This is a genomic window from Nonomuraea sp. NPDC050680 (assembly GCF_040654555.1).
GTDB lineage: Bacteria > Actinomycetota > Actinomycetes > Streptosporangiales > Streptosporangiaceae > Nonomuraea.
This window is the reverse complement of record NZ_JBFAIF010000015.1, coordinates 110099-165339: the sequence shown is the minus strand read 5'-3', so window position 1 is coordinate 165339 and position 55241 is coordinate 110099. Positions and strand designations below refer to the sequence as shown.

Below are 55241 nucleotides of genomic sequence, written 5' to 3'. Positions count from 1 at the left end.
AGGAAGCGGCCGCAGTCCTCGGTGACCCCGAGAAAGCGGGACCCGCCGCCGAGCAGCCCGGCCGCCAGCGCGCCCTGTACGGAGTCGGGCGCGGACAGGTACGTCAGCCGGGTCACGATCGCCGTGGGCGTGAACCCGTGGTCGGCCAGCGCGGCGAGCACGGCTTCGAACACGCGGGTCTCGCCCGGCGTCGGCCGCCGCTGGGTGGCCAGCCAGAAGGCCAGCTCACCGAAGCCGACCTTGCCCATCACCTCCTCGGCCAGATCGTGGCCGAGCAGGGTGATCGACGTCGGCGTCGACGCGCCGAGCGCCATAGTGCCGGTACGGCTGCGAACGCTGCACGCTGATGCCTCCCACGTCCAGCCGCCCGCCACCGGGACGGCTCGGCGGGCCCGTCACCCCCGAGTGTCGCACGCGCGTGGCGCCCGTTCCGTACGGCAAAGACGATCACCCACGAGGTCAGGGCCTGCTTCGCTGGCTGCCGAAAATCTGTAGTGGCTGCGGTAGACATTCGCGGTTACGGACGCTACAGTTTCTGACATCGCAAGGACGGATCCAACCGGGCAGAACACGAAGCACCAGCATGACGACGAACTGCCCGGATGAGTTTGACGAAATACCAGGTGATGGCAGCGGTCGGACGTGACGGGGCCAGCGCAGTGGCAAGGGGCCCTGACCGTGGACGCGCTGCCACACGAGAAGCAGGAAAAAAGTTCGAGTGACAGAAGGGAGTGTTGAACGCCATCGGGATCGCCCGTTGCCGGCTGATTGCTCGCCGCTCGGGTACCGGAGTTCCACAGATGGGAAGGTGGTACACGGTCACGCATCCGCGATCCCCGCGTCATGGCCGTCCACTACGGCTGACGCGGACGACAGTAGACCGGCCAGATGGCCGGTAGATGGTGTTGAACCTCTTCGGGGCCCCGGCGCGAAACGCGCCGGGGCCCCCTGACGCATGCGGAAGGTATTTATGGATCAAACCCCACCAGCACGTAGCGACCCCACACTCGCTCCCAGCAACGCCGACGATCGGTTCGACGATGAGGACTACCCCGCCTACAGCATGGGCGCGGCCGCGGAGATGCTCGGCGTCACCGCCGCCTTCCTACGTGCGTTGGGCGCCGCCAAACTGATCGAGCCGCGACGCTCCAGCGGTGGCCACCGTCGCTACTCCCGCTACCAACTACGTCTGGCGGCCAGGGCCCGCGAGCTCGTCGACCAGGGCACCGCCCTCGAAGCCGCCTGCCGCATCATCATCTTGGAAGACCAACTGGCCGAAGCGCTGCGGATCAACCGTTCCCGGGAGCGTTCGGACGAAGGCTGACAGCTGACGACGATGATCACGTCTCCAGGGCTTCGTCAGAGGGCCTCACGAGCCCGCCGGCGCAGAAGGTAGCCAGTGATGTGGTCGTGGGCGGCGGTGACGGCGCGAGCGGCCAGGCCGTCGATGTCCTGCGGTGGCCGGGCGACTCTCGGGAGCAGCGTGGCGTAGCCGTGCGCCGTGGACAGATGAACGTAGACGAACTCCGCGGTCTCGGCCCAGGAGACGTCGTCGGGCAGGGCGTCCGAGGTCAGGGTCATGAGGGTGTCCGTGAGACGGCGGCCCTGCTCCTGGACGGTCTGCTTGTAAGCGGCGCTGAAGTCGTACGAGTAGACGAGGTCGATGCCGGCGCGATGGTCCAGGACATAGCGCGTGTACGCGCCCGCGGTGGCGGCGAGCCGGTCGATCGGGTCGGGTCCCGCCTGCTCGGCCGCCTGGGCGAGGAGGTCGGCGATGTCGGCGATGACGGCGGCCGCGCAGGCGGCCAGCAGAGCCTCCCGATCGGGAAAGTGGCGGTAGGGCGCCGCCGATGACACACCCGCGCGGGCGGCGACCTTGGACACGGAGAAACCCGCCACGCCGATCTCGGCCAGGAGCGCGATGCCCTCGCGGATCAAACCGGCGCGCAGATCGCCGTGGTGGTAACCGCGCTGCGGTGTCGTTGGACTGCTCACGGCGAACGATTGTCCCCTCTTTCCGATGTTAGAGTACTCTTACTTTATGTAAGAGGCTTCTAACATTCGGAGAGAGAGCATCATGCAGCAGCGGAGTCTCGGGCGACAGGGCCTGACGGTGTCGGCTCTGGGATACGGCGCGATGGGGATCTCCCTGGCGTACGGACCCTCGGACAAGGAGGAAGGGGCCGCGACGATCCGCCGGGCCCACGAGCTGGGAGTGACGTTCTTCGACACGGCCGAGCTCTACGGGCAGGGCGAGAACGAGCGGATCGTCGGGGCCGCGCTCGCACCGGTGCGAGACGAGGTGATCATCGCGACGAAGTTCGGGTTCGACTTCACCGGCACCCGGGAGGGCGGCGTCGACAGCCGTCCCGAGCACATCCGCGAGGTCGTCGACAACAGCCTGCGCTACCTCGGTGTCGACGTCATCGACGTGCTCTACCAGCACCGCGTCGACCCCAGCGTGCCGATCGAGGACGTGGCCGGTACGGTCAAGGAGTTCGTCGAGGCCGGGAAGGTCCGCTACTTCGGCCTGAGCGAGGCGGGCGCCAACACCATTCGCCGCGCGCACGCCGTACATCCCGTGTCGGTTCTGCAGACCGAGTACAGCCTGTTCGAGCGCGAGGTCGAGGCCCTCTTCCCCGTCCTGCGCGAGCTCGGGATCGGGTTCGTCCCCTACTCGCCGCTCGGCCGTGGCTTCCTCACCGGCCAGGCCAAGCCCGGCGCCGAGTACGACGCCACTGACATGCGAGTCTGGGACGCCCGCTTTCAGCCCGGCAACTACGAGAAGAACGTGGCGGCCACCAGCCGGCTCGCCGACCTGGCCGCCACCAAGGGCGCCACGGTCGCCCAGCTCGCCCTGGCCTGGCTGCTCGCCCAGGGCGACGACATCGTCCCCATCCCGGGCACCCGCGACCCCAAGCGCCTGGCGGAGAACGTCGCCGCCGCCGAGCTCACCCTCGACGACACCGATCTGAAGCACATCGCCGACATCCTCCCGACCGGCGGCTTCGGCGCCCGCTATCCCGAGCAGCACCTCCCCACCTGGGATTGACCCCCACGTCGGCACACGGCGAGTGCGCCGCCTCCGGCTCAGCGTGTCATGACACGCTGGGCATGTTCGGATACGTACAGTAGCGACCATGAATGCCGTGGATCTCGCACGTTGGCAGTTCGGGGTCACCACGGTGTACCACTTCCTGTTCGTGCCCGTCACGATAGGGATGTCACTGCTGGTGGCGATCCTGAACACGGCCTGGGTGCGGACCGGCAAAGTGGCCTACCTGCGCGCCACCAAGTTCTTCGGGACGCTCTTCCTGATCAACTTCGCCATGGGCGTGGTGACGGGGATTGTGCAGGAATTCCAGTTCGGGATGAACTGGAGTAGCTATTCCAGGTTCGTCGGCGACATCTTCGGGGCGCCGCTCGCGCTGGAGGCGCTGCTGGCGTTCTTTCTGGAGTCGACGTTCCTCGGGCTGTGGCTCTTCGGCTGGGAGCGGCTGCCGAAGAAGGTACATCTCGCGTGCATCTGGATCGTCGCGTTCGGCACGGCGGTGTCCGCCTACTTCATTCTGGCCGCCAACTCGTTCATGCAGTGGCCGGTGGGCTTCCGGCTCGACGGGCGGGCCGAGTTGGTCGACTTCGGGGCCGTGTTGAGCAACAAGGTCCTGCTGGTCACCTTCCCGCACACGATCTTCGGGTGCTGGCTGGCCGGTGGCGTGATCCTCATGGCGGTTTCCGCCTGGCATCTGGCCAGAAAGCGAGATATCGACGTATTTCGCCCGTCGCTTCGGCTTGGCATCGCGGCGGTGCTGCTGGGCGCCCTCGGCACCCTCGTCTCCGGGGACCTCCTCGGCAAGATCATGACGCAGACCCAGCCGATGAAGATGGCAGCCGCCGAGGCGCTCTACGAGACGCGGCAGCCCGCGCCGTTCTCCCTGTTCACCATCGGGACGCTGGACGGCACCAAGCCGATCTACCAGCTCGAGATCCCGGGCCTGCTGTCCCAGCTGGCCACCGGCTCGTTCAGCGGCAAGGTCGAGGGCGTCAACAACGTCCAGGCGGAGTACGAGCGCAGGTTCGGACCGGGCGACTACCGTCCCTACATCCCGGTCGCCTACTGGGGTTTCCGGCTGATGATCGGCTTCGGCATGCTCGCCGCGCTGGTGGCGCTCCTCCTGCTCTGGATGACCCGTGGACGGCTGATCCGCGGCAAGGACTGGATCTGGAAGGCCGCCGTCTGGTCGGTCGTGCTGCCCTTCCTCGCGAACAGCTTCGGGTGGATCTTCACCGAGATGGCCAGGCAGCCATGGATCGTCTTCAGCCAGATGAGGACCGCGCGCGGCGTCTCACCGAGCGTCGGCGCGGGGACCGTACTCACCTCGCTGATCGTCTTCACCGCTCTGTACGGCGCGCTGGCCCTGGTGGAGGTCGGTCTCATGATCAAGTACGGCAGAACGGCCCCGCCCCCCGCCGACGGTACCGAGCCGCAGGACGGCGGCGAGACGTCCTTCGCCTATTAGGGGGATCGGGTAGTGGAGCTCACCGAGATCTGGTTCGTGGCGATCGCCGTCCTGTGGGTCGGGTACTTCGTCCTGGAGGGGTTTGACTTCGGCGTCGGCATGCTGCTGCACGTCATGGCGCGGAACGACGCGGAGCGCCAGGCGATGCTCGACACGATCGGCCCCGTCTGGGACGGCAACGAGGTGTGGCTGATCACCGCGGGCGGCGCCACGTTCGCCGCCTTCCCCGAGTGGTACGCCTCGCTGTTCAGCGGGTTCTACGTTCCGCTGCTGCTCATCCTGCTGGCACTCATCGTGCGTGGGGTGGCCATCGAGTATCGCGGCAAGCGGGACTCGGTGACGTGGCGGCGGTGGTGGGACGTGGGCATCGCGATCGGCTCGTTCGTGCCAGCGCTGCTGTGGGGGGTCGCCTTCGCGAACATCGTGCGGGGCGTGAAGCTCGACTCCCATCACGACTACGTCGGTACGTTCGGGGATCTGCTCAACCCGTACGCGCTGCTCGGCGGGCTGACCACGCTGTCCCTGTTCGTCACGCACGGAGCCGTGTTCGTGGCGTTGAAGACCAGCGGCGAGATCAGCCGGCGCGCGGCCACGCTGGCGCTGAAGACCGGCGGCGTGGCGGCCGTGCTCGCGGTGATCTTCCTGGCCTGGACGCAGTTCCACGGCGGCGGGGTGGGCACGGTGGTCCTGGCCGCCCTCGCCGTCCTTTCCTTCGTGGCCGCGCTCGGCGCCATCGCCAGGGGGCGTCAGGGGTGGGCGTTCCTGCTGTCCGCGGTCGCCGTCGGCGTGGCCGTGATCTGCCTGTTCGCGGTCCTTTATCCCAACGTCCTGCCCTCGACGGTCAACCCGGCCTACAGCCTGACCCTCCAGAACGCGGCCGCGACGCCGAAGACGCTCGGCATCATGACCAGGATCGCGGCCATCTTCCTGCCGCTGGTGGTGCTCTACCAGAGCTGGACCTACTGGGTCTTCCGCCACCGGATCAGCGCCGGTTGAGGTCTTTTCTTCGCGGCGGAACGGCCATTGTTTCAGTAAATCGTCGACATTATCTCCGCCAAAAGGAAACGGGACTCCAACCTCCTGTAAAGCGCGATTGTCGGCCATTGTTCCCGGGAACTGACAATCGAGAGCCGAGGAAAGGATCATCCATGACACTCGCTCTCGGCACGTATCTCCAGGAACGTGATGAAGCCGGCCTCGCGCTGGCGGATGATGCCGAGCGGATCGCCCGCGCGTGTCATGCCGTGGCCCTGCGCTTCCATCTGGGTGGCCGGCTGCTGAGCTTCGGCACCGGCCAGTCGGCGGCCGACGCGGCGCATCTCGCGGTGGAGTTCGTCCATCCGGTGATCGTGGGGAAGCGCGCCCTGCCGGCCTTCTCGCTGGCCAATGACGCGTCGGCGATGAGCGGGCTCGCCCGCGCGGGGTTGTTCGCGACGCAGCTGCGGCTGCTCGGGCGCGCCGGGGACATCGCGGTGGGCATCACGATCGACGAGGACTGCGACAACGAGGACTGTCACGGCGAGGACTGTGACGAGGTGGCGGCGGGGCTCGCCGTGGCGCGTGAGATGGGCATGACGACGGTGGCGCTGACGAAGGCGGGCGGGCTCGGCAGCGCGGTGGTGGATCACCTTCTCACGGCACGCAGCCGTGATCCGCGGGTCGCCCGCGAGCTCCAAATGACGACTTATCACGTGCTGTGGGAGTTGGTGCATGTGTTCTTGAACGACCCTCGGCTCGCGGCGACGGAGGTCTCCCGATGACCTCGCCGGGAGATCCGGACCAGTCGAGTCCAGTAACTTCGCCGGGAGGTTCGGACCAGTCGAGTCCGATGACTTCGCCGGGATGCCCGGACCAGTCCGATGCGGTGACTTCGCCGGGAGGTTCGGACAGGTCGAGTCCGGAGTGCCCCGACGAGGTGTGTGTGACCTGCTCGGACATGGCGGTACCTGTCCGGATCGTCGCTCTGCGGCCCGGCCACCTCGCCCTGGCCGACACCGCCGTCGGTGCGGAGGAGATCAGCGTGCGACTGGTCGACGCGCGAGCCGGCGACGTGGTCCTGGTGCACGCGAAAGAGGCCATCGCGGTGCTGGAGAGAACAGTGCCGGAAAGAACGGTGCCGGAGTGAGCGGTGCCGGAAAGAACAGTGCCGGAGTGAGCGGTGCTGGGAAGAACAGTGCCGGAGTGAGCGGTGCAGGGGAGAAGGCCGTGAGCGACGCGCTCTATCCCTTCCTGTCCTCTGCGGCGGGCGACGTCGAATCGCTGCTGGCCACGGTGACCCGGTCCACGGCGGAGAAGGCCCGGGAGATCGTCGTGCTGCGGCAAGAGGTCCTCACCCGGCTCGGCCCCCGGATCGCCGCGTGCGCCGGGGCCCTCGCCGCGGCCTTCGCCGACGGCGGTCGACTGTTCACCTTCGGGAACGGGGGCAGCAGCACCGACGCGCAGGCCGTGGCCCACCTGTTCCTCGCTCCCGGACCCGGGCACAGAGGGCTGCCGGCGATGTCGCTGACGACCGACGTCGCGCTGCTGACCGCGCTCACCAACGACATCGGCTTCGACGCGGTCTTCGCCCGGCAGCTCGCCGCCCTGGGCACCGGTACGGACATCGCGATGGGGATCTCGACGAGCGGCGGCTCGCTGAACGTGGTGCGCGGGCTCCAGGAAGCCAAACGCCTCGGCATGGTGACGGTCGGGCTCGCCGGTTCGGGGGGCGGTCAGTTGGCCGAGTGCGGTGCCGTCGATCATCTGCTGGTCATCCCGTCCTCGTCCGTCCATCGGATCCAGGAGGCGCAGGCCACCGTGTGCCATGTGCTGTGGGAGTCGGTGCGGCGGGCGTTGGACGAGGCGGACTGACCGTTGGACCCGATCGTGCGCTCCCGGATCCGGGTCGAGGGCATCGTCCAGGGCGTGGGGTTCCGGCCGTTCGTCCACGGCCTGGCCGTCCGGTACGGCCTGTCGGGCACGGTCGGCAACGCCGGTTTCGGGGTGTTCATCGAGGTCGAGGGCCCGGCGGGGGCGGTGAGCGCGCTGATCGAGACGGTCAGCGGGAACGCGCCCGCGCTGGCGGTCGTGGACCGGGTGAGCGTGGAATCGGTGCCGCCCACAGGCGCCCGTGGCTTCCGCATCGTCCCGAGCGAGACGGGCGAACCAGGAAGCGAGATGGGCGTCCCGAGCAAGACGGGCAGACCAGGCGAGACGTGCGTACCGAGCGAGACAGGCAGACCGAGCGAGACGTGCGTACCGAGCGAGACCGGCGGACCAGGCGAGACACGCGTGCCGAGCGAGACCGGCGGACCAGGCGGGATGGGCGGCGCCCCACGCGCGCATGTGTCGCCGGACGCGGCGACCTGTGACGACTGCCTGGCCGAGCTGTTCGATCCGGCCGATCGCCGCTACCGCTACCCCTTCGTCAACTGCACCAACTGCGGCCCCAGGTTCACGATCATCACGGCCATCCCGTACGACCGCGCCGCGACCACCATGCGGACCTTCGCCATGTGCACGGCGTGCGCGGCGGAGTATCGCGATCCCCGCGATCGCCGTTTCCACGCCCAGCCGGTCTGCTGCCCCGCCTGCGGTCCCACGCTCGTCCTGCACACCTCCGAAGGCGCGGTGATCGCGGGCGATCCGGTGGCCGAGGCGGCGGCGCTGCTCCGCGGTGGTTCCATCCTCGCGGTGAAGGGACTCGGCGGCCATCACCTCGCCGTGGACGCCACCGACGAGGACGCGGTCGCTGAGCTGCGGGGCCGCAAGCACCGTGGGGACAAAGCGTTCGCCGTGATGGCGCCGGACCTGGCCGCCGTACGCGAGTTGTGTGAGCTGGACGGCGAGGCGAGCGGGGTGGTCGCCGCCCTCACCAGCGCGCGCCGCCCGATCGTGCTGCTGCCACGACGCCCCGGCTCGCCCATCGCCGTCTCGGTGGCACCCGGCAACCGGGACATCGGGGTGCTCCTGCCGTATACGCCCCTGCACCACCTGCTGGCCCGCGAGCTGGGCCGCCCCTTCGTACTGACCAGCGGGAACCTGTCGGGCGAGCCCATCGCGCACCGCGACGAGGACGCGCGGCGGCTGGCCGCCGACGCCTTCCTCACCCACGATCGGCCGATTCACGCGGGCCTTGACGACTCGGTGGTCCGAGTCTTCCGCGACGTGGAGGTTCCGGTACGGCGAGCGCGTGGGCACGCTCCCGCGCCACTAGCGCTGCCCTGGACGTTCCCCCGCCCGGTTCTCGCCTGCGGGGCGCAGCTCAAGAGCACCTTCTGCCTGGCGACGGGCAGCCACGCGTTCGTCTCCCAGCACCTGGGCGACCTGGAGAACTACGCGACGATGCAGGCCTTCGCCGGCGGTGTCGCCCACTTCCGGCGGCTGTTCGGGATCGAGCCGGAGGTGGTGGCACACGACCTCCACCCGGAATACCTGTCCACCAAGTACGCCCTCACCCTCGACGGCGTCCAGCCGATCGGCGTACAGCACCACCACGCCCACATCGCCTCCTGCCTGGCCGACAACGGCCTGACCGGCCCGGTCGTCGGCGTCGCCCTCGACGGCACGGGGTACGGCACGGACGGCACGATCTGGGGCGGCGAGCTGCTCGTGGCCGACCTGGTGGGCTTCGAGCGGGCCGGGCACCTGGAGCCGGTGCCGATGCCCGGCGGCGTGACGGCGATCCGGCAGCCCTGGCGGATGGCCGCGGCCTTCCTGCACAGCGCGTACGGCCCGAAAAGCTTCGACGACCTCGACGTGGTCCGCCGCAATCAGGACCGGTGGCCGGCCGTGGCGGCGCTCGTGGCGAACGGCCCGGCGGATCGGGTGACGTCGAGCGCCGGGCGGCTGTTCGACGCGGTGTCCGCGCTCCTCGGGATCCGCGACACGGTCACCTACGACGGACAGGCGGCGGTGGAGCTGGAGCAGCGGGCGGATCCGGGGGTTCGCGGCGGCTATCCGGTCACCGTCGACGGAACGGTCATCCGCAGCACCGACCTGATCCGCGCGGTCGTCGGCGATCTTCGCCGGGGCGAGGCGTCGGAGGTGATCGCGGCGCGGTTCCACCACGGGCTGGCCGAGGCGGTGGTGACGGCCACGACGCGGGTCGCGGCCGCCAACGGCCTGGAGGTGGCGGCGTTGTCCGGCGGGGTGTTCTGCAACACCCTCCTTCTCGGCGCCGTGGTCGACGGGCTGCGCCGCAACGACCTGCGCGTCCTGCTGCACCGGCGCATCCCCTGCAACGACGGCGGCATCAGTCTCGGGCAGGCCGTGGTGGCGGGGGCTCGGGACCGAGCGACCCGTTGAACGGGTCGCAGGGCGTCAGCAGATGCGCGGCAGCGGGTCGCCGACCAGCAGGTCCACGATGCGGGTGCCGCCGAAGGCGGTTCTCAGCAGTACCAGGCCGGGCGGGTCCTCCCCGACCCACCCGATGATCGCGGCCCCGGCGCCGACCGGATGGCCGCGCATGATGTCGACCGCCCGCTCGGCGTGATCGCCGTCGACGACGGCGACCAGCCGCCCTTCGCAGGCGACGTACAGCGGGTCGATCCCGAGCAGCTCGCACATCCCGGTGACAGCGGGCTGAACCGGTACGGACTCCTCGTCCATCACCACGGAGACACCAGAGGCGCCCGCCACCTCGTTCAGCACAGTGGCCACCCCGCCACGGGTGGCGTCCCGCAATGTCCGCACCTGGGTGGGAAGGGCGTCCAGCAGCTCGGCCACCAGGCCGTTCAACGGGGCGGTGTCCGAGACCGTGTCCGCCTCGATGCCGAGCTCGCCGCGGGCCAGCATGATGGCGACGCCGTGCTCGCCGATCGGCCCGGACACGATGACCGCGTCGCCGGGCCTGGCCGCGGAGATGGACGGCGTGGCCGGGCGCTCGACGACGCCGACCCCGGCGGTGGTGATGTAGCAACCGTCGGCCTTGCCCCGCTGGACGACCTTGGTGTCGCCGGTGACGATCGTGACGCCCGCCGCCTCCGCCGCGGCCGCCATCGAGGCGACGATCCGCCGCAGGTCGCCGACCGGGAACCCCTCTTCGAGGATGAACCCGGCGGACAGGTACAGCGGACGGGCACCGCATACCGCCAGGTCGTTCACGGTGCCGTTGACCGCCAGATCGCCGATGTCGCCGCCGGGGAAGAACAGCGGGGAGACCACGAACGCGTCGGTGGTGAACACCGCACGGGAACCGTCCAGCGTCAGCATGGCCCCGTCCTCCAGCGGGGCGAGCAGCGGATTGCGGAACGCCTCCAGGAAGACCGCGTCGATCAGGGTCCTGGTCGCCTTGCCGCCGGAGCCGTGCGCCAGGGTGATGCGTTCTTCCCGGACCACCGCGCGGCGCCGCCGTACGCGCTCGATCCGGTCGAGGACCTGCTTCTCCGTGGTCATGCCCGGGTCGCCTCCCGCACTCGTTCCCGGCTGAACCGGCCGAAGTTGTAGTACGCCGCGCACGCTCCCTCCGAGGAGACCATGCAGGTCCCGATCGGCGTCTCCGGGGTGCACGCGGTGCCGAACACCTTGCACTCCCACGGCTTGAGCACTCCCTTGAGCACTTCGCCGCACTGGCACGCCATGGGATCGGCGATGCGCGTACCGGGGATGTCGAAGATCCGCTCCGCGTCGAAGGCGGCGTACTCCTCGGCCATCCCCAGCGCCGAGTGCGAGATGAAGCCGAGCCCACGCCACTCGAAGTGCGGGCGCACACGCATCACCGTCCCGATCGCCTCCATGGCGATCCGGTTGCCCTCCCATGGCACCACCCGCGCGTACTGGTTCTCGACCTCCCCACGGCCCTCGGCCAGCTGGCCGAGGAGCAGGTCGACCGCGTGCAGGATGTCGAGCGGCTCGAACCCGGCGACCACGAACGGCTGCCGGTAGTCGCGCGCGATGAACTCGTACGGCCGGCAGCCGATGATCGTCGAGACGTGGCCGGGACCGATGAAGCCGTCGAGCCGCAGGTCGGGCGAGTCGAGGATCGCCTTGACGGCCGGGATGATCAGGACGTGGTTGCAGAAGACGGAGAAGTTGTCGATGCCCTCCTCGGCCGCCCGCAGCACGGTCACCGCCGTCGACGGCGCCGTGGTCTCGAAGCCGATCGCCATGAACACGACCCGCCGGTCCGGATTCTCCCGGGCGATCTTGAGCGCGTCGAGCGGCGAGTAGACCATCCGGATGTCGGCGCCCTGGGCCTTGGCGTCGAGGAACGTGGCCGCTCCCCCGGGCACCCGCATCATGTCGCCGAACGACGTCATGATCACGTCGGGCTGCCGGGCGATGTGGACGGCGTCGTCCACCCGGCCCATGGGGATGACGCAGACGGGACAGCCCGGCCCGTGCACGAGCGTCACGGCCTCCGGCAGGTAGTCCTCGATGCCGTGCTTGTAGATGGTGTGCGTGTGTCCCCCGCACACCTCCATGAACTTGTACCGGCGTCCCGCCTCGCACCGGGCGGCTATCCGCGCGGCCAGCGCCCGGGCCGCGTCGGCGTCGCGGAACTCATCGACGAAGCGCATCGCACTCCTTGCGGAGGAGGGTCATGAGATGTCCGATTCCTTGAGCGCGTCGATCTCGTCGGTGTAGGCCTGCCCGAGGCCGTGCAGCATGTCCATCACGGCCTTGGCCTCGGACTCGGAGATCTTCGACAGGGCGAAGCCCACGTGGACGAGTACCCAGTCTCCGGGCTTGAGGTGGTCGTCGGCGAGCAGCCCCATGTTGATGCGGCGGCGTACCCCGCTGACGTCCACCATGGCGAGGGCGGTGTGCTCCTCGACGGCCCCCACCAGCTCACCGGGGATCCCGAGGCACATCGGCTTCCTCCCCGAACCGGTCTGATTTCACGGCCGACCCGTCCTTGAACTGGACCGATTCCAGGACCAGCTCGTCGCCGCCGCGGACGTCCACGTCGTCGTCGCCGCACCGCGCGCAGACCGCGAGCACGTCGACGGACTCCGACTGGTGGCCGCAGGCCCCGCAGTCCACGGTGACGGGCGTGACGACGAGGTCGAGCGCCGCCCCCTCGGCGGCGCTGCCCTCGGCGGCGATCGCGAAGGCATGGTCGAACGCCTCGCCCACGACGGCGTGGCGGGCGCCGATCCGGACCCGCAGCCCGGTGACCCGCCGGCCGTCCGCCTGCTGCCGGACCAGGTCGACCAGGCCCTCGCACATTCCTAGCTCATGCATGAAGTGCCCTACATCCTTCTCATGTTCAGGTAGCGCTTGATCTCCGGCCATTGCGCGGCGATCATCGCGGCGACCGCGCACAGCGTCACCAGAGCCACCACCGGCCCCTTCCTCATCCGTTTCCACCTCCTCGGTTTTCGGTAACCCCGGTCCATCGATGGCTTCGATCAAGTCTCGACAAGGGACCGGACCGTCTTGAGCGCCGGGCCGAGCGCCGCGCGAACCGGCTCGCTCAGCTCGACCAGCACGTCTTCGTCCGGCGCCCCGGTCATCACGGTCGCCGGTTCGCAGGCGAGCACGAGCACCCGGGGCGGTATCCGGCCCAGCTCGGCGGCCAGCCGGAGCACGCGTACCGGATCCATGCCGTGGGTCTCCATGGGCACGCCCGCCTCCGGCTCGGCCGGTTCGAGTACGGTCAGCGTCCCGGGAGCCTCCCCGCGCGGCGCGGCATCCACGAAGATCACCGTGTCGTAGTCGCGTTGCAGGGCGTAGGCCAGGTCCATGCCGCGGATCCCGAAGTCCACGACGTCCACTCCGGGCGGCAGGTCCTCGGCCGCCAGGAGTCGCGCCACCTCGACGCCGAAGCCGTCGTCGCCCAGGAAGATGTTGCCGATGCCCGCGACCAGGACGCGGGCGGGTCGGCTCTCCTCCACGATCGGTTCCACCTCCTCGGCGGAGTAGAAGAACCGGTGTCCGGGCAGCTTCGCCTCTCCCAGGTCGCGGCCGGGATCCTCCTCAAGGGTGACGGCCAGGTGCAGGGCGCCCATCTCGTCCTGTTCGACGCTCTCGACGACGGCCACCCGGCCGCCGAGGGCGAGGTCGAAGACGTCCGCCCGCGATCGTGGACGCAGCCGCACCCGGCTGCCCGCGCCGAGCGTCACGCCGTCCACGATCACCGTGTCCGGGCCCCGTCGTTCCATCCGGGCCCAGAAGTCATCCGTCGCGGTCATGTACCGGCTCCTGTTCGATCAGCGGACGGATCTCGCGTACCGTTCCGTGCATCCGCATGAGCCGCTCGGGTGTGAGCGAGGCACATCGGTCGAGGATCTCCCTGGCCCGGGGATCGCCGTCGCGGATCTCCCGCCGCTCCTCCTCGGTCAGGGCGAGCACGCTCAGGGTGAGCAACTGGTCGATCTCGGTGGCGTCGAAGAGGTCACCCGGGCTCTCCGGCGCGATCCGGGGGTAGTCGTACAGGATGATCGGCGCCGAGAGCATGGTGTGCCGCTCGCCCTCCTCGCCCACTATGACCGGCCAGGCGCCGACGTTGTCGCAGCCTTCCGCGAGCGGCCGCAGCTCCTCCGGCGGGTCCGTCAGCGAGACGAACCGCCCGCGTGGCGCGTGCAGGACCGTGTGCGCGGAGAGGAACGCCTGTTTCAGCCCCTCGGTACGGCTGCCGCCCGCCCAACCGGTCGTGTTGGCGACCTCGACGGTGATCCGGAAGACGCCGGGAGCCGGGCGTTCCGCGCGGACCTCGATCCGCCCGCGCAGCGCCCGCCAGCTGCGCGAAAGCGCCCCGACCCCCCGCCCGTCCGGGCCGAGCAGCCATTCGACGTCCCCGCCCTCGGGTATGTCGATGTCCACCACGGCGGCCCGCCGGACGAGACCCGCGAGGTCGAGCCCGAGCGCGGCCACCTCCCGCTCGGTCGCCTCGTCCCTGGCCACGTGGCGCTCACCCCCGGCCGTCAGCTCCGCGACCGGCACGAGCTCCTCGCCGGTGCCGCGCGCGACCTGGCGGGCGACGGCGTGCAGGAAGCAGACCCGGACATCGATGGTGTCGGCCGGGTCCGCCTCGATCAGCACCTGGGTGCGCATCAGCGAGGAGTCGCCCGTCTCGGCGCACCGCTCGGGGTAGACGCCGCCCAGGGTCCAGCGCTGCGCGTTCTTGAGCGACGAGCGGCGGTAGGGCCACAGCAGGTATCCCTCGTACAGCACCGCGCGCGCGACCTGTGTCACCTGATCCATCGGTCAGCCACCGCCCTGCTCTTTTCCCTGACGCTCGCGTACCAGCAGCGCCGCCACGACGTCGTCCCAGGTCGTCAGCGTGTGCCGGACCTTGTAGTCGTAGAGCCGGTCGAAGGCGTCGCGGTCCAGCCGGAGCCAGGCGCTGCGCGGGAAGTAGTGCTCCATGACGTCCTTCCAGACCTGGACCGGCATCCGGAACGTGACGTCGGTGTCCCACGGGATCCGGGCCGCCCGGAGCAGGCCGGCGTCGAGGTAGAAGATCGTCCCGCTGAACAGGAAGGTCAGCGGGACCTCACCGTCCGGAAGGGAGTGGAAGTATTTGGCGACCGCCACCTCGAAGTCGTAGGTGCAGGCCACGTCGATGCTCGCCACCGTGTGCCCGTCGAAGCCGGGTACCTGCGTCACCGCCCGCGCCCACAGCAGGCTCCTCGATGTCCGGCCCCAATCCTCTGGCGCGCCGAACAGGTCGGTGAGCCGCCGCCGGGTGGGCGGGTCGTACTGGCGCCGCGCGGCGTCGATGCGGATGTGGGTGTCCAGCGCGACGCTGCGGATCGGCGACGGACCGGCGCCGTCGATCCGCAGCGTGAACCGCACCGTCGGCACGGCGGCGAACTCCACCGCCGCGGCGCTCTCGATCACGAACCTGAGCGCCGGCGGCGGCGCGTCCTCCCGCGTGGCGAAGGCGGAGTCCGGCCTCATGCCGGGGACAGGTTGGGCATGGCCGGGTCGATCGGGTCGTGGTGCTTCGGGTTGATCCCGGTGGATCGCGCCGCCGTCGAGCGGCCGTCGGGAAGGTGACCCGGCTGCTGCTCGTAGTTGCCGACCGCGTTGCCCTCATGGACGCCCTTCAGGTGCGCGGTCATGTCGGGCCGCGCATCGGGGCGGCCCACCTTGATGGTGCCGGTCATCGTGGAACTCCTTTCGACAGGCCCACGGGCATGGGCATGGGCTTGGCCCGGCGCCGCAGCTCGGCGAAGAAGGCGCCGACCTCGTTCCAGACGTCCTGGCCGCCGGCCAGGCCCGTCCAGTGAGACCTGAGCACGGCGACGAGGGCGAAGCAGTCGTCGATCGGCACCAGCCAGTGGTCTCGCGCGTCGCGCGTCCGGTTGACCAGCAGCGCCTCCACGTCGGGGGCCAGCCGCCGCAGCACGGGGTTGGCCTCCTCCACCGCGGCCCAGGCGGCCGGCTCGACCGCGGCCTCGACCGCTCCGGCGGGGCTCGGGTAGCGGATCACCGTCCGGCCCTCGGCCGAGTCGTGACAGGCGAAAGCCATGTGAACGGGAATGTCCAGGGCCGCCCAGGTGGCGTCGTCGAGAGCGAAGTCCGGCAGGTACCACCGGCGGTCGGGCACCAGGCGGTAGCGGTCCCCTTCGGCCGGTGGATGCTCGAAGAGCAGCGCGCACGGCCGGCAGGCACAGCGCGGTTCGCGGACCGCCGGTTCGAGCAGGTGACGGTGGTCGTCGGGAATGGGCGCGGCGCACAGCTCGCACCGGCAGCGGCCGCCGTCATGATCGGCCGCAGGCTGGTCAGCCGCAGACGGATCGGTCGTAGGCCGGTCAGTCGTAGGCCGGTCAGCCGCACGTCGCTCGGCCGTCCGGTCGATGAGGCCGCGCAGACCCCCTCGTGCCATGCCGCGCTCCCTCACGACGTCCGCGCGCCGGGTTCGCGGCGCAAGGCGTCGATGGAGATCAAGACAGGTGCCGGGCCGACCTCCTCGATCTCCACCCGGTCGAGCTCCGGGGCCGCGTTGCGGATCGCCTCCTCCAGCAGGGCCGCCCGATCGACCGTGCCGCTGCCACCACAGCCGCCACCGCCGGTGCCGCTACGGCCGCCGCAGCCGCCGCGACCGCGCAGGAGCCGTACGCTCGCCACACCGTCCGCCACGGCCACCGCCTCCACGGCCGCGCCGCCGAGCCGGGGCCGTACACCGCTCACGGCCTTCTCCACCCGGGCGGACACGTCCAGCGGGTGCAGGTCGTGCAGCACCAGCAGGTAGGAGACCAGTTCGTCCTGCGCGAGCGCCGGCCCGAGCCTTTCGCCGCCGATCGCGACGATCCGGGCGAGCGCCTCGCCGTACAGGTCGAGCAGCGCCTGGAGCACCTCGATGGTGGACTCCGGTTCGGGCAGCGACTCGACGCCGTCCAGCAGGGCGTCCACCCGGGCCACCCGGTCGGCCACCTCACGGTCGGTCAGTGACATCGCCCGCCCCTATCCGGAGATGCTCGTGCCCAGCGTCGGGGAGTGCACCTGCTTGAGCACCTTCCCGTCGCCGAGGTACATGTGGACGCCGCACGGCAGGCAGGGGTCGAAGCTGCGGACCGTACGCATGATGTCGATGCCCTTGAAGTTCTCCGGGCCGTTCTCCTCGAAGATGTGCATGCCCTGGACCGCGTCCTCGTACGGTCCCGGGGTGCCGTAGATGTCCCGAGGGCTGGCGTTCCACGGCGTGGGCGGGTACGGGTGGTAGTTGGCGATCTTGCCGTCGCGGATCACCATGTGGTGGGACAGGACCCCGCGCACCGCCTCGTGGAACCCGCAGCCGATCGCGTCATCGGGCACGTCGAAGTCGGCGAAGACGCGCGTCCGGCCGGCGCGTACCTCGGCCATCGCCTGGTCCAGGAAGTGGAAGGCCATCGCGGCGGAGTAGGCGACGAAGTAGATGCGGGCCCGGTTGCGCTCGATCGTGTTGGACCACTTGGGTATCTTCCACTCGAACCGCATCTCCGGCAGGGCCGCGCTCTTGGGCAGGTTGATCTCCACGCTGCTGCCGGTCGCCCGCACGCCTCCGGTGTCGACGAGGCCGGCCAGCGCCGTCGTCCAGAGCCGTGCGAGGGCCCCGCCCCCGGTGTCGAGCGCGAGGTGGTCGTCCGTGCGGTCGTCGTACCAGCGAGGGCTCATGACCCAGCTGTAGTTGCCGCCCGCCAGGTCGCGCTTCTGCGGCTTGGGCAGCGTCGTCTGGTTCCACGGATGACGCCGGTCCACCGGGTTGCCCAGCGGGTCGTGGGTGACGAAGACCTCCTCGTTCACCCAGTCGTCGTAGAACGAGCTGCCCAGCAGGATCCGCATGCCGAGGTTGATGTCCACCAGGCTCGTGGTGCGCAGCTCGCCGTCCAGGACGATGCCCGGGGTGACGAACATGCCCCGGCCCCACTCGCCCATGTTCCGGTAGTCGTAGTCGACCACGGCCGGATCCTGGAACGAACCCCAGCAGCCCAGCATCGTCCGCCGCCGGCCGACCTCCTCGTACCCGGGCAGCGCCTCGTAGAAGAAGTCGAACAGGTCGTCGTTGACCGGGACGACCTTCTTCACGAAGTCGAGAACCCTGAGCAGCCGGGACAGGTAGTCGGTGAACAGCTGAGGCGTCGCCACCGTGCCCACGCCGCCCGGGTAGATCGTCGAGGGGTGCACGTGCCGCCCCTCCATCAGGCAGAACATCTCCCGCGTGATCCGGCTGACCTGCAGCGCCTCGCGGTACATCGCGCCGGTGAACGGGTTGAACGCCCGCATGATGTCGGCGATCGTCCGGTACCCGTGGACGCCGCCATGCGGTGCCTCGGTGGTCTCCGCCCTGCGCAGCAGGGTGGGGTTGGTCTCCTTGACGATCTGCTCGCAGTAGTCGACGAAGACCAGATTGTCCTGGAACAAGGTGTGATCGAACATGTACTCGGCCGCCTCGCCGAGATTGATGATCCACTCGCCCAGCGGCGGCGTCTTGACGCCGTAGGCCATGTTCTGGGCGTAGACCGAGCAGGTCGCGTGGTTGTCACCGCAGATGCCGCAGATGCGGCTGGTGATGAAGTGCGAGTCCCGCGGGTCCTTTCCGCGCATGAACACGCTGTAGCCCCGGAACAACGAGGAGGTGCTCTTGCACTCGACGACTTCCTTGTTGTTGAAGTCGATCTTCGTGTAGATCCCCAGGTTGCCGATGATGCGGGTGATCGGGTCCCAGGACATCTCGACGAGCTGCCGAGTCTCCTGAGCCTCCTTGGATCGGATGGTCACCGCGACGTTCCCTCTCCCCTAGCTATGTTCCGGTTGGTAGCCGCTGGTCAGCTCAGGCCGGTTGTGGCGCCACTTCGGCTCCTTGTTGACCGTCCTGTTGGTGATGGAGCGCAGCTTGCGGATGACCGACCCGTACGCTCCGGTGGCGGTGGAGGACACCAGCGCGCCGGGAGGCTGGTCCATGAACGGCATGAACTTGTCCGGGAACCCGGGCATCGTGCAGCCGATGCAGATGCCGCCCACATTGGGGCAGCCGCCGATCCCGCCCATCCAGCCGCGCTTGGGCACGTTGCAGTTGACCACCGGTCCCCAGCAGCCGACCTTGACCTGGCATTTGGGGGAGTTGTAGTCCTTGGCGAAGTCGCCCTGCTCGTAGTAGCCGGCGCGGTCACACCCCTCGTGCACCGTCTTGCCGAACAGCCAGGTCGGTCGCAACTCCTTGTCCAGGGGGATCATGGGAGCCAGCCCCGCGGCCTGGTACAGCAGCCAGGTCAGGGTCTCCATGAAGTTGTCGGGCTGCACCGGGCAACCCGGCACGTTGATGATGGGCAGGCCGCCGGCCGAGCGGAAGTCGTGACCCAGATAGTCGCCGAGTCCCATGCTTCCCGTCGGGTTGCCCGCCATGGCGTGGATGCCGCCGTACGTCGCGCAGGTGCCGATCGCCACCACCGCCCACGCCTGCGGCGCGAGCCGGTCGATCCACTGGTTGACGGTGATCGGCTGCCCGGTGACCGGGTCGTTCCCCATCGACGTCCAGTAACCGTCGCCGTTGATCTGCTCGTTGGGGATCGACCCCTCGACCACGAAGACGAACGGACGTAGCCCGCCCTCCGCTGCCTGGTGGAAGGCGGCCATGAAGTCGCTGCCCACCTCCGCCGCCAGCACCTTGTTGTGCAGAACCACCTTCGGCAGTCCGGGCACCAGGCCGAGCAGCACGGCTTCGAGGCTCGGATTGGAGGCCGCCGTCACTGAGACCGTGTCGCCGTCGCAGCTCATGCCCTCCGAGGTCCACAGCACGTGAACCTCGTCCACAGCGGCTTTCGTCGTGGTTTCGCTCATGTACACGGCCCTCGTCTCGGCAGTTGACGGGAATGCCGTAGGTATCGCCACCAATGACAAGGAGTAAGCATTCGATGCACATAGTGACCACATCGATGGAGGAATCCGGACGACCAGGTCACTTCCCTTACCGATTGCTGCACGTCTTAGGACACGGCTCCCATGAGAGCGTGTAGTATCCATACTATTTAGGTAGGAATAAGGGAATGCAAAGGGCCGGTGAGCAGCGGTGTCCCACTCCAGGTCGTGGCCTAGCCTCGTCTCCATGTCGAACCCCGCGGACGTTCCCGCTGCCCTGCTCCCCGACCCTGACCGCGCGACCGTCGCGATCGCACCGCCGATCGCGAGCGAAGGACACTGGGCAGGGGGTCCCAGCGCGGTCGCGGCGGACGGGCTGATCTATCTCGCCTACCGGCTGCGCCGCCCTGTGGGGGAGGGACGCGGGTACGCGGTGGTGGTGGCCCGTTCGGTGGACGGTGAGCGGTTCGAGACCCTGACGACGATCACCCGCCAGGAGATGGCCGCCGAGTCCCTGGAACGGCCCACCCTGGTACGCACCGAGGACGGGCGCTGGCGGCTGTACCTGAGCTGCGCCACCCCGGGCACCAAGCACTGGCGGGTGGAGGTGCTGGAGAGCGACGACCCCGCCCGGTTCGACCCGCGCTCGCGCGAGACCGTCCTGCCCGGCGACCCCAAGACCGGCGTGAAGGATTCGGTGATCGTCCGGCACGACGGCAAGTGGCACCTGTGGGCCTCCTGCCATCCGCTGGCCGACTCCGACGAGGCCGACCGGATGGTGACCGACTACGCCACCAGCGCCGACGGCCTGGAGTGGACGTGGCACGGCACGGCGCTGAGCGGGCGGCCGGGGCTGTGGGACGGGCGGGGCGTACGGATCAGCTCGGTGCGTTTCGTCGGTGACCGGGTGCTGGCCTTCTACGACGGCCGGGCCAGCGCGGCCGAGAACTACGAGGAGCGCACCGGGATCGCCGTAGGGCCCGACCCCGGCGAGCTGACCCCGGTGGGGACCACCCCGGCGGCCATGTCGCCGCACGCGGGCGGCGGCCTGCGTTACCTCGACATCGTCGACCTGCCGGACGGCCGCGTCCGGCTGTACTACGAGTACACCCGCGCCGACGGAGCCCACGAGCTGCGCACCGAACTGCGCTGATCATCTCTTTCCGGACCGCCGCTGATCGTCAGGATGGGGCCGGGCGCCCGTTTCTGGACTGCCGCTGGCCGGGCGGCCGGGTGCCGACCAGGCCGCCCGAACGTTCCCTGGGCCTGAGCCAGTCGCTGAAGTCCTCGCCGGTGACCTGCTGCAGGAGCCGGATGTCCGCGGTGAAGTACGGGATGAGCTGCCGCCGCTGCTCCCAGGTCAGGGGGCGGCGCGGAGCGGCCCGCCGCTGGAGCAGCTGCTCGACGGGATCGGCCAGAGTCCCGGGCAGGAGCCGCCGGACCGAGGACAGCACCGCGTGCCGCGGGCTCGCGTCGGGATGCGCGGTCACGTTCTCCCTCGGCATCTCGGTCAACAGCCCCCGCTCCACCCCGAGGAAGCCGCAGATCCGGTCGAGCGTGTCGGCCGGCCGGTCGACGAGGTCGCGGTAGCGGAAGAGCAGGACCTGCTCGCGCGGGAACAGCTCGTACAGGGCGGCCAGCTGCTCGCCGTACCGGCCGAGTCCCAGGTAGTGCCAGAAGTGCGCCCATCCGGCCGCGATCCGTTTGCCCTCCGCCTCGCAGGCGCGCACCACGTCGCCGATCGGTTCGAGCCCGGCCGACCACAGGTGGGTCCAGTTGGAGTGGGCGCGCTCGACCGGGTCCCGGACGATCACGATGAGCTTGGCGTGCGGGATGGCCGCCTTGATGCGCCGCTGCGCGTCCCGGTCGTACAGGTAGAAGGGCGTGCACTCGCCGGCCAGCGTCCCCGCGGGCGCCGCGGCGAACAGCGCCTCGTAGTCCTCGCGGCGCCAGACGTGCTCCCGGTACGTCTCCACGTCGCCGGGCCCGCCCCTGGCCGGTGGCGGGCCGTCGGTGAGGAAGTACTTGGGCTCCTTCACCGGTGGCAGGAAGAGCTGCGGATGCCGCTGGAGAGCGGCGTGCAGGGCCGTCGTTCCCGCCTTCGGGACCCCTGCGACCAGGAAGTTCGGCATATCCACGGTCATCCCTCCAAATCCCCACAACTAACATCCAATTTCCTACCAGTTATATAGGATGTTCAAGTAGGCAATTGGACAGGGGATGCTCACCGTGCGAGGACCCGGAGCCGGTTACTGGATGCCGCGGAGGGGAAGTCCCGCCTTGCGGTAGATGTCGTCGATGACCGTCATGTTGGCGACGGAGTCCGCCGGCGGCGTCAGCGGCGGGGTGCCCTCCCGCACCGCCGCCACGAAGGCGCGCAGCTGGCAGGTGTACGTCGGGTCGCCCGCGACGCGCTCGCGGCGCCGCCGGCCGTCGACGGTCACGGTCAGCCGGTGGAAGAGCTGCGGGGCGACGAAGTTCGTGAGGCGCAGCGACCCGCGTTCGCCGTCGACCCGCGCGGCGATCTTGAGTAGGTTCCCCGACCACATGGAGGCGTGGATCCGCCCGGTCGCGCCGGTGGGGAAGCGCAGGTCGGCGGCCATCGCCCGGTCGACGCCCGGCGAGCGCAGCAGGGCCGCCGCGCCCACGACCGAGGGCTCGCCCGGCCCGAGCGTGCGCAGGCAGTGCACCGCGTAGCAGCCCGCGTCCATGAGCGCGCCACCGCCGAGCTTCAGCGAGTAGCGGATGTCGGAGAACTTGGGGAGCGGAAAGCACATCCATGTCTCGACATGCCGGACCTCGCCGAGTTCGGTACCGACGATCTCGAGTACCCGTTCCATCAGCGGGTGATACCGGTAGTGGAACGCCTCCATGACCACCACACCGGACTTCGCGGCGGCGTCCGCGACGGACCGCGCCTCGGCGGCGTTGGAGGTGAACGGCTTCTCGGCGAGCACGTGCTTGCCCGCCTCGATCGCCTTGAGCGTCCACTCGGCGTGCAGGGCGTTCGGCAGCGGGTTGTAGATGGCGTCCAGGGAGGGGTCGGCGATCAGTCGCTCATAGGAGTCGTGCACGAGCGGGATGCCGTGCTTGGCCGCGAACTGCTCGGCCCGCGACCGGTCCCGGGCGGCCACCGCCGCCACCTCGACCTCGGGTACGGCGCGGGCCGGCTTGACGAGCGCCATGGGGGTGATGCGAGCTGCGCCGAGCGTCCCGATTCGCATGATCGCATGATGCCAGACCGCCCTGCCGCGTGTCGCTTTGCCCGGACTTGACAGCCGATCTGTTGGAGTGGACGTTCAGGAAAGGAGCGGCGTGGAAAGGATCATCTCGGCCGCGACACGCTTGTTCGCGGCCCTCGGATACGACGCGACGACGATGGTGCAGATCGCCGAGGCCGCCGACCTTGACGTCGAGACCGTCATGGAGCTCGCCGGCTCGAAGCGGGAGCTCTATCTGGCGGTGATGGGGCGCGGTTACACAGCGCAGAAAGCCCTGTTCGAGCGGGCCCTCGCTCGCTTCGACGAGTCGGGAGCCCCACAGATAGCGACGAGCGTCCACGCGCTGGTCGACGACTACCTGAACTTCTGCCTCGACAATCCCGACATCTCCGCGTTGCTGGTGCACCGCTGGCTGGGCGACGCCGCCGATCTGCAGAACCTGGAGCAGATCTACAACGAGCCGTTGGTCCATGCGGTCTACAGCAAGTTCAAGGCAGCCGCCGAGGCGGGCCTCATGGACTCCGAGGCCGACGTGGAGCTCTGCGTGCGAGCGATCGCCTGGTCCGTCATCATTTTCGTGCGCTACGCCACGATGACCACGCCCCCTGCCAGCTTCTCCGAAGGCGAAAGGAGCGTGGACCGCTTCCGCGCCCACCTGCATCGGATCACCACCCGGATGCTCGGCCTGTCGCCCACGAGCACGGCCGAAACACCTTCCTGACTCCCCGCGGGGCCCGGTTCCGGCCGAAGCGAGATTCACCGCCAAGCGCGCCGAAGAAGGCGCCTTTCCCACATGGGGGATCGCCCCGCGCGATGGTGTCACGCGGAGCGATCGTTGTGCGTGGGTTGTGCGTGGGCCGGTGCTGGTGGGTCAGTGGTTGTTGTGATCCCACCCACCATTGTTGTGGTGGTGATCCCACCAACCATGGCCGTGACCGCCCATGCCACCGCCGCCGCCGCCGCTCTTACACCACTGCTTGTGCCAGCTTCCGTGGCTCCAGCAGTACTTGCAGTAGTTGTGGTGGCTGTCCCACTTCCACTTGCACTTATTGGCCGCGCTCAGCGGCGTGGTGGTCACCTGCTCGGCGGTGGGCGGGCAGGCGCTCGCGGCGCTGGCGGCCTGCGTGCCGGCCGTTCCGGTGACGATGACGGTGGACGCCGCCAGGGCGGCGGTGAGAAGCAGACGCTTGAGCACCAGAGATCACTCCCTGAATGACGATCGGTCCCCCGATTGATGATGAGGGTCGGATGAGAGCGCCGGATTCGGTTTCCCCGGGATACGCCGATACGGCATGAACATATCCCACCATAATCGCGGCGAGCGGCCCGGTCTCCCGGAGACAGGCAAAGCCTCATTTCACATCATGCCGCCATATAATACGAATGTGCTGGATATGTCGTGAAATACGGGATTGCACGAGGAGGAGTGCCCCAAAGCATCGTGCCGGGAATTCCTCGCCATCGCCGGAGAGGTGCTCGGCGCTTCCCCCGGCTCTTCAACGACACGCCAGGAATATGGTAAATGACGGAAAAGGTGATTGCCCGGTGCTCGGCCGCGAGCGGCCCTCACTGACCGGCCGCCCGCGCCGCCGCATCGACGGGACCTCCCGGAGAATGGGACGGTCGCGTACCTGTACGACGGGTCCGCGTCATATGGTGGGCTTTTACTGAGGAATCGGGCCGGTCGGAGTGGTGGTGAGCGGCGAGGGTTGGCTTCGTGTACCGATCGGCCCCGGGTCTCGCCGTTGGCGCACGGTCGGCACCAGCCGGAACATCCTCGTGGTGGCGCGTACGGTCACCTCGGCGAGCCGGCTGCTGGACGTGCTGCCGCTGTTCCGTTCGGATCCTCGCGTCCAGGTGCTGTTCACCGTCGCCGCGGGCTCGGCGTTCGACGACGGGATCGGCGACTATCTGCGGGACGTCGAGGCACGTGTCGTCTCCTGGGCACAGGCCGTGGACACGCCGTTCGACCTGGCCGTCTCCGCCAGCGCCAACGGCGACCTGCACCGGCTGAGGGCCCCGCTGCTGCTGGTCCCGCACGGCGCCGGGCACAACCGGCTGCTCCCCGCGGCGGGCGGCGTCTCGGGTCTCGCCCGGCGCCAGCTGATGCACGACGGCCGACTCGTACCGGCGGCCATCGCCCTGCCGCATCACGAGCAGCTGACCCGGTTGGCGGGCGAATGCCCGGAGGCGGTGCCTCTGGCCGTGGTGACCGGCGATCCGTGCTTCGACCGGATCCTGGCGAACGCCGCGCGGCGCGAGCGCTACCGGCGCGCCCTCGGCACCGGTGACCGCAAGCTGGTGCTGATCAGCTCCACCTGGGGTGAGCACTCCCTGCTCGGCGCCAACGACGACCTGGTCGCGCGACTGACGGCCGAGTTGCCGGTGGACGAGTACCAGGTGGTCCTGGCCGCGCATCCGAACGTCTGGTACGGCCACGGCGGCCTGCAGGTCCGGCTGTGGCTGGGGGATGCCCTCGACGCCGGTCTGGTGCTGCTCCCTCCCCGGCAGGGCTGGCAGGCGGCGCTCCTGGCGGCGGACGTGGTCGTGGGCGATCACGGGTCGGTCACCTTCTACGGCGCCGCGCTGGGCCGCCCCACCCTCCTGGCCTCGTCCGGTCGCGAGGCCGAGGAGCTCGATCCGGCCTCCCCCACGGCCGCGCTGTCGCGGGCGCTGCCCCGCCTCGACCCATTGCGGGACCTGCCGGGGCAGATCGAGAGGGTCATGGACACGTACCGGCCGGGCGCCTATGACGAGGTCACCGAGCGGACGCTGGGCGAGTCCGGCCAGGCGGGCACGTTGTTACGGCACGTCGCGTACCGGCTGATGGACCTCGAACCCGGCCCCGAGCCCGCCGCCACCGCGCTGCCCGATCCCTTGGGAGAGCGTGGGGAGGTGCTCTCCTTCCTGGTCGAAGCCGAGGTCCAGGACGGCACCGTGTCCCTGCGCCGCTTCCCGGTGACCGGCGCGGGGCAGCGCCTCCCCGTGACCGGCGCGGGGCAGCGCGTACGAGATCCGCATCTCGTCGTGGACGCCGAGGAGCCGGACCGGCGGCGGCTGGAGAGCGCCGCCATCATCGTGCGCGGGGACCCGGCCGACGGCTGGGCGGCGGAGACTCTGCGGCGCTACCCCGGCTGTCTCATGACGGCCGAGGTGGCCGGTGCGCGGCGGGTCCGGCTGGCGCTGCGGGACGGGCGGCGGTTCGACGTCAACGCGGCCGCCGGAGCGCGCGGCGACCTCGACCCCCGATGCCTGCCGTCCGCGGTGTACGGCTGGCTGGCCCACGGCGACGGCCCCTTGACCACCGTCCGGGTCGGCCAACGGGAAGCGGCCATCCGTCTGGCTTAGTCGCTCAGGCGGGCGCGGAGTTCCTCGGCCTTGGGCAGGTTGCCCGAGGCGAGACAGACCGCGATGGCCTGCCGCAGATAGCGCCCGGCGTCCCTGCGGTCGAGGTCGGCCAGCAGTTCCAGGGCGCGCGTCTCCTTGGCCGGAATGCGGCGCTCGCGCATGATGTCCGCGGCGATCCGCGCCGAGTGCAGCGCCTGCGCGGAGTGACCGAGCTCGCGGTGGGCCTCACCCAGGACGAGGTGGATCTTCCCCTGACTGAGCCGGTCACCTACCGAGGTCATGAGAGCCAAGGCCCGATCGAAGGCGGCGATCGCCGTTTCGTGTCGGCCCGCCCGGCTGTGGACCAGGCCGAGATGGTAGCTCTGCAGGCCGATCCCCCGCGTGTTGCCCAGCCCTTCGTGGATGGCCAGCGCGGCGGCGAAGTGGGCGACGGCATCCTCCATCAGGTCCCGGGCCTGCCCGAGCGACTCCAGGGCCTCCCCTTGGGCTCGGGCAGCCTGGCCGAGCGACTCCAGGGCGGCCGCTCGGGCCAGGGCGGCCTGCCCGAGTGACTCCAGGACGACCGCCTCCATCCTCGGGTCGTCCGCCTCGCGGGCCGCCCTGCGCGCGAGGACCAGCTCGGCCTGGGCCTGGTCGGTTTCGCCGAGCTCCAGGTGGGCGCGGGCCACCTGGTTCCGCATCCTGGCCTCCACGGCGTGGTCGCCGCCACGCAGCGCCGCGGCCACGCCCAGCCGGTTGGTCTCGATCCAGTCCGCGTAGTGCTTGCGCTCGTGGTAGAGCGGCCACAGGGCCTCGGCCAGCTGCCAGACCAGCTCGTCCCATTCACGGGCCGCCGCCGCGCGCAGCAGCGCGAGCACGTTGGAGCGCTCCTTCTCCAGCCAGTCGAGGGCCGCGCCGGGTGTGGCGAACGGCAGGCCGACGGCCGACAGCCGCTCCCGATGGTCGGCCAGGCGCAGCCGGGGACCCATGGCGGCGTCGGCGGCGGCCACCTGCCCCAGGTACCACTCCGCCACCCGCCGCAGCGCCGCCTCCCGCGCCTCGGGCGGGTCCACGCGCCGCGCGCACCGGGCCGCGTGCAGCCGGACCAGGTCATGGAAACGGTACGTGTCGTCGTCGAGCTCTTCGACGAGACTCGCGTCGAGCAGCAGGTCCAGCAGGTGATCCGGCTCGCCCTCCAGGACGGCCCGCGCCACCCCCACCGAGAAGCCGGGGCCGGGCAGCGTGCCCAGCAGGCGGTAGAGCCGGGCCGCCTGCTCCGGCAGCCCGGTGTACGCGGAGTCGAAAACCGCTTCGACGATCGCTCTGCCCTCCGTCTTCAGGTGGTCCAGCCGTCGCTCGGCGTCCCGCAACTCGCCGACCAGCCGATCGACCGTCCACGTCGGCCGTTGGACCAGCCGCGCCCCGGCCACCCGCAGGGCGATCGGCAGGCCGCCGCACAGCCGTACGAGCTCGCTCACCCGCTCCCGCTCGGCGGCGACCCGGTCCTCGCCCAGCATGCCGGACAGGAGGCGTACCCCCTCCTCGTCCTGGAGCGGCGCGACTCTGACCGGCCGCGCGCCCGCGACGAGCAGCTCGCCGAGCTGGTGGTGGCTGGTCACGACGACCGCGCTCGCGGCGGAGGCGGGGAACAGCGGCGTCACCTCGGCGGCGTGCTCGGCGTCGTCCAGCAGCACGAGCAGCCGCAGGTCGGCCGTCATGGAGCGGAACATGGCCGCCCGTTCCGGCAGCTCCGCCGGGATCCACTCCTCGTGGACGCCGAACGCGCGCAGGAACCCGCCGAGAACGTCGCTGACCTCAGTGCCGCCCCGGTGCCGCAGCTCGCCGAAGTCGGCGTACAGCTGGCCGTCGCTGAACCGCTCGTGGACCTGGTGCGCCCAGCGGCGGCTGACCGCGCTCTTGCCGACTCCCTTGAGACCGCTGACCACCGCGATCGCGGGTCCCTCCTCAAGGAGAAGGAGGCGGTCGAGCAGCGCCAGCTCCGTGGTCCTGTTGACGAAACCGGGCGGCGCGGCGGGCAGCTGCCGGGGGATCCGTACGGGCGGCGGAGGCGTGGCGCCTATGGTCACCGACCCTATGTCCCTGGCCTGCACCACCCCGCCGGACACCTGTCCGGACACTTCGTTGCGTATATCAGCGTCATTCGCCTGCCCACCGCTCTCCGGCCCAGCCACGGTTCAGTAGTGTTCCCGTCGCACTGGATCGTGGCAAGCGGAGCGCTAGTCTGGGAGAACGTCCTTGACGAAAAGAGCTTGCGATGGATCCGAGCGTCATTCCCGCGCTGGCGGCGGTCATCTCCGCGATAGTCGGCGGCGCCGCGGGCGAAGCCGGCAAGAATGCCTGGACCTCTTTGACGGGCCTCGTACGCCGCCGTTTCGGCGACGACGCCGTAGCCGCCATCGAAACAGCACCGACTCCGGAGGAAACCGCCAAAAGCCTGGTCGAACGCGCACAGGAAGACGCTGAATTCGGGCAGAACCTAACGTCGTGGACCACGGAGACGGCCCGGCTCGTCCAGATCAAGCACGACGTGTCCAACACGATCAGCGGCGACGCCCAGATCACCGGCCCGGTGCTCCAAGCAGGTGACATTTTCGGGTCGATCAATTTCGGCAAATCCAGTTAGGCCTGATAGGTCCGCCCGATACTGCTATTTCAGCTGTTAAGCGCCTGCTTTGTACGAGCCTTCCGTTCCCGTCCATAGACCAACCGCCTATGCGCGGATACGTTGCACGTATCCCGATATGACGACACCCCCAAACCCTTGGGAGGACTTTCGCATGTGCGGAATCGCCGGATGGGTGGACTTCAGCCGCGACCTGGCCAGTGAACACGGCACCGCCCAGGCCATGACCGAGACCATGAGCTGCCGGGGCCCGGACGATCGGGGCCTGTGGCTGTCACCGCACGCCATACTCGGCAACCGGCGGCTCGCGGTCATCGACGTCGAGGGGGGCCACATGCCCATGACGGCCGAGGGCCCGGTCGTCATCACCTACAGCGGGGAGATCTACAACTTCGTCGAGTTGCGGGCCGAACTGGCGGCCAAGGGGCACCGCTTCCACACCAGGAGCGACACCGAGGTGGTGCTCCACGGCTACCTCGAATGGGGTGCGGGCGTCGCCGACCGGCTCAACGGCATGTACGCCTTCGCCGTCTGGGACGACCGCGACCAGGAGCTCCTGCTGGTGCGCGACCGCCTGGGCGTCAAGCCGCTCTACTACTACCCGCTGCGCGACGGCGTGCTGTTCGGCTCCGAGCCGAAGGCCATCCTCGCCAACCCGCTGGCCGAGCCGGTGGTGGACACCGACGGCCTGCGCGAACTGCTCACCTTGGGCAGGAGCCCGGAGCGGGCCGTCTTCAAGGGCATGCGCGAGCTGCGCCCGGGCCACCTGCTCCGGGTACGTCGGGAGGGGCCGGCCATCCGCCGCTACTGGGCGCTGGAGCCGCGCGAGCACACCGACGACCTCGACGTCACCGTCGGCACGATCCGCGCCCTGCTCGAAGACATCGTGGGCCGCCAGCTCATCTCGGACGTGCCCCTGTGCAGCCTGCTGTCGGGCGGCCTGGACTCCAGCACCATCACCGCGATGGCCAGGAAGCACGGGCAGATCCGGTCCTTCGCCGTGGACTTCGCCGGGTACGCGGAGAAGTTCCAGCCCGACGAGCTACGTGGTGATCCGGACGCGCCGTTCGTCCAGGAGCTCGCGCGCTACGTCGACGCCGACCACACCGACATCACGCTCGACACCGCGGAGCTGGCCGACCCGCGCCTGCGGTCGTCGGTGGTGCGTGCCTACGACATCCCGAACTTCATGGGCGACATGAACGGCTCCCTGTACATGCTGTTCAGGGCGATCCGCGAGCACTCCACCGTGGCCCTGTCCGGCGAGTCGGCCGATGAGCTGTTCGGTGGGTACGCGTGGTTCCACGCGCCGCAGGCGGTCGAGGCCGACACCTTCCCGTGGCTCGCGATGGTGATGCGGGACCACGGTCCGAGCGATCTGCTCGACCGGGCGCTGTTCGACCGGCTCGACCTACCGTCGTTCACCGCCGACAGTTACCGGAGCGCGCTGGCCGAGGTGCCGTACCTGCCTGGTCAGAACGGCCTCGAACGGCGGATGCGGGAGGTCTGCTACCTGCACCTGACCCGGTTCCTGCCGGTCCTGCTGGACCGCAAGGACCGGCTGAGCATGGCCGTCGGCCTGGAGGTCCGCGTACCGTTCTGCGACCACCGGCTGGTCGAATACGTCTTCAACACACCGTGGGCGATGAAGACCTTCGACGGCCGGGAGAAGAGCCTGCTCCGCGCCGCCGCCGGCGACCTGGTGCCCGAGTCGATCCGGCGGCGGGTCAAGAGCCCCTACCCGGCGACCCAGGACGTCGCCTATGAGCAGGCACTCCGCGACACCTTGGGCGACCTCGTCCGCGCCGGGAAGGCGCCAGTCCTGCCGCTGCTCGACGCGGCGGCCGTCAGGGAGATCACCGCGGGCCCGGTCGGCAAGACGACCACGACGATGTCGAGGATGAGCCTGGAGCTGGCCCTGGACCTGAACGTCTGGCTCGAGTCCTACAACGTCCGCCTGGACCTGTAGACCGGGTCGCCGCTAGCCCAGCCTCACGGTGATCGTCTTCGAGCTGCCGCCCCGGTCCGACAGCCGCCCCCACCGGAGGGTGAGCCGCGCGCCCGTCGTGGCACTCACCAGGAGCGGATGGCCGCGCAGCACCCGGGTCACCGGCCGGTCCCAGGTCACGGTCAGCTCGCTCAGGTCGCGCCGGGGATCCGACACGGTCAGCGTGGCCGTGCCGTCGCCGCACTCCTTGACGAGGACCGCGCACGGAGCGGAGGCGGTCAGGCCGTCGGCCGCTCCGGCGTTCCAGAAGTTGACGGCGGTCAGGCCGAGCGACGGCACCTGGACGCCCTGCTGACGGGCGGTGTTGGCCAGGACGCGCAGCCAGGTCGGGTCGGTGGCGCGGGCACGGGTCCGCGCCGGGGTCGCCCCCGGGAGGAGCACGTAGAAGTAGCCGGCCGCGTCGGGGTCGATCCCGTGATCGAGCCAGAGAGTCACATAGCTCCGGGTCACCGAGCCGGCGGCGCGGTCGTCGCGCAGCGTGCGCAGGAGGCCGTGGAAGACGTAGCCGCCATGGCCCGCCAGGTGCGCCCAGCCCGCCTTCTGGTCGAGGGTGAGGAGCGCGCCGGTCCGGCGGTTGTCCACGATGGTCTCGACCGGCACACCGTCCCGCCCGGTGATCCCGGCGCCCAGGCAGACCACGGCGTCGTCGAGGAAGAACCACGACTTGAACGCCTCCATCGTGCTCTGGAGGCCGTTCAGGTGCTGGCCGATCGCCGCGTACCTGCCGTCGGTGGCGCCGCCCACCCAGCGGCCCGGCGGGCAGGTGTCACCCCACGCCGCGCCGGCGCCGTCGGCCAGCCGCTTGGTGGAGACGGTCGTGCCCGGAAGCCGGTAGGGGTCGACGGTGGCCCAGAAGGAGTCGGAGTACTGGTCGCCGTGGCCCTTGGCCCACCAGTAGAGCATTCCCGAGCCGGTGTGCCAGCCGCGTAAGTTCTCGCCGTTGCCGTGCTCGTAGTGGCCGATCCGGTAGGAGGCCATGCTGAGCCCCGCGCACCAGCCCGGCCCCCGGTGGACGGCGCGGGCGCTCATCGGCAGCAACCGGTGCCCGGCCGGTTCCGGCGCGGCGGGGATCGTCTCGTCGTCCAGGATCGCGGCGAGGCGGGCATGAAACCCGAGATCGGCCTCTTCAAGCATCGGCTGGACCGTGTCACGCACCGCCCAGCCCTTGACCATGCCCTGCCAGCGGGTCCGCGCCGCGACGGGCGCCGCGTCCCCCAGCAGCAGGATCGCCGAGGCGATCAGCCGCCCCCTCCTGTGGTCACCGTACGGATCCCGGCTGATCCCCCGCCCGCTGACCAGGTCCATGCAGAAGCCGTCGTGGACGAACGGCGCGAACGACCGCTCGACCATGTCGAAGAGGTTCGGGGCGGTCACCTCCCACGGAGTGCCGCGCAGCACCGCGAACAGCGTCGCGAGGCCGGACAGCATCACCATTCCGTATCCGCCCTGGTAGGGGATGGAGGTGTGCTGGATGAACGAGCCGTCCCGGTAGAAACCATCACCCTCGGTGACGTACGGGAAGACCGGGGCCAGCGCCGAGACGGCCAGCGCGGCCTTGTCCGCGTCGGATCTCAGGATGGCGCGCAACAGCATCACCGTGCACAGGTCCACCCGGTTGGCTCCGGTGCTGTTGCCGCTGTAGTCGCCCAGGCGCCATTCGGGCACGAAGTGGTCCACGGCCTCGCTCAGCGCCCGGCTCTGAGGGTCCGTCAGGTGCGGGCCGATCAGCAGGGCCACGTCGAGGAGCCGCTTCGGGGTGCCGATCTGCCAGGGCCACCAGTTGCCGACCGGGCGGGCGCCCGCCGCGTACACCTGCCGCCGGTAGTGATCGAGGCCGGTGGCGACGGCCGCGGCCAGGCTCGCGTCGCCGGTCAGGCCGGTCCCGGGTAACGCGTACGCACGGGCCATGGCCTGCAGCCGCACCGGGGTCTGGACGAAGGACGGGAACGCCAGGCCGGGCCAGAGCGACGTGCCGGTCGGCGCCATGGTGTCCCGGTAGCCGGCCGCGGTGCCGCCCAGCCGTACGAGCCTGGTCCGGTACGGCTCCGCGGTCGCGTCGAACCCCGCTCCCGCCGTCACGTCCCGCCATCGGCGGCGCAGGAGGGCGAAGTCCGCCGGGTGGGCTGATCCCCGCGAGGTGGGGATCAGCCCGCCGGTCACGGCGGCACCGCCGAGCCGGAGGAACAATCGCCTGGAGTACTCGTTCACGCAGGGATCAGTGGCCGGCGACTAGCTGGGTGGCTGCGGTCACCACGGATGCGCGGCCGCCGGCCGTGTCCCCGTACGAGACCCGCTGCTGGATGTCGCTCATCGCCGCTCCCCCTCCGCCTGCCGCTACCGCTGTCGCAGGTGTGAACAGGCTAGCGGCCGACTGATCGGGAAGGGGCGACAGCGGCGCGTCAGGTCGGGGAGATAACTGGCTAGTCAGGCGGCCGGGGAGCGGCGCCTGAGGCTCGCCAGTCCCAAGCCACCGCCCAGGAGCCCGGCGATGATGCCCGCCACGCCCATGACCCGGGCGGTGCCATCGGACGCCGGCGACGAGGCGGACTGCTTCATCACCGCGACGGTCTGCTGCGCGGCGGGCGGTGCCGCCGTGGTCATGGCCATCCCGGAGTGCTCCCCGTCGGACGCCGCCGCCACCAGCTTCAGCGTGGGCAACGGGTGCTCCGCCTCCGTGCCGTCGGTCTTGGGGGCGTCCGCCCACTTGACGACCTCGCCGCCGGTGTAGGTCTGCTCGGTCGGGAAGGCGATCTCGTCCACGTCCTTGGGCAAGGGCCCGACCGACACCTCGAACTCCTGGAACTGTCCCGGCTCGATCTTGCCCCCGGTCCACGTGACCTTCAGGACGGATTCGGTGACCTTGTCCCCGTCGTCGGCGACCACAGGCTCGGGCAGCTTGCCCTCGGTCAGCTCGGCCTTCCAGCCGGGCACGGGCTTGACCGAGACGAAGGGCAGGGGGTGGTCGGTGGGGAAGGTGACGACGAGTTTGGTGGTCGAGGCGTCGTCACGCTCGTTGGGCACCCGGAAGGCGAGCTTGGTCCAGCCGCCCTTCTCCGCGGTCCCGGGGTTGATCGTGACATGGGCGAGGGCGGGGAGGGCGAGGCCCACGGTGAGGGCCAGGGCTGCCGCGGCGACGGTGCCGATTCGGCGGTAGAACATGGAAGTCTCCACTTCGTTTTCGGAAATGCCGGACACGACGCGCTGGACTACTCGCGTCGTTGGGGGGTCAGGCAGAACGAAGTGGTGGGCCGCGCCGTACGACCGCGTACCGCAACATGCGCTCGCGCGGCCGGTCGGGAACGAGATCCGCGGCCACGGGGGCGGCGGGCGGCCACAGAGGGCCGGCTACGGGCGTGAGGATCCGTACGGCGCGCGAGGCGAGACGGCGCAGCAACGACCAGAGGGCGGCCTCGCCGCCGGCCAGCCACCACGCGGTCAGCAGCGTGGCGACGGCGTGACACAGGAACATGCCGGGCCAGGTGCTCTGGCCGTGGACACCCGCCAGGTGCGGGGACTCGCCCGTCGAGGCGAACAGCACGTGCAGGCCCACCTGCGCCGTGCCGAGCAGCCCGATGATCATCGGCTGGGATCGCTCCCGGCCGGCCATCGCGGTGGCCGCGACCAGCACGACGGCGCCCGCGCCCGCGACCATGGCCGGCCCCGGGGCGTTGCCGCCCGCCAGCCAGTGCCCGATGGCGGACAGGGCCACGCAGACGGCCGTGAACGAGGCCGACCGCGCAAGACGCATCGGCAGCCTGGCGCGCGTCGCGCCCACCTGCCGCCGCTGCGAGTCCTGTGTACGGGTCACGATCAGGCCTGGTGCTCCTTGATCTCCGCGATCTGGGCGGTCTGCTCGCTGACGAGCCGCGTCGCCATCTCGATCGTGGGACCGTGCTTCCCGCCGCTCTGCGCGGACGAGGCCATCATGACACCGTGGTCGAGGTGCTGCGAGATCAGCGACAGCCAGAGGGTGTCGAAGGCCTTACCGGACTTCGGGGTCAGCTGGGCGACCTGCTGGGCGACGCCCTTGGTGTCCTCGGCCGGTACGGCCACCTGCCAGGATTTCAGCCACGACGACATCTTCTCGATGTCGGCCTTCTCGTTGGTCTCCAGCTTCTGGCTCAGTTCGCGCACGTACGGCGTGTCGGTGCGCTTCGCGACCAGCTCGGCCAGCTGAATGGTCTGCCGGTGATGAGTGATCATCTCCTGGCTGAAGGTGACGTCCTGCTGGTCGTAGGCGGCCATGGCGGCGGGCGTTTCCGCCGCCGACGCGGCACACCCACCGGTCAGCGTCGCGCACAGCAGCGCGCCGACGATCGTGGTCCAACGCATGCTTCCCCTTGGGGGTGTGGGGATGGGTCACGTGGAGATACGCGGTGCGCCGGATAACAGTTCAACAACGGGCCGGTCGGCGCGTCACTCACGAGATGGCCTGGAGTGACGCGCTCGCCGGCGCTGCCGTAGCAGGTATTCGAGGCTGCCCCCCCGGATGGATGGGCGACGGTGGATGAATCAGCGTGGATGGATGGCGGTCGGGGGGTCAGGTGGCGGGCACCGGGCGGTGACCGTACTCCGCGGTGTCGGGGTCAGGTGGCGGGCACCGGCCGGTGACCGTACTCTGCGGTGTCGGGGTCAGGTGGCGGGCAGGTTCACCAGGAACAGCGGCCGGGTGGTCGGCTGTGCGGAGCCGCCGGCCGGTTCGATGGTGACGCCGAGCTTGGCCACCCCGGGCCCCGGCGCGGCGATCACCGGCAGTGTGCGCCCGGCGGCGTCGGCGCTGAGGAGCCCGGCCGACCTGATCCGTCCAGGGGCCAGCTGCCAGAGCTGATAGACCTGGCCTTCCGGCAGGCCGGCCAGCCCGGCGGCCAGGAACACCATTTTGCCCCGCGAGCGCGACACGACCACCGTGCCGCGACCGCCCTGCTTGGCCGAGGCCGTGGCGATGCGGGAGTCCGGCGCGGTCAGCACCGCGGCGACCTCCTGGTTCATCCGCCGTGCCTGGTCCAGCTCGTCACGGGCCCGCAAGGCGCCGGCACCGAACACGACGACCGCCGCCAGGCAGGCCGCGACGCCCACGGCCGCCACCAGCGGCCGCCACCGCAGCCACGGCCGAGGCCGCCGGGACCGCTGGGACCGCCCCTCGTGGCGCGGCCCAGCCCGTCGCTCGGGACGCCGCTGTGTCCCCCAGCTGTCTTCCTGGGCGGGTACGGCAATGGCCGGCGGGACCTGCCGGACCTGGTCGATCTGGGCGAATACCCGCTCCTTGAGGCGGGGCGGCGGCTCGACGGCCACGGCGGAACCCAGCCGGGCCGCGGTCTCGGCGAACGCGGCGACCTCCAGCGCGCACTCGGCGCACCCGCTCAGATGGTCCTCGAAGCGGCGCCGCTCCAGCTCGTCGTCGACGGCGTCCAGCGCGTACGCGCCGACCAGCGTGTGCGGATCGGGCCCGCCGGCCATACCTCTCATCGCTCCACCCCCAGGCAGTCGCGCAGCCGGATCAGCCCGTCCCGCATCCTGGTCTTCACCGTCGCGAGCGGGACTTTGACCAGCTCAGCGACCTCACGATAGGAATATCCGCCGTAATAGGCGATGGTGACCGACTCTCGCTGCAACGCGGTCAGGCCCTGCAGACAGCGGCGCAGGCGTTCGCGTTCGAGCCGGCCTTCGACGGATTCGGCGACCTCGTCGAAGGGCCGGTGCACGTCCATCCGGGCCGCCCGCTCCTCGCGATCCATACTCGCCTGAGCCGAGCGGACCCGGTCGATCGCCCGGCGATGCGCGATCGTCAGCACCCACGCTATCCCCGAGCCCCGGCCCGGCTGGAAGCGCGCCGCGTTGCGCCACACCTCCACCAGAACCTCCTGAGCCACCTCCTCGCTCTGGGCCCGGTCCCGGAGCACCCGCAGCACGAGCCCGAACACGCGCGGCGCCACCACCTCGTACAGCCGCTCGAACGCCGCCCTGTCCCCCCGCGCGACGTCCTCCAGCAACTCCTCGACCCCGGGGACCCGCTCCCCTCCCCAGCCCGACGCACGTCCTGGTTCGATGCGGCCCGACGCACGTCCTGGTTCGATGCGGCCCGACGTGGGTCCCGGTTCGATGCGGCCCGGTTCGGTGCGGCCCGGTTCGCGTCCCGCTTCCATGCACCCTCCCGCCGTGGCCGACGCGGCGCCGGCTACAGGTGCTTCGGATCAGAGAGCGCGATGGATGTCCTGGAGCTCCTACGGCTTGCGCGCGACTCCGCACACCGCGCTCACCAGCTTGGACGGCTCGTCCCACGCGTCGGTGGGCCGCCGCCACTGCGGAGTGGGTACGACGCCGGGCTCGACAAGGTCGAGACCCTCGAAGAACATGCCCATCTGGGCGGGATCACGCAGATGATAGGAGTTGGCGGCCGCCTTGTTGTAGGCGGCGACGGCCTCCATCAAGGCCGGGTTGGTGTTGGTGCCGTCGCTGAGCACGAGGTAACTGCCCGGCGACAACGGGGCCATCAGCCGGTCGACGATCCCCCACGGGTCGTCCTCGTCGGGCACCTGTCCGGCGATGCTCAGCATCACCAGGGCGATCGGCCGGCTGAAGTCGAGAGTCTTGGCCGCGCCTTGGAGGATCACGTCGGGGTTGCGCACGTCGGCGTCGATGTACGCGGTGACGCCCGGCTCGGTGCTGGTCAGCAGGGCACGGGCGTGGACCAGCACGATGGGATCGTTGTCGACGTAGACGACCCGGGTCTCGGGGGCGGTGCGCTGGGCGACCTCGTGGATGTTGTTGGCCGTCGGCAAGCCGGTGCCGATGTCCAGAAATTGGCGGACTCCGACCTCTTCCACCAGGTACGTGACCGCGCGGATGAGGAACTCCCGCTGCAGCCGAGCAACCTCGGCGAAGTCAGGAAATGTCCGAAGGAGCAGCTCACCGGCCTCGCGGTCGGGCGCGAAGTGGTCCTTGCCGCCCAGCAGATAATTCCACACGCGGGCTGAATGGGGGATGGTCGTGTCAATGCGCTCCCAGGCAGACTGGGCGGCAGGGCTGTCATCGCTCATGACACTCCATTCCTGAGGTTGACCGCGGCCCCCGGCCACGCTCGTCCAAGAGCCACTTTAGTGGGCTCTTCGGACATAACGCGTACGAGATGTCCGCCGGCAACCGCCTGCATGCCGGACGTCACACGCCGGAGTCCGGACACGTGTGCGATCTACACGCTCCCGACCACGCGAGCCCAATCCGCCCACCCGGCACCCGGCACCCGGCACCCGATCGCGCGAGCCCAATCCGCCCACCGGCACCCGGCACCAGTGAACAGACCCGCACCGACAGTTCCGTCGGCGGCTCGAAGGCCGCGTCCCCCGGATGCCCACAGGCCAGCAAAACAGCACATTTCCCGGCCGATCAGGAAAGTTGGGGAAGTTTGCCGGGGAAAGGGACGGCGGGGGTTAGCGCTTTGGCCGGATTTTGTCGAGGTTTTGGGTGATTAGCGGCTCCCGAGTGGCGAGCGCGAGAGCCACATCCCGTAGTTGCCTGGCCCGATGCACCTGGGAACGCCAGCCCGTGCCGGAGGCCCGATGAGCCATCTCCACCTGGACCTCCTCCACCCGATAGCCCTTGCGCAGCAGGTCGATCGTCAGCGCCGTCTCCACACCCCACCCGTGCGCCAGCGGCCGGGCGGCCTCGAAGGCGTCTCTGGTGATGCAGCGCTGGCCGTTGAGCGGCTGAGCGGTCTCGAAGCCGGTGGCCCTGCGGATGCCGTCCCTGGACAGGCGGACGACCAGGCCGTGGCCGCCCAGCTTGACGCGGGTGACGAAGACCGCGATGGTCATGTCGGCCTGGCCGGCGCGTACCGGCTCGATCAGCGGAGAGGCGGCCCGGGCGGTGTCGCCCAGGTCGGCGTCCAGGAAGAGTAAGTGGTGCGGCGTCTCACCATCGAGCAGGCGCACGGCTTCTGCGCCCGACTCCATGGCCGCCGCCTTGCCGCGGTTGCGGCTGTGCCGCACCACCCTGGCCCCCGCCGCCCGCGCCACCCGGCCGGTCTGGTCGGTCGAGCCGTCGTCGACGACCACGACCAGATCGACGCCGGGCAGGGCGAGCGCCGCGGTAACCGTGGCACCGATGCGGTCGGCCTCGTCCTTGGCCGGGACGATGACTGCCGTATCTTTCATGACCCCTCGGAGATGAGGAACTCCTGCGGCACCTCGTCATGCACGGTGAAGACCGAATCGAGACCGGTGACCTGCAGAATCTTGCGTACGGCCGGCCGTGGGGCGGCGACGTCGAGCGCCCCGCCCTGCTCCTTGACGCGTTTCAGCGCGGACAGCAAGACGTTCATCCCCGTGGAGTCGCAGAAATCCACGCCGGACATGTCGATGACCACGCGGCTAGGCCCCTCCTGCAGCAGCCGAGCGAACTCCGCCTGCAGGTGGGGTGCCGTATAGAGGTCGATTTCACCGGTGATGGCGACTAGCGCATGGCCGGCATGTGATCGAGTCGAGACCTTGAGCTCCACATGGGCAGGCTAGCGGCGCGGAGGCTTCCGGTCACGTTGTCACGCCGATAGGGCAACCTCAGGATTTTGTCCTCCGTTTGGACTCCATGAAAACAGAGAGTACGCGAAGCTTGACTATGTGACACCGGCATGGCCGGAGAGGGGGGCGGCCCGGCAACTCGCTTCTGGTCACTACTTCACTTGAGAAGGAGGGGCCGGGCGAGACCCACGGGCCCGAGCATTCATGAGAACAGAGAAACCCGAAGACCCGCACCGACGACGGCTCCGCGAACGACTGGAAGCCATCCTCATCCGCACAGAGAAGGCCACCTCGTGGCATGACAGAGTGGGGCGCCTGCGTAGCCTGATCAATCACGAAGGCTTCGTGCCCGTACACACGAAACTCGCCGGCGAAGACCTCGACTTCCTCGCCGACGCCCGCGCCGACCTGCTCAGATTCTCCGAGCTCGGGCTGCGGCTGTTCGACCTCCACCAGCCGCGCGACGCGGGCGGCATCACGAGCGACGCCGAGCACCCCATCCTGCGGTGCCGGAGTTGCATGTGGCGCTGGCCGTGCCCGACGTTCCGCGCGATGTCCGAGTCGTTCGGCGCCGGCCACGACAACAGTGCCCTCCCGGAGTCCGGTTGAACATCCCGACCCGATCGACCTGAACGACCTGAACGACCCGATCGACCCGATCGACCCGATCGACCTGAGCGATCTGAACGACCCGAGCGACCTGACGGGCGCGCTATCCCGAGACCAGCGGCAGCCGGATCTCGAAGCGGCAGCCCGGCCCGTCGTTGACCACACCGATCACCCCGTCGTGCGCCTCCACGATGCCCTGCGCGATCGCCAGGCCGAGCCCGGCCCCGCCGTCTTTGGTCGGGGTCCGGGCCGCCTCGCCCCTGAAGGCCACCTCGAACACCCGGTGCAGGTCCTCGTCGGGGATCCCCCCGCAGCAGTCGCTGACCGACAGGCACGCCATGCCCGAGTCGACGGCCGCCCGCAACACGACCGTGCGGTCCGACGGCGTGTGCCTGATCGCGTTCACGACGAGGTTGCCCAGCGCCCGGCTCAGCGCGTTCGGGTCCGCCCGCACGGGGACCGCCTCGGCGGCCTCTGCGGTCAGCCGCACCCCCTTGGCGCGGGCCAGCGGCTCGGCCCCGGCGAGCGTGTCGGCGACCAGGTCGGCGAGCCCGATCCGGGCAGGAGTGAGCCGCAGCGCCCCGGCGTGGATCCGCGACAGCTCGAACAGGTCGTCGACCATCGCCGACAGCCGCTCCACCTCCAGCTTGATCTGGCCGTGATAGCGCGCGACGGTCACGGAGTCGGACACCACGCCGTCTTCGAGCGCCTCGGCCATCGCCCGCAGCCCGGCGAGCGGGGTGCGCAGGTCGTGGCTCACCCAGGCGACCAGCTCGCGCCGCGCCCCTTCCAGGGCGCGCTCCCGCTCGTATGCCTCCTCCAGGGTGTTCGCGATCGTCTGCAGCTCCGACGGCAGCCCCTTGGGCGCGGTGAACGGCAGGTCGCGTACCGCCGCCACCAGCCGCCTGCTCTCGCCCACGACCCGCCTGGCCAGGACGAACGCCACCCCCAGCCCGACCAGCCCGCCGACGGCCACCACGCTGAGCACGATGTCCCTGACCGCGCCCTCGATGATCATCTTGAGCGTGATCGCCACCACGCCGGCCAGCGTCGCCACGATCGCGACCACCATGACGACGGCCAGCATGACCCCGATCGAGCGAGTACGCAGCCGCCACATCACGGACACGCCCAGGACCCCCACCAGCAGCCCCAGCCCCGCCGTGACCGCCACGATCATCCCCAGATCGCTCATCACCGCGGGATGGGGAGTCATGACTCACCCTCGAGTGGCGGGCCTTCGAGCGGTTCGTACCGGTACCCCACGCCCCAGACCGTGACGATCCGCCGCGGCGCGGTCGGATCCGGCTCGATCTTCTCCCGTAGCCGCCGGACGTGCACGGTCACCGTGGAGGAATCCCCGAACGACCATCCCCACACCTGGTTGAGCAGCGCCGAGCGGCTGAACGCCTGACGAGGGTTGCGCACGAGGTAGGCCAGCAGGTCGAACTCGCGGGCGGTGAGCAGCACCTCGGCCCCACCCAGCCGTACCTCGTGGGCCCCGACGTCGACCACCAGGTCGCCGTCACGCAGCACGCCCGTGCCGCCCGTAACCGAGGCGCCGCGGGCGCGGCGCAGCACCGACTGGACGCGCAGCGCCAGCTCACGCGGGCTGAAGGGCTTGGTCACGTAGTCGTCGGCGCCGGTTTCGAGGCCGACCACGCGGTCGATCTCCTCGCCGAGCGCGGTCAGCATGATCACCGGGACCGGCCAGCGCTCCCTGAGCTTCCTGCACACCTGCAGCCCGTCGATCTTCGGCAGCATGAGGTCGAGCACCATCAGATCAGGCGGGCTGGCCAGCGCCCGCCGCAGCGCCTCGGCGCCGTCGCCCACGCACTCGACCTCGTGCCCGTCGCGCTCCAGATATCGCGCCACCACTTCGGCCACGGTCGGGTCGTCGTCGACCACCAGGATGCGCGTGTTCACCCTTTCACCGTACGGCGAGGCGTGCCGAATCGACACTTACGTCATTGCTTCGTAAGCCTCGCGGATCATGCTCGCAGGACGTACGGTGGGCGCATGAGTCGCGTCGTCATGCTCGTGCTGGGGGCCCTCCTGGGCCTCTTCGTGCTGTTCAATTTCGTGATCCCCATGATCATGGGCCTGCTCAAGGTCGCCCTGATCATCGGTGTGGTCGCCCTTCTGGTGTTCATCGCCGTCACCTTGGTCGGGAAGTCGTCCTCGTCACGGTGACGCTGTTCCTGTTCGACCCCTGGCTCATCAGCGTGACCATGGTGGCGATCCTGCTGATCGCCACCTGGGCCGCCCGGCTGCTGCCCGCCACCGGCGGCGACGCGCCCGGCTTCCCGCTGATCTATGCCCGGCGCACGGCCTTCCAGCGCCAGCGCCACCCCGCGGCGGCCGGCCGGCCACGGCCACGAGCTCCGTCATCGCGCCCCGCTTCCGGCTAAGCGGGGCTCTCTTCAGTGAGCCCTGATCCATCTTTCATTGATTGAAGGGCTCATGTTCGACTCTCTCGTCTCATTTCTGCTGGCCGTCTCCGGTGACAACGCGGCCGTGGCCATCTTGCTGTTCACCGTGGCCGTACGCCTCCTGTTGCTGCCGCTCGGCATCCGCCAGGCCCGCGCCACGCAGGTACAGAAGCGCCTGGCGCCCAAGCTGGCCGAGTTGCGGAAGCGGTGGTCCCGCAACCCCGAGCGGCTGGCCAAGGAGACCACCAAGCTGTACGCGAAGGAAGGCACCTCGCCGCTGGCCACGATCCTGCCGGGATTGGGGCAGCTTCCGTTCATGTGGGTGATGTATCGGGTCGCCACGCACCCGACCGCTTTCCTGGGCCATGACCTGCTGGGCGCCCCTTTGGGACAGCATGTCGCGGGAATTGTCACCAATTACGGTCTGGTTAGCGTGCCATTTTTGGTCTTTGCTGTGCTCATCGCGCTGATCGCGGTCGTGGCGTGGCTTTCGGCCCGCAAGATCAGCGCCACACTGCCCGACGAGCAGCCCGCGCTGATGCGGAAGATCATGCCGCTGATGCCGTTCGGCACGGTGCTGGCCGCCGCGGTACTGCCACTGGCCGCGGGGCTCTACCTGCTGATCAGCACGGCGTGGACCGTGGGAGAGCGCGCGGTCCTGGCCGCCCGGCCTCTCTGAGCGCTGGCCGCTACCCGGCCTCTCTCAGCGCGTGGACCTGCCCGTTCATCAATCCGTTGGGTGCGTGCAAGATCGCCCACACCGTGGTGATGTCACCGTCGTGGCGGACTCCCCAGCTCTCCGCGACGTACTCGACGATGCCGAGCCCCCTGCCCCCGAGCGACGACAGAGTCGGCCGGCCGGCGCGGGGCTCGGTGGCCGCGCCGCCATCGCTCACAGCGACCTCGATGTGTTCGTCACTCCGCAGCCAGGCCACCCTGATCATGCCCGACGGCAGCGGATGCGCATGCCGTAGCGCGTTGCTCAGCAGCTCGCTCACCACGAGGACGGCATCGTCGATCGCGGTGGCGAAAACACCACAATCCTGCAGGTCAGTGCTCAGCCGCTGGCGGGCGACGGCGACACTGGACGGCGCGTACGGCAGTAGCACCACGCTTGACACACCCACCTCCCCGCTCCCAGTGCCCCCCACGGGAACACTCCCCGGTACGACCGAAATGCCCCGTTACTCGATCCCAGAAACCGCATCTCGATCACAGCTTGTACACATCGGACGATAGATCAGCTTAACCGTTACCACCTCGTTACCGCAGCGGTGTGTCGGATCGGATAGAGGAAGCGTTACCCAACACGAGCCGCATTCGAGTGCCTCCACCGGGTCGCGAATGGGCACTCACATCGCCGCCCTGAGCCCTGGCCAGACTGCGCACGATGTAGAGCCCGAGGCCGACCCCGCCGAACCTGCGACGGTCACCGCTGTCGACCTGGACGAACCGCTCGAAGACCCGCTCCCGGTCCGGCGCGGCGATGCCGACGCCCTCGTCGTCCACGACCACGATCACGGCGTCGTCCTCGGGCCAGGCGCCCACGCTGATCAGGCCGCCAGTCGGTGAGTACTTGAAGGCGTTCTCCAGCAGCTGGCCGAGGATGATGTCGGTGGCGAGCGCGTCGCCTCTGACGTACGGCAGCGCGTCAGGGATGGCCACCTCCACCCGGTGCCTGTCGGACAGCACGGGCAGCCCGAGGGTGGCCGCGTGGATCCGCTCGGCCAGATCGAACGCCTCGATGCGCACCTGCGGTTCGTCGGCGCCCGCCCTGGCGCCGAGCAACAGATGATCCATGAGCTGCCCGAGCGACCTGGCCCGCTCAGCGATCGTGTGGACGGCGGAGCGCCGCTCGGTGTCGGTCAGCTTGTCCCAGCGTGCGTCGAGCGTGCTGGCGAACCCGCGCACGATCGTGATGGGCGTACGCAACTCATGGCTGGTCGTGGCCAGGAACAGGTCCTTGGCCTCCTCCAGCTCCTTGGCCGTGGTCACGTCGCGGAAGTCGACGACCACCTCTCCGGTCTCCTCGATCTGGGCGCTGACCACGTCCAGCCAGCGCCCGCTCTCCAGCTGGTAGGTGAGCTTCTCTCCCGGGCTGGGCAGCGGGAAGGGCAGCGGCCCGCCGATGACGGCCTCTCTCGCCGTCGCGGTGAGCTCGGCGGCGGCCGGGTTCCACTGGCTGACCCGCCCGGCGCGGTCGAGCACGGCGATGCCGTCGGCGCTGGCGTCGAACACCGCGCGCTCGTGCGCCCGCTGCCGTACGGCCTCCTGGTAGGCCACCGCGTTGCCGACCGCGATGCCGGCGTGCCCGGCCAGCAGCTCCAGGAGCTCGAGCTCCAGGTGGCCGGGCTTGCGCTCGGCGAACAGCGCGTACAGTGCGCCGTAGGGACGGCCACCGACCGCGGCCAGGCCGAGCGCGATCGTGTGCAGTCCGTCGAGCTCCGCCCACACCAGGTCGCCGAGGCCCTGCGACTCCAGCATCACCGTCTTCCCGGTGCGTAAGAGCTTGCCGACCAGGCTGGTACGCAGGTCGGCCGTCACATCCTTGAGCGAGTCGGGCAACTGGTGCGCGCTCACCAGCCGCAGCCGCTCGCCCTCGATGAGCACGAAGCCGCCCGCGTCGGCGCCGGTCAGCTCGGTCAGGCTGGCCGCGATGCGGTCGAGCACCGCGGACAGCTCCAGCTCGGCGTTGATGTCGCCGACCACGTCGGTGAGCCGGCGCACCAGCCTGGCCCGCCGCGCCATGCGATTCCTGGCGGCCTCGTCGGCCTCGGTCAGATGGTGCACGAAGACGTAGCCCGCCACGGCGCTGCCCGTGAGCAGCGCGCTCGTGTCGACCCTCAGGTCGAGCACGGTGCCGTCCCTGCGCAACCGCTTGGTGCGCAGCGACACCTGGCCGCCCGTGCGCACCCGTTCGAGCACCGCGTTGTGCTCCGCTGTCAGCTCCCCCGGCACGATCGGCGCCCTGCGGCCCAGCATCTCCTCGGCCGACCAGCCGAAGAGCCGCTCCGCCGCCCGGTTCCAGACGAGTACGGTCTGGTCCCTGTCGAGCGCGACCACGGCGTTGGGCGAGCTGGCGAGCACCGCGCGAGCGATCTCATCGTCACTGCCTGCTCTGTCGTCACCCACACCTCCATAGTGCCTGTGGCGTGCGGCGTTCGTCGGGCGATCCGTCCGATACGCTGCGGGCACGGCCTTTCAGGGCGGCGGAAGAGGGTGGCGGGTATGTCCAGTGGAGACCTCGATGCCCTGCTGCGGGTGACTTCTGCCACTTATCGCGGCGAGGTGCCGCCCGATGTGGCGTTCGGCACCTATGACGGCGCGGTCGGCCGGCTGGTGCTGGCGGTGAGCGGCAAGGGCATCGTGGCGTGCAGCTTCGAGGCGGAGGACACCGTCTTCGAGTTGGTCGTGCGGCATGTGGGCGCGTTCGTCGGGCCCGACCCCGGGCGGCTCGACCCGGTGCGCAGGGAGCTCGACGCCTACTTCTCCGGGCGCCTGCGGACCTTCGCCACGCCGGTCGACCTGTCCATCGCCACGACGTTCGCCCGTACGGTGCTGCAGAAGACGATAGCCGTGCCCTACGGGCAGACGGCGACCCTCGACGCGATCGGCGAGAGCATCGGCCGGCCGCGCGCGCTGCGCGCGGTCGGCAACGCGCTCAACGCCAACCCCGTCTGCGTGGTCGTGCCGTGCCACCGGATCGTGCCGGGTGACGGCGAGCTCGGCGACTACGCGGGCGGCCAGGCCGCCAAGCGCCACCTGCTCAACATCGAGAAACGCTCGCGGGCCTGACGTACGTACTCAACGACGCGCTCAAGGGCGAGCTCAACCGCGAGCGATCGACGCGCGCCTGGTCGCCCAGCCGATCGCCAGCGTCACCAGAGCCGCCACCAGAGCCGCGCCCAGGGCCCCGTTCATCCACGGCTGCCTGGTGAACCCGATGGCCTCGCGCACCGCCGCCCAGAGGCCGTCCCATTGGGCGACCGTGGGCGTGGAGGTGGTCAGCCAGTAGGCCGCGAAGCCGAGCGCCCAGGGCACCAGCATGGACCAGCGGGAGGGCGCGTCCTCGTCGGTGTTCCACCCCGAGGATCCGCCGAGCAGGAAGTAGTCGACCGCCAGCACCGCGAACATCGGCACGAACACCGCCCCGATCACCCCCAGGAACGCCCCGTAGGAGTTCACGTCGACCACCAGCGCGATGGCGGTGGTCAGCACGCCGATGGCGATCGAGAAGACCCGCCGGTCGACACGCGGCATGAGGTTCTGCAGGGACATGGTCGTGGAGTAGACGTTCGCGAACGACTGGTCGGCCTCCCGCAACACGAGGATCGCGAAGAACAGCGCGCCCAGCGGCACCGCGACGAACGCCCCGAACACGGCCGTGCCGTCGGCGGCCACCGCGGCGGACCCGGCGATCGCCACCGCGTAGACGCCCAGCCCCAGGCAGGCGACCTGCGCCAGCGTGTAGCCGCCGACCACGCCCGCGAAGGCCGCCCGGCTCGACCTGGAGTGCCGGGCGAAGTCCGCTGCGATCGGCACCCACGAGACCGACAGCGCGATGACGTAGTCGACCGCGGGCGCGAACGCCGTCCACGACCCGCCGCCCTGCGGCGGAGCCTTCGACAGGAACGCCACCGCGAACCAGACGAGCGAGATGATCACCCCGATGGTGACGTAGCGCCGCAGCAGCCGGATCGACCCGAGCGGCCAGATGGTCAGCGAGGTGGTCAGCACCCCCGCCGCCACCACCCACACCTGGTACGGCACCACGGCGCCGAAGATGGCCATCGCGCCCTTGGCGATCACCCACAGCTCGAAGGCGCCCCACCCGATCATCTGGACGATGTTGAGCACGGTCGGGATGTAGGACAGCCGCGCCCCGAACAACCCGCGCAGCAGCACCATCGCCGGCCGCCCGGTCTGCGTGCCCGGGATGGCCGACAGCCCCACCATGACCGTGCCCACCAGGCTGCCGACGAGGGCGGCGAGCAGAGCGGCGGTCAGGCTGAGCGGACTCCCGCCGAGCGGGTCGAGCAGGAACAGCGCGCCGCTGAACCCCAGCAGGCTCACGGCCAGGTTCGCCCACAGGGCTCCCTGGTCGAGCAGCCCGAGCGTCTTGGGGGGCGTCCCTTCGAGGGTCAGCGGGACTTCGTCGACGACATGCGTCATCTCACACTCCCTACGCCGGCATTACCCGGACAGGTTCATGCGGTCGGCGACAGATCAGTCGCCCTCTCAGCCCGGTGCACCCGAGCTCCCGCGGTTTGTGTAGTTGTCGAGCGGATTATGCCATCCCTCAGGCGACGAACGGCGGGTGCCCCGTCTCGCTGACCATCGGGCGGCTCGCGGCCGCCCACAACTGCATGCCGCCGTCGACGTTGACCGCCTCACGCCCGAGCTGGTTGAGCCAGGCCGCGACCTGGAACGACCGGCCACCGACCCGGCAGACCACGTAGACGGTCCGGTCGCCCGGCACCTCCTCGACCCGCCCCTGGAGCTGCGTCATCGGGATGTGCACCGCCTCGGGGGCGTGCCCGGCCACCCATTCCTCCTGTTCGCGCACGTCGAGCAGGTAGCCGTCGGTGGGAACGTCGCTGGCCGGGATCTCTGGAACCGTCATACCTCCATCATCCCTTGTCACTGGGCATCTCTTGTCGCCGGTCAGCTCTTGTCACCGGTCAGCTCTTGTCACCGGTCAGCTCTTGTCGCCGGTCGTAGGTGGCACGGACCCTGGAAGCACGAGGCGTCACTTCAGCAGACGGGACAGACGGCGGTCGGCCAGCGGCTTGCCGCCCGTCTGGCAGGTGGGGCAGTACTGGAGCGAGGAGTCCGCGAAGGACACCTCGCGGATCGTGTCACCGCACACGTCGCACGGCTGACCGGCGCGGTTGTGGACGCGAAGGCCGGACTTCTTCTCCGCCTTGAGGTCCTTGGCGGCCAGGCCGTGCGCCCGCTCGACCGCCTCGCGCAGGGTGGTGACGATGGCCTCGTGCAGGTCGGCGATCTGGGCGTCGGTGAGGGTCGAGGCGATCTTGAACGGTGACATCTTGGCCGCGTGCAGCACCTCGTCGGAATAGGCGTTGCCGATGCCCGCGATGACCTTCTGGTCGCGCAGCAGGCCCTTCACCTGGGTGCGGCTGCCGTTCAGGATGGACTTGAGCGTGGCCACGGTGAAGGCGTCGTCGAGGGGGTCGGGGCCGAGGGCGGCGACCCCCGGCACGTCATCCGGATTTTTCGTGACATAGACGGCGAGGCGCTTCTGCGTTCCCGCCTCGGTCAGCTCGAACCCGGGCGCCAGCCCCTCGTCGTCGGGCGCCAGGCGTACCCGTACCGCCAGCGGGCCCTTGCCCGGACGGACCGGCTTCGCGCCCGAGAGGTCCTCGCGCCAGCGCAGCCACCCCGCGCGAGCCAGGTGGATGACCAGGTGCAGGCCGTCGCAGTCGAAGTCGAGGAACTTGCCGTGCCTGGCCACGCCCGTGATGGTCAGCCCGCCGAGCGCGGTGACCGGCGGGTCGAACGTCTTGAGCGCCGAGAAGGCCACCACGTCGACGCCCAGGAGAGTGCGACCGACCGCCCGCTCGCGCAGGAAACCGGCGAGCGATTCCACTTCGGGGAGTTCCGGCATGCCACCAGGGTACGACGCGCCGTTGTCCACAGCCTGTGGATAACTATGGCACGTCCCAGAACGCCAGCTCGTGCGCCATCCCCTCACGGAACAGCGCCTCCGCCCGCGCGGGCTCGGGATCGGCCTGGTCGATCATCTCGGCGATCCGCACGGTCAGCGCCGCGAACCCGGGATCGGCGTACGTCTCCACCCACCTCCGATAGCGCGGCTCGGCGGGCAACTCCTTCGCCAAGAGCTGGCCAAGCGTCGAATATCCCCACATGCAGGGATAGAGCGCGGCCAGCCCGTCACCGTAATCGGCGGCCGACTCCAGCAGGAACGCCGTGTAGGCCGCGCACGCCGGTCCCTTCCGCGCGCCTTCCAGGTCCGCCCCGAACGAGGCCGACAGCTCCCGGTGCAGGCTCAGCTCGTCATGGAAGGTCGTGTGCGCCAGGTCCACGAGGTCGCCCAGATGCGCGGCCGGCGCCTGCCAGGCCAGCCGCGCGAACACCCGCACATAGTCCAGCAGGAACAGGTAGTCCTGCTCCAGCCACGACCGGAACACCGGCTCCGCCAGATCGCCGCGCCCTATGCCCGCGACCGTGGGATGCGCGAGCTGCGCGGCGAGGAGGGGACGCCCGGCCGCATGCAACTTCTCGGAGATACCCATGAGCGGCAGGTTAGTGTCAGGGGATGAGTGTGACGATCGCCGAAGAACTCCTCCTGCTCGCCTACAGCGAGGAGGAGGGCAAGCAGCTCATCAGCGGCAGCCAACTCGACCCGGCGCTCGGCGGCGCCATCCTCGCGGAGCTGGCGATCAACGAGCGGGTGGCCCTGTCCGGCAAGAAGGTGTCCGTCGAGGACGCCACGCCGCTGGGCGACGACGAACTCGACGCCGCGCTGACCCGCATCGCGCAGGAGGGCAAGGAGCGCAAGCCCGACTGGTGGGTCCAGCGGCTCCACTCCACCAAGCTGCGCCGGCGCCTGCTCATCCGGCTGGCCGAGACGGGCGTGCTGGCCGAGGAGCGCGGCAAGGTGCTCGGCGTCTTCCCCACCACCCGCTGGCCGGAGGCCGACGGCAGCGTCGAGGCGGAGGTCAGGCAGCGCGTGAGCGGCGTCCTGGCGGGCGCCGAGCCCGACGGGCGCACGGCGGTGCTCATCGCCGTCATGCACGCCGCCAAGCTCGACCGCAAGGCGTTCCCCGGCGCGGACAAGGCCCGCATCAAGGAGATCGCCGAGGGCGACTGGGCGGGCGACGCGGTGGCCAAGACGATCGCCGCGATCAACTCGGTCATCCTGATCGCCGCCACCGGCGCCGCCATCGGCGCCGGCACCGCAGGAAGCTAGGTCCCCCAAGGGTCCCTGTGACGGTCCGTCGTGGCAGGGACCCCGGCGGGGGATACTCCAGAACACCGGATCAGCCGGCGTCGAGGATCTCCTTCGGCACCGGCTTGTCCTCCTTGATCGCGTTGAACAGGGCAGTGGCCTTCTCCCTGTCCCATTTGACCGCGCTGCCGCCGCCCGCGATCTCGTTGCCGCCGAACGGCACGACCGTGGTCACCGGGCTGTCGCCCATGGCCAGGCCCAGCGAGAGCATGTCGAACGCGCCCGTGCTCGAATCGACGGCCACCGCGTCGGTGGCGCTCATGGCCAGCGGGATCGAGGTGAACGGATTGATCAGCGTGCCGGGGCTGGCCGCCTTCTTCACGACCGCGCCGAGGAACTGGCGCTGGCGCTTGGTCCGCTCGAAGTCGGGCAGCGCGCCGCCCTTGCGGGTACGGACGTAGCCGAGCGCCTGGGCGCCGGTCAGCATCTGGACGCCCTTCTTGAGCTTCAGCCCCGCCTTGGGGTCGTCGACCGCGGCGCGGACGTTGATCTCGACGCCGCCGACCGCGTCGACGATGTCCACGAACCCGGCGAAACCAATCTCCATGTAGTTGTCGATGCGCACCCCGGTGACGCTCTCGATCGTCTGGGCGAGCAGCTTGGGACCACCGATGGCGTACGCGGCGTTGAGCTTGTTGCGGCCCTTGCCGGGGATGGTGACCGCCGAGTCGCGCGGCAGGCTGATGAGGGTCGGCTTGTCGCTGCCCGCCGGGATGTGCAGCAGCATCATCGAGTCGGTGCGCTGGCCGGCCGCCTTGCCGGTGGCGAGCTTCTTGCGGTCGGCCGCCGACAGGCCCTTGCGGCTGTCGGAGCCGACGAGCAGCCAGTTGGTGCCCGGGGTGTCGGCGGGGTGGCCCTCGCCGTCGAGCACGCCGGGGATCCCGGTCAGCCGCGAGTCGATCCAGAAGAACAAGCCCACGGCCACCACGACCAACAGCGCCACCACGGCGGCGATGATCTTCAGGATGGTGCGGCCCTTGATCCGCCTACGGGGCGGCTTGGGCCCCGACGGGGTCGCCTCCGCCTTGGGCGTGAACGGCTTGATCGGGCTGCCGCCTGAGCGCTCCCGGCCGTACACGCGCGAACCGCCGGCGCGCGGCGCGTCGGAGGGCGACTCGGCGGGCAGCTGGTGCGTCGGCGGCGCCTGCTGAGCCGGCGGCGGGACCTGCTGCGTCGACGGAATCCGATGTGCGGGGGCACCACCCGACCGCGGACCGTCGCCGTTCCTGCCGGGCAGCGGGCGGCCATCGCCCGGCGAGCGCATGGCTCGCGTCCGGTCTTCCTCAGACACTTGGCCTCTTTCCCCTTCGGTTGTCATAGACGCTACGTCCAACCCCCTACCAGTGAAGACGTGTCGCCAAGGTTTTCCCACGGAAAAGTACGCAGAACTAGCGGAGCGTCACGTCGGAAACATTGCTGCCATCTGCATCGTTACGGTTTATGGACTTCCGCCATCGAAAGGATGATCGTGTCCGCCCCGGACCCTTGGAATATTCGCCCGTGCACACGCACGGGACCCCCTGTTAGCTCACCTCTTCGGAGCTTGTCACGGTGAGCGCCTACCTCGGGCTACTCGCCCTCTTCCTGCTCACCGCCGCGACCGGCTACTTCGTCGCGCAGGAGTTCGCCTTCGTGGCCGTCGACCGGGGCCTCCTGCGCGAGCAGGCCGCCGCCGGTGACCAGGCGGCGGAGAAGGCCCTCCAGGTGACCTCCCGCCTGTCGTTCATGCTCTCCGGCGCGCAGCTCGGCATCACCGTGACCGCGCTGCTGGTCGGCTTCCTGGCCGAACCCGCCATAGCGACGGTCGTTCGTCCATGGCTGACGGACACCGGCATGCCCGACGGCGTCGTCACGGGCCTGTCCGTGGCCATCGGCGTGTTCGTCGCGACCGTCGTCCAGATGGTCCTCGGCGAACTGGCGCCCAAGAATCTCGGCATCGCCAGGCCGGAGGCCGTCGCCAAGTTCCTCGCCGGCTCGACGCTGGTCTACCTGGCCGTGGTCGGCCCGGTGGTCCGCCTGTTCGACTCGGCGGCCACGGGACTGCTCAGGCGCATCGGCATCGAACCCGTCGAGGAGGTGGAGCACGGCGCGACCCCCGAAGAGCTCTCGCGGATCATCGCCGAGTCCACCCTGGCGGGCGAGCTGCCCCCGCGCCTGTCGGAGCTGCTGGAGCGGGCGCTGGAGTTCGGCGACCGCAACGCGGAGGAGATCATGGTCCCGCGTCCGCGCGTGGTCGTGGTCCGCGACTCCCAGCTGATCTCCGACCTCGTGGAGGTCATCCGCGAGTGCGGCCACTCCCGCTACCCGGTGCTCGGCGCCGACGGCGACGTGGTGGGCGTGACAGGCGTGGGCGAGCTGATCACCTCCGGCCTCGAAGACGGCCCGATCCTCGGCATCACCCGTCCCGCGGTGCTGGTGCCCGACTCGCTGCCGCTGCCCGCCGTACTGAACGAGATGCGCTCGGCCAAGGACGACCTCGTCTGCGTCATCGACGAGTACGGCGACCTCGCCGGCGTCATCACCGTCGAGGACCTGGCGGAGGAGCTGGTCGGCGAGCTCATCGACGAGAACGACCCGGAGCCCGATGGCGCGGTCGAGCGGCCGGACGGCATCTGGGAGGTGCCGGGCCGGTTCAGGCTCGACGAGGTCGAGCGGGCCACCGGCGTCTCGCTGCCCGAGAGCGACGACTACGACACGCTCGCCGGGCTGGTCCTCGCGAGGCTGGGGCGCATGCCGGAGCCCGGTGACACCGTGACCGTGCCCGTCATTCCGGAGACGGACCCGTTCGCCGAGGACGAACAGGAGCACAAGGCCGAACTCACCGTCATGTCCCTCAACCGCCGCGTGCCCGAATGGGTACGGCTGGCACCGGTCCAGCACGCGGAGGCCGTCCGATGACGATGATCCTGATCAGCCTGGGGCTGCTCCTGCTGAACGCGCTGTTCGTGGCGGCCGAGTTCGCCTTCGTCTCCGCCAAGCGGCACCGCCTGGAGGAGATGGCCGCCAACGGCAACCGCCTGGTGCGGATCACCGCGAAGTCGGCGGTGGGCGGCGGCCGGCGACTGTCCCTGATGCTGGCCGGCGCCCAGCTCGGCATCACGCTCTGCACGCTGGGCCTGGGCCAGGTCACCGAGCCCGCGATCGAGCACTACCTGGAGCCGGTCTTCGCCGCCGTGGGCGTGCCAGAGTCGATGCGGATGCCGATCGCGCTGACCATCGCGCTGGCATTGGTGACGTTCCTCCACATGGTGGTGGGCGAGATGGCGCCCAAGTCCTGGGCGCTGACGCACCCCGAGCGGGCCGCCCTGGTGCTGACGCTGCCCTTCCGCGGCTTCACGTCGCTGATGAGCCCACTCCTGTCAACGCTCAACGGCCTGACCAACGTGATCCTGCGCCTGTTCGGCGTGGTCCCACGTGACGAACTGGCCACCACCAGAACCCCGCGCCAGCTCGCCATGCTCGTAGGAGAGTCGGGCCGGATGGGCCTCCTGGACAGGGAGGAGCATGACCTGCTCACAAGAGCCCTCCGCCTCCAGGCGGAAGGCATCGAGCGCCTCATGGTCCCCATCGACCGGGTGGTCACCGTGCCGGCGTCGGCCGACGCCGCGCGCATCAAGCAGGCGGCGGCGGAGAGCGGCCACCTACGCCTCCTGGTGGGCGCTCCAGAGGACGTACAGGGCGTGCTCCATGCCCGCGACGCCCTGATCCATCCCAACCGCGCAGCAGGCGACCTGGCGCGCCCGGTGCCCCGGCTGCCCTGCGTCACCCAGGTGCCCGAGGCGGTGACGGCGCTCCAGGAGGCCCACGCCCACCTGGCGCTGGTCACGGGCCAGGGCGGCACGGTCATCGGGATGGTCAGCCTGACCGACCTGGTGGGCGAACTCCTCGACACCCGAGCAACGGCCGCCTAACCCCACGAGTGTGGGAGCCCGAACACGCGCAGAACCTGCCGTCCGGACACCGTCATGACGCGGCAGCGCGCGATCCGCGGCCACGCGACCAGACCTGCGAGACCAACACGACGCTCCCGCCGAACAGCAGCACGCCGAGGGGTACGTGGAGTTCGGGGGCGTGGGCCTCGCCGATCGCCGCTTCCGCCATCGACAGGACAAGCAGGAAGATGCTGTTGAGGATGAATCGCGGTGAACCACCGCCAGGGCGCCACACCAGGATTGCGGCAAGGAGCTGGATCGCTCCGGTGAGCACGACCGCCCGCGCCGTGAGCCCGTGCAGCATCCGGCCGTCGGGCGAGGCCAGCAGGAACCCAGCGGTGATCGATTGGATCAGCAGAGCGAGCGCCTGCAGGGTCACCGTGATCCGCATGGTCGGAAAGAACCGCGGCACGGCGTTCCGAGGGGAAGCGACGTGTCGCGCGTTGAGCGTGTGTTCGGTTGCCATGGTGAGATCTCCCTTAGTTGTCGGATGCGTGAGTCGGCGCACTCGGCGGTTTCGGTCAGTTCCGGAAGGCATCGGCGTGGTCGGCCACCCGTTCGGACCAGGTGAGCGCGGGACGGCCCAGGATCTTGTCCGCCTCTTCCCGATGGTCGTGATCAGCGCCGATTCACGAACGGGATCTGGCCGCTGTCGCCGAACGGGTAGTCCGGAAGTACGCGGAATCGCGCTTCAGGAGTACGCAGCAGCTCAATACTCACGGTCCTTGAGAGAGACGCAAGGCCCCAGAGTGTGACATCACGAACCGAGCCCGTTGAGGATGATCTCGATGAACCTGCGCCAGTCGCCCGCGGCATTGCGGATGACCGCCGCCAG

The 55241-nt window shown here is 69.9% G+C and carries 59 protein-coding genes and 1 riboswitch (2 of these 60 running past the window's edge); of the genes, 21 read left to right on the top strand and 38 right to left on the bottom strand.

The features are described 5' to 3' along the window. Positions 1-314, bottom strand: the 5' portion of a protein-coding gene (locus AB0H88_RS37115) for a citryl-CoA lyase (protein WP_357652901.1). Its footprint begins 481 nt before the window's first position; only the first 314 of its 795 coding nucleotides appear in the window; the start codon lies at positions 312-314; the stop codon falls past the left edge of the window. Positions 315-970: 656 nt separating this feature from the next. On the opposite strand from AB0H88_RS37115, the gene AB0H88_RS37110 reads away from it, so the two are divergent. Further along, positions 971-1324 carry a helix-turn-helix domain-containing protein gene (locus tag AB0H88_RS37110; protein ID WP_357652899.1) on the top strand — a complete coding sequence of 118 codons (354 nt, stop codon included), beginning with the start codon at positions 971-973 and terminating at the stop codon, positions 1322-1324. A 35-nt stretch (positions 1325-1359) separates the two neighbouring features. On the opposite strand, the gene AB0H88_RS37105 is transcribed toward AB0H88_RS37110, so the two are convergent. Beyond that, positions 1360-1995, bottom strand: coding sequence for a TetR/AcrR family transcriptional regulator (locus tag AB0H88_RS37105; RefSeq protein WP_357652897.1), 636 nt, complete (start codon positions 1993-1995; stop codon positions 1360-1362). Positions 1996-2077: 82 nt separating this feature from the next. Between AB0H88_RS37105 and AB0H88_RS37100 the strand changes: the two genes are divergently transcribed. The 7 genes from AB0H88_RS37100 (at position 2078) to hypF (ending at position 9806) form a co-directional block, all read left to right on the top strand. Then, the gene (locus AB0H88_RS37100) at positions 2078-3052 is read left to right on the top strand and encodes an aldo/keto reductase (protein ID WP_357652895.1); all 975 of its coding nucleotides are present in this window, start codon (positions 2078-2080) and stop codon (positions 3050-3052) included. An 88-nt stretch (positions 3053-3140) separates the two neighbouring features. Further along, the gene (locus AB0H88_RS37095) at positions 3141-4520 is read left to right on the top strand and encodes a cytochrome ubiquinol oxidase subunit I (protein WP_357652893.1); all 1380 of its coding nucleotides are present in this window, start codon (positions 3141-3143) and stop codon (positions 4518-4520) included. 12 nt (positions 4521-4532) lie between these two features. Further along, the gene (gene cydB / locus AB0H88_RS37090) at positions 4533-5516 is read left to right on the top strand and encodes a cytochrome d ubiquinol oxidase subunit II (protein WP_357652891.1); all 984 of its coding nucleotides are present in this window, start codon (positions 4533-4535) and stop codon (positions 5514-5516) included. Positions 5517-5668: 152 nt separating this feature from the next. Further along, the gene (locus tag AB0H88_RS37085; protein ID WP_357652889.1) at positions 5669-6280 is read left to right on the top strand and encodes an SIS domain-containing protein; all 612 of its coding nucleotides are present in this window, start codon (positions 5669-5671) and stop codon (positions 6278-6280) included. A 176-nt stretch (positions 6281-6456) separates the two neighbouring features. Further along, positions 6457-6645: a HypC/HybG/HupF family hydrogenase formation chaperone gene (locus AB0H88_RS37080; protein ID WP_357652887.1), complete on the top strand. Its 189-nt coding sequence runs from the start codon at positions 6457-6459 to the stop codon at positions 6643-6645. 56 nt (positions 6646-6701) lie between these two features. Further along, on the top strand, positions 6702-7370 hold the full coding sequence (locus AB0H88_RS37075; RefSeq protein ID WP_357652886.1) for an SIS domain-containing protein: 669 nt from the start codon (positions 6702-6704) through the stop codon (positions 7368-7370). A 15-nt stretch (positions 7371-7385) separates the two neighbouring features. Next, a complete protein-coding gene (gene hypF, locus AB0H88_RS37070; protein ID WP_357652884.1) occupies positions 7386-9806 on the top strand; it encodes a carbamoyltransferase HypF in 2421 nt (806 codons plus the stop codon). 15 nt (positions 9807-9821) lie between these two features. On the opposite strand, the gene hypE is transcribed toward hypF, so the two are convergent. From hypE to AB0H88_RS37010, 12 genes are all read right to left on the bottom strand, one after another. Continuing rightward, the gene (gene hypE / locus AB0H88_RS37065; RefSeq protein WP_357652882.1) at positions 9822-10895 is read right to left on the bottom strand and encodes a hydrogenase expression/formation protein HypE; all 1074 of its coding nucleotides are present in this window, start codon (positions 10893-10895) and stop codon (positions 9822-9824) included. Beyond that, positions 10892-12019, bottom strand: a complete 1128-nt coding sequence (gene hypD, locus AB0H88_RS37060) for a hydrogenase formation protein HypD (protein WP_357652880.1) — start codon at positions 12017-12019, stop codon at positions 10892-10894. Before hypD ends, hypE begins: the two co-directional genes overlap by 4 nt. A 21-nt stretch (positions 12020-12040) precedes the next feature. Next, the gene (locus AB0H88_RS37055) at positions 12041-12313 is read right to left on the bottom strand and encodes a HypC/HybG/HupF family hydrogenase formation chaperone (protein ID WP_357652878.1); all 273 of its coding nucleotides are present in this window, start codon (positions 12311-12313) and stop codon (positions 12041-12043) included. Beyond that, complete coding sequence (locus AB0H88_RS37050; protein ID WP_357652876.1) at positions 12291-12686, bottom strand: hydrogenase maturation nickel metallochaperone HypA; 396 nt, start codon at positions 12684-12686, stop codon at positions 12291-12293. The genes AB0H88_RS37055 and AB0H88_RS37050 overlap by 23 nt, the downstream gene beginning before the upstream one ends. A 167-nt stretch (positions 12687-12853) precedes the next feature. Next, positions 12854-13636: a hydrogenase maturation protease gene (locus AB0H88_RS37045; protein ID WP_357652874.1), complete on the bottom strand. Its 783-nt coding sequence runs from the start codon at positions 13634-13636 to the stop codon at positions 12854-12856. Further along, positions 13620-14648 (bottom strand): hypothetical protein, encoded by a 1029-nt coding sequence (locus AB0H88_RS37040; protein ID WP_357652872.1) that lies wholly within the window; start codon positions 14646-14648, stop codon positions 13620-13622. The genes AB0H88_RS37045 and AB0H88_RS37040 overlap by 17 nt, the downstream gene beginning before the upstream one ends. A 3-nt stretch (positions 14649-14651) precedes the next feature. Further along, positions 14652-15347: a DUF6084 family protein gene (locus tag AB0H88_RS37035; RefSeq protein WP_357652870.1), complete on the bottom strand. Its 696-nt coding sequence runs from the start codon at positions 15345-15347 to the stop codon at positions 14652-14654. Next, complete coding sequence (locus tag AB0H88_RS37030) at positions 15344-15556, bottom strand: hypothetical protein (RefSeq protein WP_357652868.1); 213 nt, start codon at positions 15554-15556, stop codon at positions 15344-15346. Before AB0H88_RS37030 ends, AB0H88_RS37035 begins: the two co-directional genes overlap by 4 nt. Beyond that, complete coding sequence (locus AB0H88_RS37025; RefSeq protein ID WP_357652866.1) at positions 15553-16278, bottom strand: DUF5947 family protein; 726 nt, start codon at positions 16276-16278, stop codon at positions 15553-15555. The genes AB0H88_RS37030 and AB0H88_RS37025 overlap by 4 nt, the downstream gene beginning before the upstream one ends. 11 nt (positions 16279-16289) lie before the next feature. Continuing rightward, on the bottom strand, positions 16290-16847 hold the full coding sequence (locus AB0H88_RS37020) for a hypothetical protein (RefSeq protein WP_357652864.1): 558 nt from the start codon (positions 16845-16847) through the stop codon (positions 16290-16292). A gap of 9 nt (positions 16848-16856) precedes the next feature. Continuing rightward, positions 16857-18650: a nickel-dependent hydrogenase large subunit gene (locus AB0H88_RS37015; RefSeq protein WP_357652862.1), complete on the bottom strand. Its 1794-nt coding sequence runs from the start codon at positions 18648-18650 to the stop codon at positions 16857-16859. Between the two features lie 18 nt (positions 18651-18668). Further along, positions 18669-19709 (bottom strand): hydrogenase expression protein HypE, encoded by a 1041-nt coding sequence (locus tag AB0H88_RS37010; RefSeq protein WP_357652860.1) that lies wholly within the window; start codon positions 19707-19709, stop codon positions 18669-18671. Positions 19710-19974: 265 nt separating this feature from the next. On the opposite strand from AB0H88_RS37010, the gene AB0H88_RS37005 reads away from it, so the two are divergent. Beyond that, entirely contained in the window at positions 19975-20880 is a 906-nt protein-coding gene (locus tag AB0H88_RS37005; RefSeq protein ID WP_357652858.1) for a hypothetical protein, read from the top strand. A 28-nt stretch (positions 20881-20908) separates the two neighbouring features. On the opposite strand, the gene AB0H88_RS37000 is transcribed toward AB0H88_RS37005, so the two are convergent. Together AB0H88_RS37000 and AB0H88_RS36995 are read right to left on the bottom strand one after the other, a co-directional pair. Beyond that, positions 20909-21871 carry a sulfotransferase gene (locus tag AB0H88_RS37000; protein WP_357652856.1) on the bottom strand — a complete coding sequence of 321 codons (963 nt, stop codon included), beginning with the start codon at positions 21869-21871 and terminating at the stop codon, positions 20909-20911. Between the two features lie 105 nt (positions 21872-21976). Next, on the bottom strand, positions 21977-22951 hold the full coding sequence (locus tag AB0H88_RS36995) for a Gfo/Idh/MocA family oxidoreductase (protein ID WP_357652854.1): 975 nt from the start codon (positions 22949-22951) through the stop codon (positions 21977-21979). Between the two features lie 91 nt (positions 22952-23042). Here AB0H88_RS36995 and AB0H88_RS36990 point away from each other — a divergent pair, with 91 nt between their 5' ends. Continuing rightward, positions 23043-23669, top strand: coding sequence for a helix-turn-helix domain-containing protein (locus AB0H88_RS36990; RefSeq protein ID WP_357652852.1), 627 nt, complete (start codon positions 23043-23045; stop codon positions 23667-23669). A 150-nt stretch (positions 23670-23819) separates the two neighbouring features. Here AB0H88_RS36990 and AB0H88_RS36985 read toward each other — a convergent pair whose 3' ends face one another. Next, positions 23820-24143, bottom strand: a complete 324-nt coding sequence (locus AB0H88_RS36985) for a hypothetical protein (RefSeq protein ID WP_357652850.1) — start codon at positions 24141-24143, stop codon at positions 23820-23822. A gap of 587 nt (positions 24144-24730) precedes the next feature. On the opposite strand from AB0H88_RS36985, the gene AB0H88_RS36980 reads away from it, so the two are divergent. Further along, positions 24731-26296: a hypothetical protein gene (locus tag AB0H88_RS36980; protein WP_357652848.1), complete on the top strand. Its 1566-nt coding sequence runs from the start codon at positions 24731-24733 to the stop codon at positions 26294-26296. Here the strand turns inward: AB0H88_RS36980 and AB0H88_RS36975 are convergent. Then, on the bottom strand, positions 26293-28413 hold the full coding sequence (locus tag AB0H88_RS36975; RefSeq protein ID WP_357652846.1) for a tetratricopeptide repeat protein: 2121 nt from the start codon (positions 28411-28413) through the stop codon (positions 26293-26295). The two genes, AB0H88_RS36980 and AB0H88_RS36975, sit on opposite strands and share 4 nt — an antisense overlap. 137 nt (positions 28414-28550) lie before the next feature. Here AB0H88_RS36975 and AB0H88_RS36970 point away from each other — a divergent pair, with 137 nt between their 5' ends. Further along, positions 28551-28919, top strand: a complete 369-nt coding sequence (locus tag AB0H88_RS36970; protein ID WP_357652844.1) for a hypothetical protein — start codon at positions 28551-28553, stop codon at positions 28917-28919. A gap of 154 nt (positions 28920-29073) precedes the next feature. Beyond that, positions 29074-30888, top strand: coding sequence for an asparagine synthase (glutamine-hydrolyzing) (asnB, locus tag AB0H88_RS36965; RefSeq protein WP_357652842.1), 1815 nt, complete (start codon positions 29074-29076; stop codon positions 30886-30888). 12 nt (positions 30889-30900) lie between these two features. Here the strand turns inward: asnB and AB0H88_RS36960 are convergent, their stop codons facing one another. From AB0H88_RS36960 to AB0H88_RS36920, 9 genes are all read right to left on the bottom strand, one after another. Next, the gene (locus AB0H88_RS36960) at positions 30901-33135 is read right to left on the bottom strand and encodes a polysaccharide lyase 8 family protein (protein ID WP_357652840.1); all 2235 of its coding nucleotides are present in this window, start codon (positions 33133-33135) and stop codon (positions 30901-30903) included. A 216-nt stretch (positions 33136-33351) separates the two neighbouring features. Then, positions 33352-34086, bottom strand: coding sequence for a YcnI family protein (locus tag AB0H88_RS36955; protein WP_357652838.1), 735 nt, complete (start codon positions 34084-34086; stop codon positions 33352-33354). A 67-nt stretch (positions 34087-34153) separates the two neighbouring features. Beyond that, positions 34154-34735: an MFS transporter gene (locus AB0H88_RS36950; protein ID WP_357652836.1), complete on the bottom strand. Its 582-nt coding sequence runs from the start codon at positions 34733-34735 to the stop codon at positions 34154-34156. A 2-nt stretch (positions 34736-34737) separates the two neighbouring features. Then, positions 34738-35259, bottom strand: a complete 522-nt coding sequence (locus AB0H88_RS36945) for a DUF305 domain-containing protein (RefSeq protein ID WP_357652834.1) — start codon at positions 35257-35259, stop codon at positions 34738-34740. Positions 35260-35559: 300 nt separating this feature from the next. Further along, positions 35560-36393, bottom strand: a complete 834-nt coding sequence (locus AB0H88_RS36940; protein WP_357652832.1) for an anti-sigma factor — start codon at positions 36391-36393, stop codon at positions 35560-35562. Beyond that, positions 36390-37070, bottom strand: coding sequence for an ECF RNA polymerase sigma factor SigK (gene sigK, locus AB0H88_RS36935; protein ID WP_357652830.1), 681 nt, complete (start codon positions 37068-37070; stop codon positions 36390-36392). The genes AB0H88_RS36940 and sigK overlap by 4 nt, the downstream gene beginning before the upstream one ends. 78 nt (positions 37071-37148) lie before the next feature. Then, positions 37149-37964, bottom strand: a complete 816-nt coding sequence (locus AB0H88_RS36930; RefSeq protein ID WP_357652828.1) for an SAM-dependent methyltransferase — start codon at positions 37962-37964, stop codon at positions 37149-37151. A 390-nt stretch (positions 37965-38354) separates the two neighbouring features. Further along, entirely contained in the window at positions 38355-39077 is a 723-nt protein-coding gene (locus tag AB0H88_RS36925; RefSeq protein WP_357652826.1) for a glycosyltransferase family 2 protein, read from the bottom strand. Then, on the bottom strand, positions 39074-39421 hold the full coding sequence (locus AB0H88_RS36920) for an STAS domain-containing protein (protein WP_357652824.1): 348 nt from the start codon (positions 39419-39421) through the stop codon (positions 39074-39076). The genes AB0H88_RS36925 and AB0H88_RS36920 overlap by 4 nt, the downstream gene beginning before the upstream one ends. A gap of 364 nt (positions 39422-39785) precedes the next feature. Here AB0H88_RS36920 and AB0H88_RS36915 point away from each other — a divergent pair, with 364 nt between their 5' ends. Next, entirely contained in the window at positions 39786-40049 is a 264-nt protein-coding gene (locus AB0H88_RS36915; RefSeq protein ID WP_357652822.1) for a hypothetical protein, read from the top strand. A 103-nt stretch (positions 40050-40152) separates the two neighbouring features. Here the strand turns inward: AB0H88_RS36915 and AB0H88_RS36910 are convergent, their stop codons facing one another. Together AB0H88_RS36910 and AB0H88_RS36905 are read right to left on the bottom strand one after the other, a co-directional pair. Further along, positions 40153-41265 carry a HAMP domain-containing sensor histidine kinase gene (locus AB0H88_RS36910; RefSeq protein WP_357652820.1) on the bottom strand — a complete coding sequence of 371 codons (1113 nt, stop codon included), beginning with the start codon at positions 41263-41265 and terminating at the stop codon, positions 40153-40155. Further along, the gene (locus AB0H88_RS36905) at positions 41262-41975 is read right to left on the bottom strand and encodes a response regulator transcription factor (protein ID WP_357652819.1); all 714 of its coding nucleotides are present in this window, start codon (positions 41973-41975) and stop codon (positions 41262-41264) included. Before AB0H88_RS36905 ends, AB0H88_RS36910 begins: the two co-directional genes overlap by 4 nt. Positions 41976-42068: 93 nt before the next feature. Here AB0H88_RS36905 and AB0H88_RS36900 point away from each other — a divergent pair, with 93 nt between their 5' ends. From AB0H88_RS36900 to yidC, 3 genes are read left to right on the top strand one after another with little or no spacing between them, the layout of a single operon-like run. After that, positions 42069-42242: a hypothetical protein gene (locus AB0H88_RS36900; protein WP_357652817.1), complete on the top strand. Its 174-nt coding sequence runs from the start codon at positions 42069-42071 to the stop codon at positions 42240-42242. After that, complete coding sequence (locus tag AB0H88_RS36895; protein ID WP_357652815.1) at positions 42239-42460, top strand: DUF6412 domain-containing protein; 222 nt, start codon at positions 42239-42241, stop codon at positions 42458-42460. Before AB0H88_RS36900 ends, AB0H88_RS36895 begins: the two co-directional genes overlap by 4 nt. Positions 42461-42512: 52 nt before the next feature. Further along, positions 42513-43160: a membrane protein insertase YidC gene (gene yidC / locus AB0H88_RS36890; protein ID WP_357652813.1), complete on the top strand. Its 648-nt coding sequence runs from the start codon at positions 42513-42515 to the stop codon at positions 43158-43160. A gap of 10 nt (positions 43161-43170) precedes the next feature. Here yidC and AB0H88_RS36885 read toward each other — a convergent pair whose 3' ends face one another. Next, positions 43171-43602 (bottom strand): ATP-binding protein, encoded by a 432-nt coding sequence (locus AB0H88_RS36885; RefSeq protein ID WP_357652811.1) that lies wholly within the window; start codon positions 43600-43602, stop codon positions 43171-43173. 142 nt (positions 43603-43744) lie between these two features. Next, on the bottom strand, positions 43745-45613 hold the full coding sequence (locus tag AB0H88_RS36880) for a PAS domain S-box protein (protein ID WP_357652809.1): 1869 nt from the start codon (positions 45611-45613) through the stop codon (positions 43745-43747). A 96-nt stretch (positions 45614-45709) separates the two neighbouring features. Here AB0H88_RS36880 and AB0H88_RS36875 point away from each other — a divergent pair, with 96 nt between their 5' ends. Beyond that, on the top strand, positions 45710-46276 hold the full coding sequence (locus tag AB0H88_RS36875) for a methylated-DNA--[protein]-cysteine S-methyltransferase (RefSeq protein ID WP_357652807.1): 567 nt from the start codon (positions 45710-45712) through the stop codon (positions 46274-46276). A gap of 33 nt (positions 46277-46309) precedes the next feature. On the opposite strand, the gene AB0H88_RS36870 is transcribed toward AB0H88_RS36875, so the two are convergent. From AB0H88_RS36870 to AB0H88_RS36855, 4 genes are all read right to left on the bottom strand, one after another. Further along, on the bottom strand, positions 46310-47653 hold the full coding sequence (locus AB0H88_RS36870) for a cytosine permease (protein WP_357652805.1): 1344 nt from the start codon (positions 47651-47653) through the stop codon (positions 46310-46312). Further along, positions 47644-47755, bottom strand: a riboswitch (TPP riboswitch). (Overlaps the previous gene by 10 nt.) A 25-nt stretch (positions 47756-47780) precedes the next feature. After that, positions 47781-48104 (bottom strand): rhodanese-like domain-containing protein, encoded by a 324-nt coding sequence (locus AB0H88_RS36865; protein ID WP_357652804.1) that lies wholly within the window; start codon positions 48102-48104, stop codon positions 47781-47783. A 126-nt stretch (positions 48105-48230) separates the two neighbouring features. Then, a complete protein-coding gene (locus tag AB0H88_RS36860) occupies positions 48231-49109 on the bottom strand; it encodes a DNA-formamidopyrimidine glycosylase family protein (RefSeq protein WP_357652802.1) in 879 nt (292 codons plus the stop codon). Between the two features lie 43 nt (positions 49110-49152). Continuing rightward, positions 49153-49758: a transcriptional regulator gene (locus tag AB0H88_RS36855; protein ID WP_357652800.1), complete on the bottom strand. Its 606-nt coding sequence runs from the start codon at positions 49756-49758 to the stop codon at positions 49153-49155. A gap of 23 nt (positions 49759-49781) precedes the next feature. Here AB0H88_RS36855 and AB0H88_RS36850 point away from each other — a divergent pair, with 23 nt between their 5' ends. Beyond that, a complete protein-coding gene (locus AB0H88_RS36850; protein WP_357652798.1) occupies positions 49782-50435 on the top strand; it encodes a GPP34 family phosphoprotein in 654 nt (217 codons plus the stop codon). Between the two features lie 70 nt (positions 50436-50505). Here the strand turns inward: AB0H88_RS36850 and AB0H88_RS36845 are convergent, their stop codons facing one another. Continuing rightward, a complete protein-coding gene (locus AB0H88_RS36845; RefSeq protein WP_357652796.1) occupies positions 50506-51765 on the bottom strand; it encodes an LCP family protein in 1260 nt (419 codons plus the stop codon). 260 nt (positions 51766-52025) lie between these two features. On the opposite strand from AB0H88_RS36845, the gene AB0H88_RS36840 reads away from it, so the two are divergent. Both AB0H88_RS36840 and AB0H88_RS36835 read left to right on the top strand, forming a co-directional pair. Continuing rightward, the gene (locus tag AB0H88_RS36840; RefSeq protein WP_357652794.1) at positions 52026-53372 is read left to right on the top strand and encodes a hemolysin family protein; all 1347 of its coding nucleotides are present in this window, start codon (positions 52026-52028) and stop codon (positions 53370-53372) included. Next, entirely contained in the window at positions 53369-54385 is a 1017-nt protein-coding gene (locus AB0H88_RS36835) for a hemolysin family protein (RefSeq protein ID WP_357652792.1), read from the top strand. The genes AB0H88_RS36840 and AB0H88_RS36835 overlap by 4 nt, the downstream gene beginning before the upstream one ends. Positions 54386-54437: 52 nt before the next feature. Here the strand turns inward: AB0H88_RS36835 and AB0H88_RS36830 are convergent, their stop codons facing one another. Then, positions 54438-54872, bottom strand: a complete 435-nt coding sequence (locus AB0H88_RS36830) for a hypothetical protein (protein ID WP_357652790.1) — start codon at positions 54870-54872, stop codon at positions 54438-54440. A 291-nt stretch (positions 54873-55163) separates the two neighbouring features. Beyond that, a protein-coding gene (locus AB0H88_RS36825; protein WP_357652788.1) for a hypothetical protein crosses the window boundary here: on the bottom strand, positions 55164-55241 show its end. The gene runs 186 nt beyond the window's last position; the window shows 78 of its 264 coding nt (coding positions 187-264); its start codon lies beyond the right edge, outside the window; it ends in the stop codon at positions 55164-55166.

Excerpts from the sequence above, each read along its gene's own strand:
- AB0H88_RS36910 (WP_357652820.1), bottom strand. The coding sequence starts at position 41,265 with ATGACTCCCCATCCCGCGGTGATGAGCGATCTGGGGATGATCGTGGCG.
- hypE (WP_357652882.1), bottom strand. The coding sequence starts at position 10,895 with ATGACCACGGAGAAGCAGGTCCTCGACCGGATCGAGCGCGTACGGCGG.
- AB0H88_RS36930 (WP_357652828.1), bottom strand. The coding sequence starts at position 37,964 with ATGAGCGATGACAGCCCTGCCGCCCAGTCTGCCTGGGAGCGCATTGAC.
- AB0H88_RS36900 (WP_357652817.1), top strand. The coding sequence starts at position 42,069 with ATGAGTCGCGTCGTCATGCTCGTGCTGGGGGCCCTCCTGGGCCTCTTC.
- AB0H88_RS36860 (WP_357652802.1), bottom strand. The coding sequence starts at position 49,109 with ATGCCGGAACTCCCCGAAGTGGAATCGCTCGCCGGTTTCCTGCGCGAG.
- AB0H88_RS37045 (WP_357652874.1), bottom strand. The coding sequence starts at position 13,636 with ATGACCGCGACGGATGACTTCTGGGCCCGGATGGAACGACGGGGCCCG.
- AB0H88_RS37100 (WP_357652895.1), top strand. The coding sequence starts at position 2,078 with ATGCAGCAGCGGAGTCTCGGGCGACAGGGCCTGACGGTGTCGGCTCTG.
- AB0H88_RS37050 (WP_357652876.1), bottom strand. The coding sequence starts at position 12,686 with ATGCATGAGCTAGGAATGTGCGAGGGCCTGGTCGACCTGGTCCGGCAG.
- AB0H88_RS36925 (WP_357652826.1), bottom strand. The coding sequence starts at position 39,077 with ATGAAAGATACGGCAGTCATCGTCCCGGCCAAGGACGAGGCCGACCGC.
- AB0H88_RS36855 (WP_357652800.1), bottom strand. The coding sequence starts at position 49,758 with ATGGGTATCTCCGAGAAGTTGCATGCGGCCGGGCGTCCCCTCCTCGCC.
- AB0H88_RS37005 (WP_357652858.1), top strand. The coding sequence starts at position 19,975 with ATGTCGAACCCCGCGGACGTTCCCGCTGCCCTGCTCCCCGACCCTGAC.
- AB0H88_RS37110 (WP_357652899.1), top strand. The coding sequence starts at position 971 with ATGGATCAAACCCCACCAGCACGTAGCGACCCCACACTCGCTCCCAGC.
- AB0H88_RS37055 (WP_357652878.1), bottom strand. The coding sequence starts at position 12,313 with ATGTGCCTCGGGATCCCCGGTGAGCTGGTGGGGGCCGTCGAGGAGCAC.
- AB0H88_RS36945 (WP_357652834.1), bottom strand. The coding sequence starts at position 35,259 with ATGCGTTGGACCACGATCGTCGGCGCGCTGCTGTGCGCGACGCTGACC.
- AB0H88_RS37085 (WP_357652889.1), top strand. The coding sequence starts at position 5,669 with ATGACACTCGCTCTCGGCACGTATCTCCAGGAACGTGATGAAGCCGGC.
- AB0H88_RS37035 (WP_357652870.1), bottom strand. The coding sequence starts at position 15,347 with ATGAGGCCGGACTCCGCCTTCGCCACGCGGGAGGACGCGCCGCCGCCG.
- AB0H88_RS37000 (WP_357652856.1), bottom strand. The coding sequence starts at position 21,871 with ATGACCGTGGATATGCCGAACTTCCTGGTCGCAGGGGTCCCGAAGGCG.
- asnB (WP_357652842.1), top strand. The coding sequence starts at position 29,074 with ATGTGCGGAATCGCCGGATGGGTGGACTTCAGCCGCGACCTGGCCAGT.
- AB0H88_RS36870 (WP_357652805.1), bottom strand. The coding sequence starts at position 47,653 with ATGACGCATGTCGTCGACGAAGTCCCGCTGACCCTCGAAGGGACGCCC.
- AB0H88_RS36830 (WP_357652790.1), bottom strand. The coding sequence starts at position 54,872 with ATGGCAACCGAACACACGCTCAACGCGCGACACGTCGCTTCCCCTCGG.
- hypD (WP_357652880.1), bottom strand. The coding sequence starts at position 12,019 with ATGCGCTTCGTCGATGAGTTCCGCGACGCCGACGCGGCCCGGGCGCTG.
- AB0H88_RS36970 (WP_357652844.1), top strand. The coding sequence starts at position 28,551 with ATGGATCCGAGCGTCATTCCCGCGCTGGCGGCGGTCATCTCCGCGATA.
- AB0H88_RS37020 (WP_357652864.1), bottom strand. The coding sequence starts at position 16,847 with ATGTCACTGACCGACCGTGAGGTGGCCGACCGGGTGGCCCGGGTGGAC.
- AB0H88_RS36995 (WP_357652854.1), bottom strand. The coding sequence starts at position 22,951 with ATGCGAATCGGGACGCTCGGCGCAGCTCGCATCACCCCCATGGCGCTC.
- yidC (WP_357652813.1), top strand. The coding sequence starts at position 42,513 with ATGTTCGACTCTCTCGTCTCATTTCTGCTGGCCGTCTCCGGTGACAAC.
- AB0H88_RS36875 (WP_357652807.1), top strand. The coding sequence starts at position 45,710 with ATGTCCAGTGGAGACCTCGATGCCCTGCTGCGGGTGACTTCTGCCACT.
- AB0H88_RS36955 (WP_357652838.1), bottom strand. The coding sequence starts at position 34,086 with ATGTTCTACCGCCGAATCGGCACCGTCGCCGCGGCAGCCCTGGCCCTC.
- AB0H88_RS37010 (WP_357652860.1), bottom strand. The coding sequence starts at position 19,709 with ATGAGCGAAACCACGACGAAAGCCGCTGTGGACGAGGTTCACGTGCTG.
- AB0H88_RS37095 (WP_357652893.1), top strand. The coding sequence starts at position 3,141 with ATGAATGCCGTGGATCTCGCACGTTGGCAGTTCGGGGTCACCACGGTG.
- AB0H88_RS36940 (WP_357652832.1), bottom strand. The coding sequence starts at position 36,393 with ATGAGAGGTATGGCCGGCGGGCCCGATCCGCACACGCTGGTCGGCGCG.
- AB0H88_RS36865 (WP_357652804.1), bottom strand. The coding sequence starts at position 48,104 with ATGACGGTTCCAGAGATCCCGGCCAGCGACGTTCCCACCGACGGCTAC.
- sigK (WP_357652830.1), bottom strand. The coding sequence starts at position 37,070 with ATGGAAGCGGGACGCGAACCGGGCCGCACCGAACCGGGCCGCATCGAA.
- AB0H88_RS37080 (WP_357652887.1), top strand. The coding sequence starts at position 6,457 with ATGGCGGTACCTGTCCGGATCGTCGCTCTGCGGCCCGGCCACCTCGCC.
- AB0H88_RS36835 (WP_357652792.1), top strand. The coding sequence starts at position 53,369 with ATGACGATGATCCTGATCAGCCTGGGGCTGCTCCTGCTGAACGCGCTG.
- AB0H88_RS37025 (WP_357652866.1), bottom strand. The coding sequence starts at position 16,278 with ATGGCACGAGGGGGTCTGCGCGGCCTCATCGACCGGACGGCCGAGCGA.
- AB0H88_RS36850 (WP_357652798.1), top strand. The coding sequence starts at position 49,782 with ATGAGTGTGACGATCGCCGAAGAACTCCTCCTGCTCGCCTACAGCGAG.
- AB0H88_RS37040 (WP_357652872.1), bottom strand. The coding sequence starts at position 14,648 with ATGGATCAGGTGACACAGGTCGCGCGCGCGGTGCTGTACGAGGGATAC.
- AB0H88_RS37030 (WP_357652868.1), bottom strand. The coding sequence starts at position 15,556 with ATGACCGGCACCATCAAGGTGGGCCGCCCCGATGCGCGGCCCGACATG.